The 57,671-nt window shown below is 45.5% G+C and carries 55 protein-coding genes, 1 pseudogene, 1 riboswitch and 1 other annotated feature (2 of these 58 running past the window's edge); of the genes and pseudogenes, 10 read left to right on the top strand and 46 right to left on the bottom strand.

What is annotated here, in order from left to right; translation table 11 throughout:
- The 4 genes in view from M1D94_RS06735 to sdhC are tightly spaced (at most 60 nt apart) and all read right to left on the bottom strand, a layout consistent with a single transcriptional unit that may run on beyond the window.
- On the bottom strand, positions 1 to 394 hold the 5' portion of the coding sequence (locus tag M1D94_RS06735; protein WP_015251520.1) for an acyl-CoA thioesterase. 50 nt of this gene lie to the left of the window's left edge; 394 of the gene's 444 nt are visible here — the first part of the coding sequence; it begins with the start codon at positions 392 to 394; its stop codon lies off the left edge, out of view.
- Positions 395 to 454: 60 nt separating this feature from the next.
- Complete coding sequence (sdhB, locus tag M1D94_RS06730) at positions 455 to 1,216, bottom strand: succinate dehydrogenase iron-sulfur subunit (protein WP_014477584.1); 762 nt, start codon at positions 1,214 to 1,216, stop codon at positions 455 to 457.
- 2 nt (positions 1,217 to 1,218) lie between these two features.
- Positions 1,219 to 2,979, bottom strand: a complete 1,761-nt coding sequence (gene sdhA / locus M1D94_RS06725; protein ID WP_003229567.1) for a succinate dehydrogenase flavoprotein subunit — start codon at positions 2,977 to 2,979, stop codon at positions 1,219 to 1,221.
- Between the two features lie 33 nt (positions 2,980 to 3,012).
- Positions 3,013 to 3,621 (bottom strand): succinate dehydrogenase cytochrome B558, encoded by a 609-nt coding sequence (sdhC, locus tag M1D94_RS06720; protein ID WP_003222512.1) that lies wholly within the window; start codon positions 3,619 to 3,621, stop codon positions 3,013 to 3,015.
- Between the two features lie 292 nt (positions 3,622 to 3,913).
- On the opposite strand from sdhC, the gene M1D94_RS06715 reads away from it, so the two are divergent.
- Complete coding sequence (locus M1D94_RS06715; RefSeq protein WP_003222508.1) at positions 3,914 to 4,360, top strand: YslB family protein; 447 nt, start codon at positions 3,914 to 3,916, stop codon at positions 4,358 to 4,360.
- A gap of 43 nt (positions 4,361 to 4,403) precedes the next feature.
- On the opposite strand, the gene M1D94_RS06710 is transcribed toward M1D94_RS06715, so the two are convergent.
- From M1D94_RS06710 to zapA, 14 genes are all read right to left on the bottom strand, one after another.
- Complete coding sequence (locus M1D94_RS06710; protein WP_282627291.1) at positions 4,404 to 5,630, bottom strand: aspartate kinase; 1,227 nt, start codon at positions 5,628 to 5,630, stop codon at positions 4,404 to 4,406.
- 125 nt (positions 5,631 to 5,755) lie between these two features.
- Positions 5,756 to 5,935, bottom strand: a riboswitch (Lysine riboswitch).
- A 64-nt stretch (positions 5,936 to 5,999) separates the two neighbouring features.
- On the bottom strand, positions 6,000 to 7,772 hold the full coding sequence (gene uvrC / locus M1D94_RS06705; RefSeq protein WP_017696677.1) for an excinuclease ABC subunit UvrC: 1,773 nt from the start codon (positions 7,770 to 7,772) through the stop codon (positions 6,000 to 6,002).
- A gap of 135 nt (positions 7,773 to 7,907) precedes the next feature.
- The gene (trxA, locus tag M1D94_RS06700) at positions 7,908 to 8,222 is read right to left on the bottom strand and encodes a thioredoxin (protein WP_003222500.1); all 315 of its coding nucleotides are present in this window, start codon (positions 8,220 to 8,222) and stop codon (positions 7,908 to 7,910) included.
- 321 nt (positions 8,223 to 8,543) lie between these two features.
- Positions 8,544 to 10,031, bottom strand: coding sequence for an alpha-L-arabinofuranosidase AbfB (gene abfB / locus M1D94_RS06695; RefSeq protein ID WP_015483534.1), 1,488 nt, complete (start codon positions 10,029 to 10,031; stop codon positions 8,544 to 8,546).
- Between the two features lie 217 nt (positions 10,032 to 10,248).
- Entirely contained in the window at positions 10,249 to 11,226 is a 978-nt protein-coding gene (gene etfA, locus M1D94_RS06690; RefSeq protein WP_282627292.1) for an electron transfer flavoprotein subunit alpha, read from the bottom strand.
- Between the two features lie 35 nt (positions 11,227 to 11,261).
- Positions 11,262 to 12,035 (bottom strand): electron transfer flavoprotein subunit beta, encoded by a 774-nt coding sequence (etfB, locus tag M1D94_RS06685; RefSeq protein ID WP_014480500.1) that lies wholly within the window; start codon positions 12,033 to 12,035, stop codon positions 11,262 to 11,264.
- A 14-nt stretch (positions 12,036 to 12,049) separates the two neighbouring features.
- Entirely contained in the window at positions 12,050 to 12,826 is a 777-nt protein-coding gene (locus tag M1D94_RS06680) for an enoyl-CoA hydratase (protein WP_282627293.1), read from the bottom strand.
- A gap of 14 nt (positions 12,827 to 12,840) precedes the next feature.
- Positions 12,841 to 13,425: a fatty acid metabolism transcriptional regulator FadR gene (gene fadR / locus M1D94_RS06675; protein ID WP_014477593.1), complete on the bottom strand. Its 585-nt coding sequence runs from the start codon at positions 13,423 to 13,425 to the stop codon at positions 12,841 to 12,843.
- A gap of 104 nt (positions 13,426 to 13,529) precedes the next feature.
- Positions 13,530 to 15,212 (bottom strand): long-chain-fatty-acid--CoA ligase LcfA, encoded by a 1,683-nt coding sequence (lcfA, locus tag M1D94_RS06670; RefSeq protein WP_277708878.1) that lies wholly within the window; start codon positions 15,210 to 15,212, stop codon positions 13,530 to 13,532.
- Between the two features lie 188 nt (positions 15,213 to 15,400).
- The gene (locus tag M1D94_RS06665) at positions 15,401 to 15,805 is read right to left on the bottom strand and encodes a DUF350 domain-containing protein (RefSeq protein WP_003237674.1); all 405 of its coding nucleotides are present in this window, start codon (positions 15,803 to 15,805) and stop codon (positions 15,401 to 15,403) included.
- A 14-nt stretch (positions 15,806 to 15,819) separates the two neighbouring features.
- Positions 15,820 to 18,177 (bottom strand): endonuclease MutS2, encoded by a 2,358-nt coding sequence (locus M1D94_RS06660; protein ID WP_014480503.1) that lies wholly within the window; start codon positions 18,175 to 18,177, stop codon positions 15,820 to 15,822.
- Positions 18,178 to 18,197: 20 nt separating this feature from the next.
- On the bottom strand, positions 18,198 to 19,910 hold the full coding sequence (gene polX, locus M1D94_RS06655; RefSeq protein WP_003229538.1) for a DNA polymerase/3'-5' exonuclease PolX: 1,713 nt from the start codon (positions 19,908 to 19,910) through the stop codon (positions 18,198 to 18,200).
- A 73-nt stretch (positions 19,911 to 19,983) separates the two neighbouring features.
- Positions 19,984 to 20,517 (bottom strand): CvpA family protein, encoded by a 534-nt coding sequence (locus M1D94_RS06650; RefSeq protein WP_014480505.1) that lies wholly within the window; start codon positions 20,515 to 20,517, stop codon positions 19,984 to 19,986.
- Positions 20,518 to 20,523: 6 nt separating this feature from the next.
- A complete protein-coding gene (gene zapA, locus M1D94_RS06645; protein WP_003229534.1) occupies positions 20,524 to 20,781 on the bottom strand; it encodes a cell division protein ZapA in 258 nt (85 codons plus the stop codon).
- Between the two features lie 133 nt (positions 20,782 to 20,914).
- Here zapA and rnhC point away from each other — a divergent pair, with 133 nt between their 5' ends.
- Positions 20,915 to 21,853, top strand: coding sequence for a ribonuclease HIII (gene rnhC / locus M1D94_RS06640; protein ID WP_014480506.1), 939 nt, complete (start codon positions 20,915 to 20,917; stop codon positions 21,851 to 21,853).
- A 35-nt stretch (positions 21,854 to 21,888) separates the two neighbouring features.
- Here rnhC and pheT read toward each other — a convergent pair whose 3' ends face one another.
- Together pheT and pheS are read right to left on the bottom strand one after the other, a co-directional pair.
- Entirely contained in the window at positions 21,889 to 24,303 is a 2,415-nt protein-coding gene (pheT, locus tag M1D94_RS06635; RefSeq protein ID WP_046381255.1) for a phenylalanine--tRNA ligase subunit beta, read from the bottom strand.
- Positions 24,304 to 24,318: 15 nt separating this feature from the next.
- A complete protein-coding gene (gene pheS, locus M1D94_RS06630) occupies positions 24,319 to 25,353 on the bottom strand; it encodes a phenylalanine--tRNA ligase subunit alpha (RefSeq protein ID WP_004398818.1) in 1,035 nt (344 codons plus the stop codon).
- An 81-nt stretch (positions 25,354 to 25,434) separates the two neighbouring features.
- Between pheS and M1D94_RS06625 the strand changes: the two genes are divergently transcribed.
- A complete protein-coding gene (locus M1D94_RS06625; RefSeq protein WP_004398812.1) occupies positions 25,435 to 25,641 on the top strand; it encodes a hypothetical protein in 207 nt (68 codons plus the stop codon).
- Between the two features lie 66 nt (positions 25,642 to 25,707).
- On the opposite strand, the gene M1D94_RS06620 is transcribed toward M1D94_RS06625, so the two are convergent.
- The gene (locus M1D94_RS06620) at positions 25,708 to 26,454 is read right to left on the bottom strand and encodes a TrmH family RNA methyltransferase (RefSeq protein ID WP_015714484.1); all 747 of its coding nucleotides are present in this window, start codon (positions 26,452 to 26,454) and stop codon (positions 25,708 to 25,710) included.
- A 118-nt stretch (positions 26,455 to 26,572) separates the two neighbouring features.
- Here M1D94_RS06620 and sspI point away from each other — a divergent pair, with 118 nt between their 5' ends.
- The 4 genes from sspI to M1D94_RS06600 all read left to right on the top strand — a co-directional run bounded on the left by sspI (position 26,573) and on the right by M1D94_RS06600 (position 30,809).
- Positions 26,573 to 26,788 (top strand): small acid-soluble spore protein SspI, encoded by a 216-nt coding sequence (sspI, locus tag M1D94_RS06615; RefSeq protein ID WP_021480275.1) that lies wholly within the window; start codon positions 26,573 to 26,575, stop codon positions 26,786 to 26,788.
- 68 nt (positions 26,789 to 26,856) lie between these two features.
- A complete protein-coding gene (locus M1D94_RS06610; RefSeq protein WP_085187341.1) occupies positions 26,857 to 27,963 on the top strand; it encodes a CdaR family transcriptional regulator in 1,107 nt (368 codons plus the stop codon).
- A gap of 102 nt (positions 27,964 to 28,065) precedes the next feature.
- Entirely contained in the window at positions 28,066 to 29,478 is a 1,413-nt protein-coding gene (glcD, locus tag M1D94_RS06605) for a glycolate oxidase subunit GlcD (RefSeq protein ID WP_424934984.1), read from the top strand.
- Positions 29,475 to 30,809 carry a (Fe-S)-binding protein gene (locus M1D94_RS06600; protein WP_282627294.1) on the top strand — a complete coding sequence of 445 codons (1,335 nt, stop codon included), beginning with the start codon at positions 29,475 to 29,477 and terminating at the stop codon, positions 30,807 to 30,809. Before glcD ends, M1D94_RS06600 begins: the two co-directional genes overlap by 4 nt.
- Positions 30,810 to 30,847: 38 nt before the next feature.
- On the opposite strand, the gene M1D94_RS06595 is transcribed toward M1D94_RS06600, so the two are convergent.
- From M1D94_RS06595 to M1D94_RS06530, 14 genes and pseudogenes are all read right to left on the bottom strand, one after another.
- Positions 30,848 to 31,216 carry a VOC family protein gene (locus M1D94_RS06595; RefSeq protein ID WP_225510034.1) on the bottom strand — a complete coding sequence of 123 codons (369 nt, stop codon included), beginning with the start codon at positions 31,214 to 31,216 and terminating at the stop codon, positions 30,848 to 30,850.
- Positions 31,131 to 31,318: pseudogene (locus M1D94_RS06590) on the bottom strand (hypothetical protein). The gene M1D94_RS06595 and the pseudogene M1D94_RS06590 overlap by 86 nt, the downstream one beginning before the upstream one ends.
- Positions 31,261 to 33,057, bottom strand: coding sequence for a carbon starvation protein CstA (gene cstA, locus M1D94_RS06585; protein WP_014477607.1), 1,797 nt, complete (start codon positions 33,055 to 33,057; stop codon positions 31,261 to 31,263). Before cstA ends, M1D94_RS06590 begins: the two are co-directional and overlap by 58 nt.
- 151 nt (positions 33,058 to 33,208) lie before the next feature.
- Entirely contained in the window at positions 33,209 to 34,711 is a 1,503-nt protein-coding gene (abfA, locus tag M1D94_RS06580) for an alpha-L-arabinofuranosidase AbfA (protein WP_003222445.1), read from the bottom strand.
- 18 nt (positions 34,712 to 34,729) lie between these two features.
- Positions 34,730 to 35,575 carry an arabinose ABC transporter permease AraQ gene (gene araQ, locus M1D94_RS06575; RefSeq protein WP_003229508.1) on the bottom strand — a complete coding sequence of 282 codons (846 nt, stop codon included), beginning with the start codon at positions 35,573 to 35,575 and terminating at the stop codon, positions 34,730 to 34,732.
- Positions 35,576 to 36,517, bottom strand: a complete 942-nt coding sequence (locus M1D94_RS06570; RefSeq protein ID WP_014480514.1) for a carbohydrate ABC transporter permease — start codon at positions 36,515 to 36,517, stop codon at positions 35,576 to 35,578.
- A 35-nt stretch (positions 36,518 to 36,552) separates the two neighbouring features.
- Positions 36,553 to 37,854, bottom strand: a complete 1,302-nt coding sequence (locus M1D94_RS06565) for an ABC transporter substrate-binding protein (RefSeq protein WP_041851076.1) — start codon at positions 37,852 to 37,854, stop codon at positions 36,553 to 36,555.
- A gap of 30 nt (positions 37,855 to 37,884) precedes the next feature.
- Positions 37,885 to 39,069, bottom strand: coding sequence for a sn-glycerol-1-phosphate dehydrogenase (gene egsA / locus M1D94_RS06560; RefSeq protein ID WP_141949736.1), 1,185 nt, complete (start codon positions 39,067 to 39,069; stop codon positions 37,885 to 37,887).
- Positions 39,066 to 39,884, bottom strand: coding sequence for a sugar-phosphatase AraL (gene araL / locus M1D94_RS06555; protein WP_077671574.1), 819 nt, complete (start codon positions 39,882 to 39,884; stop codon positions 39,066 to 39,068). The genes egsA and araL overlap by 4 nt, the downstream gene beginning before the upstream one ends.
- Positions 39,862 to 40,551, bottom strand: coding sequence for an L-ribulose-5-phosphate 4-epimerase (gene araD / locus M1D94_RS06550; RefSeq protein ID WP_003229501.1), 690 nt, complete (start codon positions 40,549 to 40,551; stop codon positions 39,862 to 39,864). Before araD ends, araL begins: the two co-directional genes overlap by 23 nt.
- A 16-nt stretch (positions 40,552 to 40,567) precedes the next feature.
- Positions 40,568 to 42,250 carry a ribulokinase gene (gene araB, locus M1D94_RS06545; protein WP_282627296.1) on the bottom strand — a complete coding sequence of 561 codons (1,683 nt, stop codon included), beginning with the start codon at positions 42,248 to 42,250 and terminating at the stop codon, positions 40,568 to 40,570.
- A 13-nt stretch (positions 42,251 to 42,263) separates the two neighbouring features.
- Positions 42,264 to 43,754, bottom strand: coding sequence for an L-arabinose isomerase (araA, locus tag M1D94_RS06540; protein WP_282627297.1), 1,491 nt, complete (start codon positions 43,752 to 43,754; stop codon positions 42,264 to 42,266).
- Positions 43,755 to 43,931: 177 nt separating this feature from the next.
- Positions 43,932 to 44,903 carry an arabinan endo-1,5-alpha-L-arabinosidase AbnA gene (gene abnA, locus M1D94_RS06535; protein ID WP_024573508.1) on the bottom strand — a complete coding sequence of 324 codons (972 nt, stop codon included), beginning with the start codon at positions 44,901 to 44,903 and terminating at the stop codon, positions 43,932 to 43,934.
- 197 nt (positions 44,904 to 45,100) lie between these two features.
- Positions 45,101 to 46,186, bottom strand: coding sequence for a M42 family metallopeptidase (locus M1D94_RS06530; protein ID WP_003229495.1), 1,086 nt, complete (start codon positions 46,184 to 46,186; stop codon positions 45,101 to 45,103).
- A 183-nt stretch (positions 46,187 to 46,369) separates the two neighbouring features.
- Here M1D94_RS06530 and ysdB point away from each other — a divergent pair, with 183 nt between their 5' ends.
- Positions 46,370 to 46,762 carry a sigma W pathway protein YsdB gene (ysdB, locus tag M1D94_RS06525; protein ID WP_029318219.1) on the top strand — a complete coding sequence of 131 codons (393 nt, stop codon included), beginning with the start codon at positions 46,370 to 46,372 and terminating at the stop codon, positions 46,760 to 46,762.
- A 15-nt stretch (positions 46,763 to 46,777) separates the two neighbouring features.
- Here the strand turns inward: ysdB and M1D94_RS06520 are convergent, their stop codons facing one another.
- The 4 genes from M1D94_RS06520 to infC are packed head-to-tail and all read right to left on the bottom strand — an operon-like array spanning position 46,778 to position 48,229.
- Positions 46,778 to 47,047, bottom strand: coding sequence for a DUF1294 domain-containing protein (locus M1D94_RS06520; RefSeq protein ID WP_003229490.1), 270 nt, complete (start codon positions 47,045 to 47,047; stop codon positions 46,778 to 46,780).
- A gap of 56 nt (positions 47,048 to 47,103) precedes the next feature.
- Positions 47,104 to 47,463 (bottom strand): 50S ribosomal protein L20, encoded by a 360-nt coding sequence (rplT, locus tag M1D94_RS06515; RefSeq protein WP_003222420.1) that lies wholly within the window; start codon positions 47,461 to 47,463, stop codon positions 47,104 to 47,106.
- Positions 47,464 to 47,494: 31 nt separating this feature from the next.
- A complete protein-coding gene (gene rpmI, locus M1D94_RS06510; RefSeq protein ID WP_003222418.1) occupies positions 47,495 to 47,695 on the bottom strand; it encodes a 50S ribosomal protein L35 in 201 nt (66 codons plus the stop codon).
- A 12-nt stretch (positions 47,696 to 47,707) separates the two neighbouring features.
- Entirely contained in the window at positions 47,708 to 48,229 is a 522-nt protein-coding gene (gene infC, locus M1D94_RS06505) for a translation initiation factor IF-3 (protein WP_010886591.1), read from the bottom strand.
- A 58-nt stretch (positions 48,230 to 48,287) separates the two neighbouring features.
- Positions 48,288 to 48,418 (bottom strand) — a sequence feature (ribosomal protein L20 leader region).
- A gap of 257 nt (positions 48,419 to 48,675) precedes the next feature.
- On the opposite strand from infC, the gene M1D94_RS06500 reads away from it, so the two are divergent.
- Positions 48,676 to 49,338, top strand: a complete 663-nt coding sequence (locus tag M1D94_RS06500; protein WP_041851081.1) for a hypothetical protein — start codon at positions 48,676 to 48,678, stop codon at positions 49,336 to 49,338.
- Positions 49,339 to 49,369: 31 nt separating this feature from the next.
- On the opposite strand, the gene lrgB is transcribed toward M1D94_RS06500, so the two are convergent.
- The 4 genes from lrgB to lytS all read right to left on the bottom strand — a co-directional run bounded on the left by lrgB (position 49,370) and on the right by lytS (position 53,145).
- Complete coding sequence (gene lrgB / locus M1D94_RS06495) at positions 49,370 to 50,065, bottom strand: antiholin-like protein LrgB (protein WP_003229482.1); 696 nt, start codon at positions 50,063 to 50,065, stop codon at positions 49,370 to 49,372.
- A 21-nt stretch (positions 50,066 to 50,086) separates the two neighbouring features.
- The gene (lrgA, locus tag M1D94_RS06490) at positions 50,087 to 50,527 is read right to left on the bottom strand and encodes an antiholin-like murein hydrolase modulator LrgA (protein ID WP_014477620.1); all 441 of its coding nucleotides are present in this window, start codon (positions 50,525 to 50,527) and stop codon (positions 50,087 to 50,089) included.
- 133 nt (positions 50,528 to 50,660) lie between these two features.
- Positions 50,661 to 51,386, bottom strand: a complete 726-nt coding sequence (lytT, locus tag M1D94_RS06485) for a two-component system response regulator LytT (RefSeq protein ID WP_019712907.1) — start codon at positions 51,384 to 51,386, stop codon at positions 50,661 to 50,663.
- Positions 51,364 to 53,145: a two-component system sensor histidine kinase LytS gene (gene lytS / locus M1D94_RS06480; protein WP_019712906.1), complete on the bottom strand. Its 1,782-nt coding sequence runs from the start codon at positions 53,143 to 53,145 to the stop codon at positions 51,364 to 51,366. The genes lytT and lytS overlap by 23 nt, the downstream gene beginning before the upstream one ends.
- Before the next feature lie 166 nt (positions 53,146 to 53,311).
- Between lytS and M1D94_RS06475 the strand changes: the two genes are divergently transcribed.
- A complete protein-coding gene (locus M1D94_RS06475) occupies positions 53,312 to 54,094 on the top strand; it encodes an HAD family hydrolase (RefSeq protein ID WP_032726370.1) in 783 nt (260 codons plus the stop codon).
- A 38-nt stretch (positions 54,095 to 54,132) separates the two neighbouring features.
- On the opposite strand, the gene thrS is transcribed toward M1D94_RS06475, so the two are convergent.
- The 3 genes from thrS to M1D94_RS06460 form a co-directional block, all read right to left on the bottom strand.
- Complete coding sequence (thrS, locus tag M1D94_RS06470) at positions 54,133 to 56,064, bottom strand: threonine--tRNA ligase (protein WP_014480529.1); 1,932 nt, start codon at positions 56,062 to 56,064, stop codon at positions 54,133 to 54,135.
- Between the two features lie 394 nt (positions 56,065 to 56,458).
- Complete coding sequence (gene ytxC, locus M1D94_RS06465; RefSeq protein WP_021480288.1) at positions 56,459 to 57,304, bottom strand: putative sporulation protein YtxC; 846 nt, start codon at positions 57,302 to 57,304, stop codon at positions 56,459 to 56,461.
- Positions 57,305 to 57,382: 78 nt separating this feature from the next.
- Positions 57,383 to 57,671: the final stretch of a TVP38/TMEM64 family protein gene (locus M1D94_RS06460; protein ID WP_124048022.1), read on the bottom strand. 353 nt of this gene lie beyond the right edge of the window; only the last 289 of its 642 coding nucleotides appear in the window; its start codon lies beyond the right edge, outside the window; its stop codon occupies positions 57,383 to 57,385.

Below are 57,671 nucleotides of genomic sequence, written 5' to 3'. Positions count from 1 at the left end.
CTTTGCCGCTTTCCTTTGAGACTTGAACCATCACGACTGCCCCGGTGAAGCAGGGTTCGCCTTCGAGGTTCTCTCCGAGATAGTGCAAGGTAAGAGATGAACTGCCGACTGCGCTTGTTTTCACATAGATGCGCAATTCTTCATAAGGCATGACTTGGCGCAAATAATCGCATTGCTGGCTTGCCACGACTGTCATGGTCTGTTTGTTTTCACTCATCATATTCAGCTTTTTAAAATAAGAAATCCGCGCCTCCTCAAAATATATAAAAGGGGTTACATTATTCATATGCCCAAACATGTCTGTCTCGGAAAATCTTACGGATACCTCATTAAAAAAAGAAAAGGATGTTTTCCATTCTTGAAACGGCATATCAATATAAGCGGGAAGCTTCATCTTTTTTCATCTCCTTATTGTTTAAAAAAACCTCTCCCATGCGGAAGAGGTTTTTTCTTCTTATACTCTGTCGCTTCCGAAGAAATTGCGGAACGCTTGTAAGTTTGTATCTCTATTCAAGGCTGCAATCGAAGTGGTAAGCGGAATCCCCTTCGGACAGGATTGAACACAGTTTTGCGAGTTACCGCAATCTTGAAGGCCGCCTTCATCCATTAATGCTTCTAATCGTTCAGATTTATTCATAGCGCCTGTCGGATGCGCGTTAAACAGGCGGACTTGCGACATCGGTGCAGGCCCCATGAACTTCGATTTGCTGTTCACATTCGGGCAAGCTTCGAGGCAGACGCCGCATGTCATGCATTTTGATAATTCATATGCCCATTGACGGCGTTTTTCTGGCATTCTCGGCCCTGGTCCTAAATCGTACGTACCGTCAATCGGTATCCATGCTTTAACTTTTTTCAATGAATCAAACATTCTGCTGCGATCAACCTGCAAATCACGAACGACTGGGAATGTTTTCATTGGTTTTAAACGGATCGGCTGTTCAAGCTGGTCGATAAGCGCCGTGCAAGATTGGCGGGGTTTTCCGTTTATGACCATTGAACATGCGCCGCATACTTCCTCAAGACAGTTCATATCCCATGTGACAGGGGTTGTCTTCTCACCTTTGACATTAACCGGATTCCGGCGGATTTCCATCAGAGCGGAAATGACGTTCAGATTCGGGCGGTATGGAATCTCAAATTCTTCATCGTAAGGCGTGCTGTCGGCTGTATCTTGACGTGTGATAATAAATCGTATGGTTTTTTGTTCACTCATGATTATTTCGCCACCTTCTTCTTCGAGTAATCCCGTTTCCGAGGCGTTATCAGTGATACATCGACATCCTGATACTCAAATTCCGGCGCTTCATACGGGCTTACATGTTTAGCCATTGTTGTTTTGAGCCATTCATCATCATTACGTTCAGGATAATCCGGTTTGTAATGGGCGCCCCGGCTTTCATTACGGTTGTATGCGCCAAGGGTAATCACCCTAGCAAGCTGAAGCATGTTTGAGAACTGGCGTGTGAACATCGCTCCCTGGTTGCTCCATTTTGTCGTGTCATTGATGTTGATCTTTTTGAAGCGCTCCATTAACTCCTGAATTTTGTCATCCGTTTTCAAAAGCTTGTCATTATGGCGGACAACCGTTACGTTCGCCGTCATCCACTCACCGAGCTCTTTGTGAAGAACATAGGCATTTTCGGTTCCGTCCATACTCATAATGTCAGCCCATTTTTCTTCTTCTTTCTTAACGTGAGCGTCGAATAAAGATGAAGACATGTCTTCCGCTGAAGATTCTAAGCCGTTTACATATTTCACCGCATTCGGACCGGCCACCATGCCTCCGTAAATCGCAGACAGCAAGGAGTTTGCTCCCAAGCGGTTGCCGCCGTGCATAGAATAATCACATTCCCCAGCCGCAAACAGTCCAGGGATGTTTGTCATTTGATCGTAATCCACCCATAAACCGCCCATAGAATAATGGACCGCAGGGAAGATTTTCATTGGAAGCTTACGCGGGTCGTCTCCCATGAATTTCTCATAAATCTCAATGATGCCGCCTAGCTTAATATCAAGCTCTTTCGGATCTTTATGAGACAGATCGAGATAGACCATGTTTTCACCGTTAATGCCGAGCTTCTGGTTCACACACACATCAAATATTTCGCGTGTCGCAATATCACGCGGCACCAGGTTTCCGTATGCCGGATATTTTTCCTCCAGGAAATACCACGGTTTGCCGTCTTTATAAGTCCACACGCGACCGCCTTCACCACGCGCTGATTCACTCATCAGTCTTAGTTTGTCATCGCCCGGTATGGCTGTCGGGTGGATTTGAATGAATTCTCCGTTTGCATAGTACGCTCCCTGCTGATAAACGATTGAAGCAGCAGATCCTGTATTAATCATGGAGTTCGTTGATTTTCCAAAAATGATCCCCGGTCCCCCCGTCGCCATAATGACAGCGTCTGAACGGAAGGATTCAATTTGCATGTTTGTCAGGTTTTGTGCAACAATTCCGCGGCAGGTTCTGTCATCATCTAAAACAGCGCCAAGGAATTCCCAGCCTTCGTATTTTGTGACCAGACCCGCAACTTCGTATCTGCGCACTTGCTCGTCCAGTGCGTAAAGCAGCTGCTGTCCCGTCGTCGCACCAGCATAAGCAGTTCTGTGGTGCTGTGTACCCCCGAATCGGCGGAAATCAAGCAGGCCTTCAGGCGTCCGGTTAAACATGACGCCCATCCGGTCTAATAAGTGGATGATAGAAGGCGCCGCTTCACACATCGCCTTGACTGGCGGCTGGTTGGCAAGAAAGTCTCCCCCGTATACCGTGTCATCAAAATGTTCCCACGGAGAGTCACCTTCCCCTTTTGTATTGACCGCTCCGTTTATGCCGCCTTGCGCACAAACTGAATGAGAACGTTTGACAGGAACGATGGAAAACAATTTAACCGCCATTCCTGATTCCGCTGCTTTAATTGTCGCCATGAGGCCGGCAAGACCCCCGCCGACTACGATAATGCTTGATTGACTCATGATAGCCCCTCTCCCTCTAGTAATCTAGTACTCTTAAACAAATGCAAAAATCGCTTTTAAGCCTACGTATGACAGTGCAACAAAAATAATCAGCGTAACGTATGTCGAAATTCTTTGAGAACGAGGCGTTACCGTGATGCCCCATGTAACAGCGAAAGACCATAAACCGTTCGAGAAGTGGAAAATTGTTGATAAAACACCGACAATGTAAAAACCAAGCATAGCCGGAGAGCTCAAAATATTCGCCATCATGTCGAAATTGACCTCAGCGCCCATTTGTGCGGCAATGCGGGTTTCCCACACGTGCCAGCTGACGAAAATGAGGGTGATGATACCGGTTACACGCTGCAGGACGAATAGCCAGTTTCTCATGTAGCTGTATTGGCCTGCGTTATTTTTCGCAGTAAACGCTATGTACACACCATAAACTGCATGATAAATTAATGGTAAGAAGATAATAAAAATTTCCAAGGCATACCTGAAAGGCAGACTATCCATAAAATGAGCAGCGCTATTAAATGCTTCAGCGCCCCTTGCGGCAAACTGGTTGACGACTAAATGCTGAATAAGAAAGATGCCGACCGGTATGACGCCAAGCAAGGAATGCAATCTTCGAAAATAAAACTCTCTGTTCCCAGACATTACTTTACCCCCTGTTTGATAAGTGCGAAATGTGCTAAATCTCTTCCCCCACTTCTTTCAATTGTAAGCACTTTATTAAGATTTATTGACAATTTCATTTTACTCCTCCCTCAAAAGGGCGTCAAGAAAACGCGTACATAAATTATAATTTTCCGAATTGATTAGTTGATTGAAAAATTTTATTTTATCAATATATATTTCTTGCTTAATTTTTCATAAGAATTACAGGATCATTCTGTAATCCTCCCCCCTGTTTAAGCTATAATATACGCAGGAGAGAGGGGAGACAGATATGAAGTCTAAATTTGAAGCATCTATTGACAACCTAAAAGAAATTGAAATGAACGCCTATGCCTACGAACTAATACGAGAGATCGTTCTCCCAGATATGCTTGGCCAAGATTACTCTTCCATGATGTATTGGGCAGGAAAACATCTCGCCCGTAAGTTTCCTCTTGAATCATGGGAGGAATTTCCGGCCTTCTTTGAAGAAGCGGGCTGGGGAACCCTCACCAACGTAAGCGCTAAAAAACAGGAGCTTGAATTTGAACTTGAAGGGCCGATCATTTCCAACCGGCTTAAACATCAGAAAGAACCTTGCTTTCAGCTGGAGGCTGGTTTTATCGCTGAACAAATTCAATTGATGAATGATCAGATTGCCGAATCATATGAACAAGTGAAAAAGAGAGCCGATAAAGTGGTTCTGACTGTGAAATGGGATATGAAAGACCCAGTGTAATCAAAAAGGCGGTGACTGCATAGTCCCGCCTTTTTGATTGTCATTACACAGCTGAAGGGTGTTTTGAAAGCTCAAATGCATCGTGAAGCGACTCGACTGCTTTCACCATGTCATTTTCGCTTACGACTGTTGACACTTTGATTTCAGATGTGCTGACCATTTTGATTAAAATGTTTTTTTGCGCCAGTACAGCAAACATTTCAGCCGCTACACCAGGATTTGAGACCATGCCGGATCCAACAATGGATACTTTAGCCAATTTGCTTTCTGTCTCGATTTTCTCAAATTCCAGCGCGTCTTTATACTCTTCAAGCACTGCAACGGTTTGGTCTGCATCTTCTGTTTTGACAGAGAAGGAAATTCCAGTCTTGTCCTCGGCCTGCGTTTGGATAATGATATCCACGTTTATGTTTCTTTTGGCAAGTGTCGTAAAAATAGTAGACAAAGTTGTCAGGCCGCTAGTCAGCCCGTAAATGGTTACTCTTGTGATTTGATCTTCAAATGCAATGCCTCTGACAATTAAATTCTGTTCCATGGATGATTCCTCCTCAATTAATGTTCCCGCTTCGGTTTCTGTACTTGAACGCACTTCTAACGGCACTTGGTAATTTTTCGCGAACTCAACTGCTCTTGGATGAAGAACGCCGGCGCCTAAATTGGCAAGCTCAAGCATTTCATCGTATGAGATGCCCGCAAGTTTTCTCGCTGATTTCACATAGCGCGGATCGGTTGTAAACACGCCTGGCACGTCTGTGTATATGTCACATTTATCAGCTTTTAAAGCGGCAGCCAAAGCAACTGCTGTTGTATCTGAACCGCCCCGGCCCAATGTCGTAATTTCACAATCCTCTGTCATGCCTTGGAATCCTGCTACAATGACAATTTTTCCCTTTTCAAGCTGGTCTGCTAAAACCGATGTGTCGATATCTGTAATTCTGGCGTTTCCGTGAATGGCCTCCGTACGGATTCCCGCCTGCCAGCCAGTATAAGACACAGCGTCATAGCCTTTTTCCTGCAATGCTATTGAAAGGAGTGAAATCGTGACCTGCTCGCCTGTCGCCAGCAGCATATCCATTTCGCGTTTGCTCGGCTGGTCAGAAATAGCTTTTGCAAGGCTGACCAATTCGTCAGTGGATTTTCCCATTGCTGAAACGACGACAACGACTTGATGGCCTTTCTGTTTTTCTGCAATTGCGCGGTTTGCCGCATTTTGAATTTTTTCGACTGAGCCGACGGAAGTGCCTCCGAATTTTTGTACAATAAGACCCATGTATTACCACCCTTTACATTTTGGTTCGTGCGGGTGAGGAGAAAGAGCGCTTTGTCCACAATAAAAAAAGCAATGAGAGGAATACTCTCATTGCTTATCAATTAATCATCATAAATGATTATGAACAACGAGATAGCCCTCCAAGAAAATGATTTCTTGACAGCCTTACATTTATTCAATGCACGGCCAGCAAATAATACCGATGGGGTTTTATTTGCTTCGGCGACGCTCCCCTTTCAGCCTTTTTCACAGAATCCATCTTTCTCCAAAGGCATACTCTTGAAGTTCGCACCTCTATCTTCACCATATAACACGATCTAACTATGAAATTAGTTCACATTTTATCAGATCTTATTTAAAAGGACAACATTATTTTTGCAATTTGTCGTAAAGGAGCTGAGCCGCCGCTGTGGGAACACCGGCTTTTTTGATGTCCTCAAGGCTTGCTTCCTTCATTTTTTTAACGGAACCGAAATGCTTTAACAGCATTTTCTTTCTTTTCTCTCCGATACCCGGGATGTCGTCTAAAACGGATTGAAACGCGCTTTTTCCGCGGATTTGCCTGTGAAAACTGATTGCAAAACGGTGCACCTCGTCCTGAATGCGCTGCAGGAGGTAAAATTCCTGGCTGTTTCGTTCCAGATACACCACCTCCAGCGGATCACCGATCAGTAAATTTGAGGTTCTGTGTTTTTCATCTTTCGCTAAACCGGCGATCGGGATATCCAAGCCGAGTTCATTTTCAATGACATCCCTTGCTGCGTTGATCTGCCCTTTTCCTCCGTCAATGATGATCAGATCGGGCAGCGGCAGATTCTCACGAAGCACTCTCGTATAGCGTCTTCTGACAACCTCTCTCATAGAACCGTAATCATCCGGCCCTGTAACGGTTTTGATTTTATATTTGCGGTATTCCTTTTTGTATGGTTTGCCGTCGATAAACACAATCATCGCGGAAACTGGGTTTGTCCCCTGTATGTTTGAGTTATCAAACGCTTCAATTCTGTGCGGCGTATAAATATTTAATGCCTCACCTAGTTTCTGCACAGCCCCGATTGAACGCTCCTCGTCGCGTTCGATTAAAGAGAATTTTTCTTTCAATGCGATTTTCGCATTTTTATGGGCAAGCATGAGCAGTTCTTTTTTCGGGCCTTTCTTCGGCTGGTGAACGTTTGTTTCCAGCAGCTGCTCGATCATGGATTGATCTACGCTGTCCGGAACTAAAATCTCCTTCGGAAGGAAGTGGTTGTTTTTTGAATAAAACTGCCCGATGAACGTGAGGAACTCTTCATCTGCTTCCTGATAAAGCGGGAACATGCTGACATCGCGTTCAATGAGCTTCCCTTGGCGGATGAAAAAGACCTGCACGCACATCCAGCCCTTATCGTACGCGTACGCGAATACATCACGGTCGACTAGATCGTTCATCGTCATTTTTTGTTTTTCCATCGTTGATTCAATATGGGCAATTTGGTCACGAAGCTCTTTTGCTCGTTCAAACTCAAGATTCTCAGCAGCTTCATGCATTTTCTCTTCAAGCTCTTTTTTGACCTCATTATAGCCGCCCCTTAAGAAACGTGTAATGCTTTCAACCAGCTCTCTGTTCGTCTCTTCGGAAATATCCTTTACGCACGGAGCGAGGCATTGGCCCAGATGATAGTAAAGGCACACTCTGTCCGGGAGCTTGGAGCATTTTCTGAGAGGATACAGACGGTCGAGCAGTTTTTTTGTTTCCCTTGCTGCCTGTACATTCGGATACGGCCCGAAATAGCGCCCTTTGTCTTTTTTGACATTGCGGGTGACAATCAGCCTTGGGTGGCGTTCATGGGTGAGTTTTATGAAAGGATAGGTTTTGTCGTCTTTGAGCATGACGTTGTATTTCGGATCATGCTTTTTGATCAGATTCATTTCTAAAATAAGCGCTTCAAGATTGGAGGACGTCACGATATATTCAAAATCCTCGATTTCCGTCACAAGCCTTTGGGTTTTCGCGTCGTGAGAACCGGTGAAGTAGGAGCGCACTCTGTTTTTCAGCACTTTTGCTTTCCCTACGTAGATCACAGTCTGCTGCCGGTCCTTCATGAGATAACAACCCGGTTGATCAGGAAGGAGGGCGAGTTTTTCTTTCAGTTGTTTGTTCATATGTTACCCTTCCTTATGTTTAATCCTTTATTTCCAGTTTAACACGAACGTTTGTTTTTCTCTATGGTTCACAATTGGCGAATAAAAAAAGCGATCCCTCAATCGGAATCGCTCTGGCATGTAAGCAGCGGAAAATTAAAGATGTTTGTTTACAAGCTCTTGAAGCGCTTCTTTTGGTTTGAAGCCGACTGAAGTTTCAACTACTTCGCCGTCTTTTAACACAAGAAGAGTCGGGATGCTCATAACGCCGTATTTTCCGGCAGTTTCTTGGTTTTCGTCTACATCGATTTTTACGATTTTCAGTTTGTCTCCCATTTCTTGATCCAATTCTTCAAGAACAGGTGCAATCATTTTACAAGGTCCGCACCAAGGAGCCCAGAAGTCTGCCAGTACGACGCCTTCGCTTGTTTCAGCTGAGAAAGATTGATCAGTTGCTTTTACGATAGCCATTATTGAATTCCTCCAATGTGAAATGATGATTTTTAGTATAGCATCTCCCATTCGTTCACGCTATTTTAATGCTTACAAATTATTTTTTCCTGATCACAGCCGGTTTACTCATTTTTATATGGTTGAATGGGATATGCTCTTTTTTAAAACACAAATCTGATAATGGCCCCGATCACTACAATTGCCCCAATAATCATTAAAATGGTACGAAGCATAAGATCACATCTCCTCTTCACTGTCATGTACTTTACCATGCCCTGCCGGAGCTGTTTTAAAACCTGAAAAAGAGCGCCGGCATGAAGCTCCGGCGCTCTTGCGCGATTAAGAATCAGCACGCAGCGTAAGTAAGACGACTGACATTGGCGGGAGTTTTACTTTCAGTTTGTTTTTGCTGAGCGTGTATTGTCTGAAGGATTCCGGTTTGACATGATGAGGATCGTCAAACGTGTTATGCGCATTCATTTTTTCTGCCGTAAGAATGACTCCGGAATGGTCCGCTGCCTTGTGTAGACCCCTCAGCTCGATTTCCGCCTCCGCTTTGTTTTGGTGATCGATGTTGCAAATTGTGATATTGATATCGCCTTCAGCTTGTTTCGACGCTGAAATGCTGATTTGCGGAAGCGTTTCACCGTTCCATTCATAGTCGGCAGACATTGTCTCTGTGGCTAAAAGAGAAGCGTCCTGATGCACCTTAAACATATTGAATACATGGTACGTCGGTGTCAAAAGCATCCGCTCTCCCTCAGTCAAAATCATCGCTTGCAGAACGTTTACTGTTTGGGCGATGTTGGCCATTTGCACTCGGCGGCAATGTTGATGGAAAATGTGGAAATGAGAAGCCGCCACCAGTGCATCACGAATGGTGTTTTGCTGATATAAGAAACCGGGATTCGTGCCTGGCTCGGGATCAAACCACGTGCCCCATTCATCAATAATCAGCCCGACCCGCTGCTCCGGATCGTACCGGTCCATAATCGTGCCGTGTTTTTGAATCAATTCATCGATGTATTTGGCTTTTTTCATCGTAATAAACCATTCATCTTCCGTGAATTCTGTGGCTGATCCTTTGCCCTTCCAGAAATCCCCCGGAATCGTGTAATAATGAAGACTCAACCCGTCCATCAGGCCAGCGGCTTTTTTCATAAGCACGTCCGTCCAATTAAAATCATCCACATTTGCGCCGCCTGCAATTTTATAAATGTCATTCCCGCTGTAATTGCGGACATAAGTCTGAAAACGCCGGTACAGATCTGCGTAGTATTCGGGATGCATGTTGCCGCCGCAGCCCCAGTTTTCATTGCCCACGCCGAAATATTTCAGCTTCCAAGGTTCTTCTCTTCCATTTTGCTTTCTCCAGTCTGACATCGGCGTGCCTTCTTCAAATGTCATATACTCAATCCACTCCGCCATTTCCTGAACGGTTCCGCTTCCGACATTGCCGCAAATATATGGCTCGCATTCAAGCAGCTCGCAAAGCATCATAAATTCATGCGTTCCGAATTCATTTGATTCAATTGTACCGCCCCAGTGAGTGTTCAGCATTGTCTTACGGTCACCGACACCGTTTGCCCAATGGTATTCGTCCGCAAAACACCCGCCCGGCCACCTGAGGACAGGAATGTGCAGCTGTTTGAGCGCCTCCAGCACGTCCTTTCGTATCCCGTTGATATTGGGGATGTCTGAGTCCGTTCCGACCCAGATCCCCTCATAAATCCCTCTTCCTAAATGCTCGGCAAAATGACCGTATATATTTTTGTTAATGGTTCCTTTTACGATATCTGTTTGAATCACTGCTTGATGTTCAGACATGCCTCTGATCATTCCTTTCATACGGATATGAAAAGCACCACAGTCAAATATGTGATCTGTCTTTTGCCTGAGGAGTCAGCATGAATGTAAGCGCTTTTAAAGTAACCATATTATATATGTTCGTACATGTCAACGTCATTTTCTATTGTTTTTATATTTGTACGTATGTATTTATAAATATGAAAAAATCCCGAACTTTTAAAGTCCGGGATTTCCTTTATGAGTGTATATTCAATTGTTTGAATTCCTCAGTTAATAACGGGACAACTTCAAATAAATCACCGACGATGCCGTAATCCGCTATTTTAAAGATATCGGCTTCGGGGTCTTTATTGATGGCGACGATCACCTTGCTGTTTGACATGCCGGCCAAATGCTGGATGGCGCCGGAAATGCCGCATGCAATGTACAAATCCGGAGTGACGACTTTCCCGGTCTGCCCGATTTGGAGAGCATAATCGCAATAATCAGCGTCACATGCCCCGCGAGAAGCCCCGACTGCGGCCCCTAGCACCTCTGCAAGCTCCTGCAGCGGCTGAAATCCTTCCATGCTTTTGACTCCTCGGCCGCCCGCAACGATAATTTTCGCTTCGGAGAGATCAACACCGTCCGCCGTTTTTTTGACGACCTCTTGGATAACAGTGCGGAGGTCAGTAAGAGAAACATCAATGCTTTCGATGCTCCCCGACCTGCTGGTGTCTTTTTCTGAAGCTTGAATGTTATTGGGGCGAATTGTTGCAAAGATCATCGGATCGGTTGAAATGACACGTTCAAAAGCTTTCCCCGAGTAAATCGGCCGTGTGAACACAACATTTCCTCCGGTAACGCTTACATCTATAGCATCAGAAATTAAGCCTGTTTGCAGCCGGGCAGCAAGCTTCGGTGAAAGATCCTTGCCCATTGCCGTATGCCCGAAGATGACTGAATCAGGATTTTCTTGCTCGATAACACCTCTCATGACCTGGCTGTACCCGTCTGCCGTGTATGTTTTCAGCTTCGGGTCCTCAGCGGTAAGAACTTTATCTGCTCCGTAATGAATAAGCTCTTGTGCAATGCTTTGTACATTTTCACCGATGAGAACACCGATGACTTCCCCATCTCCTGAAATGGTTCTTCCTGCAGCTATTGCTTCAAAGGTGACATTCCGCAATTCTTCATCGCGTATTTCTCCAAGCACGATCACTTTTTTTCCCATTCTAACATCCCCCTGTTTCTTTGAATGTCCAAGCTTTAAATGACTTTAGCTTCGCTGCGGAGCAATGAAACAAGCTCTTTTGCCTGTTCAGCAGGCTCACCTTGGAGAAGCTTCCCGGCTTCTTTTTTCGGCGGCAGAAAACGTTCAATGGTTTTCAGCTTTGGTTCAGCATCCTCTTCGTCCAGGTCAAGATCATCAAGTTCAAGCTCTTCAAGCGGCTTTTTCTTAGCCTTCATAATTCCCGGAAGCGATGGATAGCGCGGCTCGTTTAAGCCCTGCTGAGCTGTGACAAGCAATGGGAGCGTCGTTTTGATTTTTTCAACATCCCCTTCGACGTCCCTTTCTGCTTCTGCATCAGTGCCGTTGATTTCGAGTTTGGTGATCGTAGTGATACACGGAATGTCCAGTAGCTCGGCAAGCCGAGGCGCCACTTGTCCTGATCCTCCGTCAATGGCAACATTTCCGCCGAGAATCAAATCAAACTCCTGATCCTTCATATAGTGGTATAAAACTTGAGAAATGGAATATTGGTCGGGTTCTTCAAGATCATCTTCTATGTTGATTAAAACAGCTTGGTCACAACCCATGGCAAGCGCCGTACGCAATTCTTTCTCCGCTTCTTCACCGCCGACCGTGACGGCGGTGATCGTGCCGCCATGCTTTTCCTTCAGCTGGATGGCTTCTTCTATCGCGTACTCATCATATGGATTAATGATCCATTCCGCTCCGTCATCCTGAATCTTTCCTGTTTCAATGACGATTTTTTCTTCTGTGTCAAACGTCCGTTTCATCAGTACAAATAGATTCATGATCATATCCCCTTTTATTCGCCTTTGAACTGAGGCTTTCTTTTTTCGAGAAATGCCTGGATGCCTTCCTTGGCGTCCTCTGACTCAAATGCTTCCCCAAATCGCTTTGCTTCAAGCTTTAAGCTGCCTTCATAGGAATACACCTTGTTGGAATAGAAAAGTTCAAGCAAAGATGCCAGCGTTTGCGGGCTTTTCTCTGCAAACTTAGCGGCAAGTGCTTTTGCTTTTTCAATCACTTCTGCCTCATCTTTCGCTCCAATTGAGACAAGTCCGAGATCAAGCGCTTCTTTTCCGGATATCGGTTCTCCTGATCCGATGAGCTCTAATGCTTTGGCTGTACCGACATATCTCGGAAGGCGCTGTGTCCCCGCAAAACCTGGAATGATACCGAGATTAAGCTCCGGGAGCCCCAGCTTAGCATCTACTGTTGCAATTCTGATATGACAGGCCATCGCAAGCTCCAGCCCGCCTCCGAGAGCAGCGCCGTGAATCGCTGCGATAATCGGTTTTGGAAAGCTTTCGATTCTCTCCATTAACTGCTGGCCGCGCTCAGCGAGCAATGAGGAATCCTCATTGCCTTTAAGCGATGTAAATTCTTTAATATCAGCGCCGGCTGAGAAAAATCTTCCCTCGCCGTGAATGATAATGCTTCGTACGCCTGCATCTGTCTCACATTGATCAAGACAGGAAGACAGCTCTTCTAATATCCGGCTGGAAAGCGCATTTGCCGGCGGATTGTGAATCGTCAAAACTGCCACAAATTGATCAACTGCCAGTGATATTGCATTCATAGGACAGAACTCCTTTACTTATTATGAATTCCGGACACCAATAATTCTAAAACGCTGTCTGAAAGCGCAGCAAGATCGTACTTTTGGTCATTCATCACCCATGTTGTCACGGTTTCGTCAATCGTTCCAAAAATCATCTGCCGGGCGAGGCGGACGTCGAGGCCTTCTTTTAATTCGCCTGATTGTATGCCTTCCGTCAAAATGCCATCCAAAATATTTAAGTAGCCTTTTAATATTTCGTTGATTTTTTGGCGCAGCTCCAAGTTGGATTGGCGGAGCTCAAGCTGCGTGACAATTGCGAGATTATGGTCACCCGCTAAAAGGGAAAAATGCTTTGAAATCACAAGCGCCAATTTCTCTTTCGCTGTTGCTTTTTCTTTAATGTCCTCTTCCATCCGCTCAATAAATTGACCCATTTTTTCTTTGAATAGAGAAATTAAAATATCTTCTTTGTTTTTAAAATAGAGATAGATGGTGCCGTCCGCTACTCCGGCTTGTTTGGCAATTTTGGATACCTGTGACTGGTGGTAGCCGTTTTCTGCAATGACTTCTACTGCTGCATCAATAATCTGCATATACTTTGGCCGTTTTTGCTTCAATGTTCATCGTTCCTTCCTATAGAAATGAATGACTATTCATTCATAATTTTATGATAAGAAGGATTTTCAGGTTTGTCAAGTTTATTCATGGACGTTCTCTTTTTTTATTTGATATGATGATTTTCGGTTTCTTCTTCAAGTAAACGCCTTCTTAAAATTTTTCCCACCGCCGTTTTCGGCAGCTCTTTTCTGAACTCATAGGCTTTGGGCACCTTATAGGGAGCTAGTCGAGATCTCGCAAAGGCATCCAGTTCTTCTGCATCGGCTTTTGCGCCTTTCTTTAATACGACAAATGCTTTTACTGTTTCTCCCCTGTAGGAATCGGGAACGCCTGCGACAACAATTTCTTGGATGGCTTCATGTTCATAAAGCGCTTCTTCTACCTCACGCGGGTAAATATTGTAACCGCCGGCAATGATGATATCCTTCTTCCTGTCAGCAATATAGAAAAAGCCTTCTTCATCCATATAGCCCATGTCCCCGGTGAACAGCCAGCCATCTCTCAGCACTGCGGCGGTTTCCTCTGGTTTATTCCAGTATCCTTTCATGACTTGCGGACCTTTTACAATGATTTCTCCATGCTCATACGGAGCGGCAAGCTCACCCGTCTCTTCAGAATAGATCGCAGCGTCCGTACTCGGCCAAGGACAGCCGATACTGCCCGGCTTGTTTTTTCCCCAGATAAAGTTGGCGTGCGTCACTGGGGATGCCTCAGACAAACCATAGCCTTCCACAAGCTTTCCGCCAGTCACCTTTTCAAATTTCTGCTTTACCTCCACGGGGAGCGCGGCTGATCCGCTAAGACAGCTTTTAATGGATGACAGATCATAATGCTGCAATTCGGGGTGATGCAAAAGGCCAATGTAAATTGTCGGTGCGCCAGGAAAGAGCGTCGGTTTGTGTTTGTCGATGATTTTAAGTGTTTCGAGCGGATCAAACTTAGGAAGAAGAATCATTTCGAAGCCTAGTTTAATCGAATAGTTCATGACTGCCGTCAGTCCGTAGACATGAAAAAACGGGACGATGCCCAGCACTTTTTCAGCGCCTTCTTTCACGTCATACATCCAAGCGGCGCACATTTCAGTATTTGCCAAAATATTTTGGTGCGTGAGCATGACCCCTTTTGGAGCTCCGGTTGTTCCTCCGGTATACTGGAGGACAGCGATATCATGCTCAGGATCGATCTTCGGGATTGTCAGGAGTTCAGTTTTTTCCTGCTTCATACTGGAAGCGAACGTGTGAATGTTAGCTGTTTTGTCAAAGTCGATATGCACTTTTTGTTTTTGCGTCAGCGGGTAAAGAATATTCTTCGGAAAAGGCAAATAGTCTTTTACGCTGGTTATCAAAATCTGGTCGACTATTGATAACGTTTTCATTTTTATTGCCTTCGGGAAAAGCAAATCTAAGGTGATGATTACACTTACCTGAGCATCTCTAAGCTGGTATTCAAGCTCATGCTCGGTATAAAGCGGATTCGTCTGCACCACGATGCCACCGGCAAACAAGACGCCATAATAAGAAATCACTGTTTGCGGGCAATTGGGCAGCATAACAGCCACTCTGTCTCCTTTTTGCAGGCCATTGACCTGCAAAAAAGCTGCAAGTTTAAGAGCATCCGTCAGAATGTCATGAAAGGTGAGTTTTTTTCCATAAAACGATATTGCGGTTTTATCAGGGAATCGTGCGGCGGAGTCTGTCAGGATGGATTGCAGGGTTTTATTCGGCAACGGAAGCTCATGCGGGATATCGTTGGGATACTCGGCAAGCCACGGCTTTTGAGACTGCATAAAACCTCCCCTTTCGATTTTAGAGATCCACCTTATCATTATAGCAGATGGACGGCAAAAAAAAGAAAAAGAAAGGTAAATCTTTCTTTTTCTCATAATATGAACAGATATATAAGACCAATTAACAAAAAGATTCCCGCCGCGGCGAGCAGTATTTTCGCAAGCTTTTCCATCTATTCTCCGTCCCCTTATATTCCGGCTGCCACCACAAATGAAAGCCCGACAGAAATGACAAATGAAATAAAGCCGACAGCCCGGTTATCATTTTCGATTTCCTGATCAATTTTAAACCGCGGAGTCAAAAACTCAAAAATAAAGTAGCTGATCAGAAGCATAACAAACCCGTAAACGCCCCAGCCGATCATTTGCAGCAGCGAATTATGCTGGGAGATGGAATGCTGAAATACGTTTGCGATTCCCAAAATTTTTCCGCCGGTCGCCATTGCCACCGCAAGATTTCCTTTTTGAATCTCTTCCCAGTTTTTATAAGCCGTCACCAGCTCAAACACAGTCAAAAAGAGGACGAGGCAGAGAACCGCGACACTGTAATATGCCGCGATTTCCACAAGCTCGTTTTCCCAAAAATCACTCATGGCCATACTCCCTTTTATTTTAGTTCAACAACCGTAACGCCTGATCCTCCCTCACCTGCTTCACCGAAACGGGAACTTTTGACGCTGCGGTGGTTTTTCAGAAGATCCTGTACGCCTTTTCTTAAAGCGCCGGTTCCTTTTCCGTGGATGATTGACACTCTTGGATATCCGGCTAACACCGCATCATCCAAGTATTTTTCAACCCGGCTGAGGGCATTTTCATAGCGTTCGCCGCGGAGATCAAGTTCAAGCGATACGTGATAGTCCTTTCCCTTGACCGCTGTAATGATTTTTTCTTTTTTTTGCTCCGGAGCTGATTTGATAAACTCCAGATCTTTTTCTTTTACTTTCATCTTTAAAATACCGATTTGAACATTCCATTCATTGCCGCCTGTTTTTTCGAGCAATGTTCCTTTTTGCCCGAAAGTGAGGACTTTCACCTCGTCGCCAGGCTTAAAGTCGCGTTTTTGCGCTTTCGGTTTTTCCGGTTTCTTGGACTTTTCAAAAGCCGGCATAGCGCCTTCTAACCGTTTCTTCGCGTTAATCAGCTCGTGATCCTTGAAGGATTTGTGTTCTTCTTTTATGGTGCGCAATTCATGAATTATGTCCTCGGCTTCTTTCATTGCCGCTTTTACTTTTTCAGCAGCCTGCTGTTCTGCCTCTTCAAGCATTTTGTCTTTTTTGCTGTTAAGCTCGATGATTTGCTGCTGCAGCTCTTTATGCAGTTTTTCCGCTTCTTTTCTGATTGATTCTGTCTCAGAAAGCTCTTCTTCCGCACGTTTTTTGCTTTGTTCCAGCGACGCAATCATCGTATCGACTTCGTTATGCTCGGCCGTCATTTCTGACTTCGCCTGCCCGATGATATGGTCCGGAAGCCCGAGGCGTTTTGAAATTTCGAAAGCATTGCTTCGACCCGGCACACCAATTAAAAGTTTATAGGTCGGTGACAGCGTTTCGATGTCAAATTCAACGCTGGCATTCATGACGCCTTCTCTGTTATAGCCGTACGCCTTCAATTCCGGATAATGCGTCGTAGCTAACACTCGTGCATTGGTGCGATGCACGTCATCCAAGATGCTCATGGCGAGGGCCGCCCCCTCCTGCGGATCTGTCCCTGCACCAAGTTCATCGAAAAGCACAAGGCTGTTTTCATTGACCTGTTCTAAAATGCCGACAATATTCACCATATGGGATGAGAACGTACTTAAACTTTGCTCAATCGACTGTTCATCACCGATATCAGCGAATACGTGCTCAAATACTGCCGCTTCTGACCCTTCATCTGCCGGGATATGAAGACCTGACTGCGCCATTAAGGTTAGCAGGCCTAACGTTTTAAGGGTGACTGTTTTCCCCCCGGTGTTTGGCCCTGTGATGACAATGGTTGAAAAATCGCGGCCAAGCTCGATGTCATTGGCAACAACCTGATCAGGCGGAAGCAATGGATGGCGGGCTTTTTTCAAACGGATAAAGCCGGTGTCGTTCATAATCGGTTTTGTCGCTTTAACCGCTTTTGCATATCTAGCTTTTGCAAAAATAAAGTCAAGCGTCTGCAGCACTTGCAAATCTAGAAATAGCTCCTCTGTATACTCTGCCGTTTTCTCTGTCAGCACACGCAAAATCCGTTCAATTTCTTGCTTTTCTTTCACTTTCGCCTGCTGAAGGGAATTGTTCATATCTACAATCGCCTGCGGTTCAATGAATAGTGTCGCACCAGAGGATGAGGTGTCGTGCACAATTCCTCCATAGCTGGATCTGTACTCCTGTTTGACCGGGATCACAAAGCGGTCATTCCGAATCGTAACAATCGTATCAGACAGCATTTTCGAAGCGGAAGAGGAACGCAGCATCGACTCTAACCGGTCTCTGACTCTTGATTCGAGTGTTCTGAGCTGTGTGCGGATTCCTCTTAATGTTTCCGATGCATGATCAAGCACTTCTCCGTGATCATCAATGCAGGAATTAATGTCCCGCTCTAAATCGGACAGCGTGATAAGCTGTTCAGCATGCTGATGGATCAGCGGAATGTCGACACCGTCTTCAGCCATTTGGGTGATAAAATGTTTCATTTGTTTAACTGCATAAAGCAGGCCTGAGATTTCAGTGAATTCAGAAGGACTGAGAACGCTGCCGATTTCCGCCCGTCTTAACGCTCCTCTGATATCTACAAGGCCGCCAAATGGCGCTTGGCCTCTCAGCCGGATAATGTCAGAAGCTTCGTCTACTTCATCCAGCTGTTTTTTGATTTCGTCTATAGAAGCAGAAGGCTTAAGCTCGAGAAGCATTTCTTTTCCGAGCGATGAAGCGGCATGCCCAATAACCTGTTCTTTCACTTTATGAAATTCAAGAGCTGATAATACTTTTTGCTGCACGATTGTGTGAGCCTCCTTACTTAATCGTTGCGCTTCAGAAATGCCTCTACGTCTTTAAGCGACCGGGCATTCAGAACGTTTTTCGTTTCCGTCCATCCTTTGCGCGCGGCAGTAACGCCAGTTTTCATATCGTCTAACATCTCAATATTATGGGCATCAGTATTAATCACCAATGTAACCCCTTGTTCGTTTGCTTTCATTAAATGCTCTGTGCGTAGATCAAGGCGCGCAGGGTTGGCGTTGAGTTCAAGCGCCGTATTTGTTTTCCTCGCAAGCTCAATCAGCTGATCAATATCGATTTCGTAACCGGCCCGTCTGCCGATAAGGCGCCCGGTCGGGTGTGCGATAATGTCAACATGCTTGTTTGTCAGTGCCGTCTCAAGCCGTTTCATAATCACGTGTTCCGGCTGATTAAAACTGGAATGAATCGATGCAATAACGATATCCATTTCCGCAAGCACATCGTCATCATAATCGAGCGTACCGTCAGGCAGGATATCCATCTCAACGCCTTTCAAAATACGGAAGTTTTCAAACTCTGCATTCAGCGCATCAATTTCTTTTGCCTGCTGCTTAAGTCTTTCTGCAGTAAGGCCGTTGGCGACCTTTAAATATTGTGAGTGATCGGTGATCGCCATGTATTGATAGCCTTTTTTGATGCAGGCTTCAGCCATCTCTCTGATCGAAAATGCACCATCGCTCCACGTTGAGTGCATGTGGAGATCACCTTTGATTTGCCCGAGCTCTATCAGTTCAATGCTGTCGCTGTAGGTTTCCACTTCCTGTCCGCTTTCACGAATTTCCGGCGGAATCAGCGGCAGGCCGAAGTGCGCATAAAATTCACGTTCACTCGGAAATGTTTTGATCTCTCCGGTTTCAACTGTCTCAACGCCGTATTCACTGATCCGCTCGCCGCGTTCTTTGGCGATTTGGCGCATCTTAATATTGTGATCCTTTGATCCCGTAAAATGATGGAGTGTTGTCGGAAACTGCTCTTCCGTCACAAGACGGAAATCGACGCTTGTTTCATATTCAAAGGAAAGGATGACGGACACCTTCGTATCTCCGCTTGCGATCACGCTTTTGATGTTTGGCAGCTCAAGAAGCTGCTCTCTTACTTCAGCCGGATGATCTGTAGCAATGATATAATCCAGATCCTTCACCGTTTCCCGCGCTCTGCGGAGACTTCCGGCACGAGAAAATTTGATGATATGCGTAAATTGAGAAAGATGCTCCTCAATTTCCCGCGCGATCCGGAGGGCGTAGCCGATCGGGAACCGTTCAGGCTGTTTTCCGGCTTCCCCGAGCGCCTGTAATATTTTTTCTTCCGATTTTTTGCCAAAGCCCGCAAGACCTTGCACCTTTTGCTGTTCACAGGCTTCCTTTAGAGATTCTGCATCGTGTACGCCGAGCTCTTTATACAGCTTTGCGATTTTTTTGCCGCCGAGCCCCGGCAGCTTCAATAAAGGCACGAGTCCTTCCGGCACTTCTTTCTGAAGCGATTCGAGCGTGCTTGACTTTCCTTCATCTATATACTCTTTAATGACGCTGTACGTTCCTTTTCCAATGCCGGACAGCGACATCATATCGTCCATTTCTGATAAGCTTCGGTCGTCCTGTTCCAGGGCTGCCGCCGCTTTTCGGAAGGCGGATACTTTAAACGGGTTGTCCCCTTTTAGTTCCATATAGACTGCAATGGTTTCAAGCAGCCGGATAATATCTTTTTTATGCATATCATAACCCCCAGACGTTCACATATGTTTCCATCATACTTGAAAAAAACTTCTCCGGACAAGAGAAGTTTTTTTATGCCCCGTACTGTGTCCACAGCTCTTGTAGGAGCCCTGACAAGTATGGTGTATGGTTAATGATCACATTTGCGAGGGACGATTGCCCCATCATTTGCTGCAGTGCATCTACCGGCAGAACGGATGCGACATACAGCAGCACAAATGTAAATAAATAGACTTCTAGAAAACCGAGAACGGCGCCCAGCAATTGGTTGATTTGTTTGATCACCGGAATGCCGGCGACAATACTCAAGAACGAGCCGATGATTCTCAGTAAGATTTTAGCAATGATAAATAAAACGATAAACGCAATCGCATTATAGTACGCTGCTTCCAAATTCCCCGTAAAAAAAGAAAGAGCCGGCTGTCCCGCTGAAAAATCGGGTGCGGGAATCCAATGTAAATGCGGTGCCACGTTTTTATAGAATAAAGCCGCAAAGGCAATTGATAAAATAAAGCTCGTCAAGCGGATAAACTGCAGGATAAAACCGCGTTTTAACCCCAGTAAAGTCCCCATCAGGAGCAAGATTAAGATGATGATATCTAGCATAGTTGTTCAATCCTTTTCTTTAAGCTGACGCTCCAGTTTTTCACATTTCTCTTGTAATTTGACATAATCGTGCACCACATTTACCGCTGTCAGCACTGCAAGTTTATTTATATCAAGGTATGGATTTTTTTCATTGATTTCTCTCATTTTATCATCAACAATTCCGGCGACATACCTCATATGGGCTCTGCTTTCTTCACCGACAATCGTGAAGTGCTGGCCGTAAATGTCAACGGTTGTTTTTGTTTTTTTGCCGTCAGACAACGTTTCTCCTCCATTCCGCGAGAATCCTAGTTCTTATCATAACACGTTTATTAAATGAATGGAAAGACGAGCCTCCCGCTGTTATGATACACTGGTATATACAGCGAAAAGTGTAAAAAAAGGAGATTATTACGTGTCCCATTCAGTGATAAAAGTATCGTTGTCTGCTATTGACCAAATGAAAATGACATACAGCGGTTCGCTTACAGCCTCTGTTCCGCAGGGAGCCGTTTTTCAGGCGAAACCGCCCGGCTGTACCATTACAGCATATAAATCAGGCAAGGTCTTGTTTCAAGGCAAAAACGCAGCGGCAGAATCCGCGCGCTGGGGAACAGCAGAGCCGGAAAAGAAGAAAATGGCCAAAAAGCCGGCTGATCCCCGCTATGCCCCTCCGGCAGATATCGCCGGAATGTCTGTTATCGGTTCTGACGAAGTCGGAACCGGAGATTACTTTGGCCCAATGACGGTTGTATGCGCGTACGTCGACAAAACCATGCTTCCTTTAATGAAGGAACTCGGTGTTAAGGATTCTAAAGATTTAAAAGATCCGCAAATCATCGAGATTGCCCGAAACCTGATCAAAACTATTCCATATAGCCTGCTGGTTTTAAAAAATGAAAAGTATAACAGCATGCAGGAAAAAGGCATGAGCCAAGGGAAAATGAAAGCTTTGCTGCACAATCAGGCGATCACCCATTTATTAAGAAAATTGGATGGAGTAAAGCCTGAAGCCATTTTGATTGACCAATTCGCTGAGCCAGGCGTCTACTTCAATCATTTAAAGGGCAGAGACATTGTGAAGGAGCGGACCTATTTTAGCACAAAAGCTGAAGGTATTCACCTGGCTGTCGCCGCTGCTTCAATCATTGCAAGATATTCGTTTTTAATGGAAATGGATAAACTATCACGCGAGGCAGGAATGACGCTTCCAAAAGGGGCCGGTCCTCACGTCGATGAAGCGGCCGCCAAGCTGATCCTCAAAAAAGGGGCATCTGCACTCAGAACCTTTACAAAACTCCATTTCGCCAATACGCAAAAAGCGCAGCGCCTTGCTGATAAAAAACGTTCATAGAAAAAAGCTTGCAGATTTCTCTGCAAGCTTTTTTATCAGCCTCTTAAAACAGCTTGATATGTGTCTTCTAACGCTTTCAGCACTTTGCTGTGCGCCTTTGTCACTTCTTCTTCAGTCAGTGTTTGTTCAGGGTTGACATACTGGAGTGAGAAAGCGACTGACTTCTTGCCTTCCTCCATATGTTCGCCTTCGTATACGTCAAAGACGGTTACCTCTTTCAGAAGCTTTCCGCCAGCCTCTTTAATGACGCTCTCGAGCTGTCCGCTTGTGACGGTTTTATCTGTTACAAGGGCGATATCACGTGTCACAGACGGATATTTCGGAATCGCCGTGTAAACAAGCGGGGCTGTTTCTGCCGCGAGCAACGCATGAAGATCGAGCTCAAATACGTATGTTTCTTTTATATCCAGTTCTTTTTCCAATGAAGGATGGACTTGGCCGATGAAGCCGATCAGAGAACCATTCAATAAAATGTTCGCTGTTCTGCCCGGATGCAGCTGTTTGCGTTCAGACTGTACAAATTCAATGCTGTCTAGGACGTTGAGTTTGTCTAACAGCCCTTCTACAATTCCTTTGACAACAAAGAAATCAACTGGTTTCTTTTCTCCCTGCCATAGCTGTTTGCGCCATAATCCGGTAACAGCTCCTGCTACGCGCTCTGTTTCAACAGGTTTTGTGTCCTCTTCCTTCGTCAGGAAAACGGAGCCAACTTCGTACAGTGCAACTGAGTCAGTCTGCCTCGCAAGGTTGTAAGAAACAGAATCAAGCAGATTCGGAACAAGACTGTGTCTGAGAATGCTTCTTTCTTCACTCATTGGAAGCGCAAGCACAGTATTCAGTGATTTTTCAATCGCAAACGCTGCCGCTTTCTTCTCGTTTGTCAGTGAGTAAGTGATGGCTTGTGATAAGCCTGCGCCTTCAAGGAAGCGTCTGACTTTACGGCGTTTTGCCTGGTATGGCGTTAATCCGCCTGTAGTTCCCGCTGTCTCAGGAAGCGTAGACGGAATGTTATCGTAGCCGTACAGTCTTGCCGCTTCTTCGATTAAATCCTCTTCTATTGTAATGTCGCCGCGGCGTGATGGGACAGTCACAACGAGAAGTTCACCCGCTTCACCGACCGTAAAACCGAGACGTTTATAAATGCTAATCAGTTCTTCTTTACTGATCGTCAGGCCTAGAACGCTGCTCACTTTATCAGCAGATACGTGAATGTTATTTGCTTCGATTGTCAGGTGATCTTCCTCAACTGTTCCAGCAAGCACCTCACCGCCGGCATACAGATGGATCAGCTGCGCAGCCCGTTCTGCTGCAAGACGTACGCGCGCCGGATCAATTCCTTTTTCAAATCTTACGCTTGATTCACTTCTCAAACCAAGGTCTTTGGAAGCCTTGCGAACCGTCTGCCCGTTGAAATACGCAGCCTCAAGCAAAATCGTTTTCGTATCTTCCTGAACCTCTGACTCTGCTCCTCCCATGACACCCGCAACGGCCTGCGCTTTCGTTCCGTTTGTAATGACAAGGTGATCGGCGGACAGCTTACGTTCTTGATCATCAAGAGTTACGATCATTTCATTCTCAGCTGCTTTTCTTACTACCACTTCCTTAGAGCCAAATCTGTCATAATCAAACGCATGAAGCGGCTGTCCGTATTCCAACAGGACAAAATTTGTGATGTCAACGACGTTGTTGTGCGGACGAATGCCTGCATTCATCAGCTTTGTCTGCATCCAAAGCGGTGACGGAGCAATCGTGACATTTTTAATGATTTTTGCAGTGTACAGCGGGTTCGCTTCTTGATCTTCAATTTTGACTGAAATGTAATCAGACGCTTGTTCTGAAGCAGCCGGGTAATCCGTTTGCGGAAGCTTTACCTCAGTATCTAAAATCGCGGCAACCTCGTAAGCAACACCAAGCATGTTCATGGCATCCGCGCGGTTTGGCGTTAAACCCAGCTCAAGAATCGCATCGTCAAGCTGTAAAGCCGCTAAGGCATCGCTTCCTGTTTCAGCGTCATTCGGGAATACGAAAATGCCTTCTGCATACTCCTTCGCCACAAGTTTGCTTTCAATACCAAGCTCCTGTAAGGAACAGATCATGCCGTTTGATTCTTCACCGCGAAGCTTAGCTTTTTTGATTTTGAAATTGCCCGGCAGCACCGCTCCGACTGTTGCAACCGCGACTTTTTGTCCTTTATCCACATTCGGCGCGCCGCAAATGATTTGTACAGGGGCTTCAGCTCCAATATCCACAAGGCACTTATTCAGTTTATCAGCATTCGGATGCTGCTCGCGCTCCAGCACATGGCCGATGACAACGCCTTTGATGCCTTCTCCTTTGTATTCAATTCCTTCAACCTCAATACCGGCTCTTGTAATTTTTTCAGCAAGAACAGCCGGGTCCATGCCTTTTAAATCAACATAATCCTCTAACCATTTATAAGAAACAAACATCCTTGCATCCTCCTCTTACGCCTGTTTAAACTGCGAAATAAATCTGACATCGTTTGTATAGAAGTGGCGGATATCATCAATGCCGTATTTCAGCATCGCGATGCGCTCAACACCCATTCCGAATGCGAAGCCCTGATATTCCTTCGGATCAAAGCCAGCCATTTTAAGCACGTTCGGGTGAACCATGCCGGCGCCGAGGATTTCAATCCAGCCTGTTCCTTTACAGACTGAGCAGCCGTTCCCACCGCATTTAAAGCATGTCACATCCACTTCTACTGAAGGCTCAGTAAACGGAAAGAAGCTTGGACGGAGTCTGATTTCGCGGTCTTGCCCGAACATTTTTTTCGCAACGAGTTCAAGCGTTCCTTTTAAATCACTCATGCTGATGTTTTTGTCAACGACAAGCCCTTCAATTTGCATAAATTGGTGAGAGTGCGTCGCATCATCGTTATCACGGCGATATACTTTACCCGGGCAAATGATTTTAACGGGACCTTTGCCTTCATGCTTTTCCATCGTACGTGTTTGGACAGGAGAAGTTTGCGTTCTCATCAAAGTTTCCTCTGTGATGTAAAAGCTGTCCTGCATATCGCGCGCTGGGTGTTCTTTCGGAAGATTGAGCGATTCGAAGTTGTAGTAATCCGTTTCAACCTCTGGCCCTTCCTCGACTGTGTAGCCCATACCGATAAATAAATCTTCAATTTCTTCAATGACAACAGTGAGCGGATGGCGGCCGCCGACTGCAACAGGGTTCCCCGGCAGCGTGACGTCAATTGTCTGTCCTGCAAGCTTCTGCTTCATTTCCTCTTCTTCAAGCTTCTCGTTTTTGTCAGCAATCGCATTGGCAATACGCTCCCTTACTTCGTTCGCGAGCGCCCCCATTTTTGGACGTTCCTCAGCAGAAAGCTTGCCCATTCCGCGCAGCACTTCTGTAATCGGCCCTTTTTTTCCGAGATATTGCACCCGAATATCATTGACAACCTTCAATGAGCTTGCCGCTTCTACTTGTTCTAAAGCTTCTTGTTCCAGCTGTTTTAGCTTTTCTTCCATTTTGCATCCTCCTTTTATGTAAACAAACCGTCATATGTCTTTGGAAAATAAAAAAAACCCGTCCCTTGTACAAGGGACGAGTTGTGGCCGCGGTACCACCCTTATTTCAGACAGACTGATGCTGTCGTCAGCTTCATTGACATAACGGAATCAGATTCCGGTTCACCTTTACGCGCAGTGTACGCGGTCCCGGCGACAACTCAAGAGGTGAAGCCAATTTCCGGCTGCGTTAAAAATGCTCTCAGTCAGCGGCATTTTCTCCCTGGAAAGCAGTTGATCAGAAATTGAGGTCCTCTGTCACGGTTTTTGAAATATTATGTTCTATTATAGAGAAATCCAACGCTTGGCGCAACACTATCCTCGCAAGTGATACACGAGGATGGCAGCCGCAACCGCAACGTTTAGTGATTCAGCCTGTCCGTAAAGCGGCACGTACAGGTTCAAATCCGTTTTTTCCAGCAATGCAGCATCCACCCCTGCACCTTCATTTCCTACAATGAGCGCAAAGGATTCAGACTGAGGGATCTCCTGGTAAGGCGCTCCGTTTTGCAACGCCGTGCCGTATACTTTTACGCCCTCTGCCTTCAATTCGTCCACATATGAAGGCAGGTTTCTTCTCACAACAGGAATATGGAAGTGAGATCCTTGAGCAGATCGCAGTGTTTTTCCGTTAAAGGCGTCCGCCGTGCCGTCACCGAGTACAACCGCATCCAAACCGGCCGCATCAGCCGTTCGAATCATTGTGCCAAGGTTTCCCGGATCTTGCACAGCGTCAATCAGCAGCACCTTGCGTGCTGTTGCCAGCTTTTCTTCAGGCATATGGCACACAGCGGCAATCTGCTGCGGCGTTTCGGTTTCAGTCACAGCTGAAAACGCATCTTCACTCAGCATATAGCACTGGATACCAGTCTCAAGATCTGAAGGAATCTTCGTTTCATCCTTTACAAGGATTTCTTTCACAATGCCCGGGCTTTTCAACGCCTCTTCAACGAGGTGTTCTCCCTCTATCAGAAATGTATTTGTTTTTGTTCGTTCTTTTTTTGTGTGAAGCTTTTTCCAATCCTTCACTTTTTGATTTTTTGCCGATTCTATTTGTTTCACTGTCTATGTGGCGCTCCTTTTTTTAACATGATGTTATTATATCGCAAGAACAGCACATAATAAACCAGGTGCAGGGTTAGAATATACGTATTACATTTTAGAAAAAGGAGCGTTTTACATGGATCTTAATTTACGTCATGCCGTCATCTCCAATGTCACCGGCAATAATCAGGAGCAGCTTGAGCATACAATCGTAGATGCGATTCAAAGCGGTGAAGAAAAAATGCTTCCAGGGCTCGGCGTTTTATTCGAAGTCATTTGGCAGCACGCATCCGAAAGTGAGAAAAACGAAATGCTGAAAACGCTTGAAGGCGGATTAAAACCCGCCGAATAAGACATGAAACCGGGTGACAGCGCCCGGTTTTTTTCTTATATAATAAAAACATGATGAGGGGGAACGCCATGTTTTTACAGCCGTTATTAGCGAAAAAAATTATTGCTGAAGTTAAAAAAATGTACGAACGTGAAGTCATTATTGTAAACACGGACGGTCTTATTATGGCAGGCACAAACGATGAGCGTGTCGGACAATTTCATGAGGGAGCGCTTATCTGCGCAAAAGAAAGACGCAGCGTGATTATTACAAAAGAAGATGAAACAAGATTAAAAGGAGTGAAAGCAGGCATAAACCTCCCTGTATTTTTTGACCATGATGTGATCGCCGTCTTCGGGCTGACAGGTGAACCTGCAGAGATTCAGCCATTCGGAGAACTGCTTCGAAAAATGACAGAGCTGTTCATTAAGGAATCACGGCATTTAGAGCAATCCCAGTGGCGTGAGAGAATGCTGGAGTCCTTTATGATCGATTGGCTGCAACTAAAGGAGTGGTCTCCCAGTTTTCTTGAGAAAGCTCAACTTCTTGGTGTTGACCTTTCCTCCCGGCGCCAAATGATTCTTATTCAGGGGTATGAGTGGTCACGTCATGATATTGAAAAAATGGCACGCATCTGGAAATCATCGTACCCTGCGGATTTGTTCATCAGGTGGGGAAATGAACGGATTTTGATTAATCATGAAGTGCCGCAGCATGAACAAAGGGATCGGCTTTTACGGAAAATCCTTCACATTTGTTCGTTTGCCAATACCGCAAGCAGCCAATATACAGCAGCTGGCGCCGGAAGAGCTGTCGCAAGCTCCAGCCTGACAGAGTCATACGAGCAAGCGGAAAAAGCGCTGGCTGTCAGCCTTAAGCGAAAAACGCCCATATTTGAAGAGGATCTGAAGCTTGATATGTGTCTGACGGAGATCAGCCCGGGAACCCGAAACGAATTTCCGCAAAGAGTATTAGGAGATGCGCTAGAGCATCAGGAACTTATGAATACGTTACGGACTTTCTTTCATCACGATTTGTCTTTGAAACAAACCGCTGAAGACATGCATATACACATCAATACATTGCGTTATCGTCTGTCTAAGGCTGAACAGCTGACGGGTTTACGTTTTGACCGTACCGAGGACGTCGTCACGATGTACGTCGCCCTCTATTTTTTAGATCAAGATACAAAATAGAGAGAGTTTCAGTTTCATTTTTTGTATGTTTCTCCATGGAAGGCTTTGCTTTTTTTCTCTTACAATAGATTGGAAGCGTTTTTTGACAGGGGGATGGGTGAAATGATCACCAAGGATGTAAAGGAACAGCTGATTCTGGTCTCCGGACCAGAAAACTTTGATGACTCGAATGCCGGCCGTCTCGTCTATTCATATGATGCGACGCCTCAGTATCAGTCTATGCCTGATGCCGTGATTGCTCCGAGGAATACTGATGAAGTATCACGCATTTTAACAATTTGCAGCGAACATCGAGTGCCGATCGTTCCAAGAGGATCAGGGACAAACCTGTGCGGCGGCACGTGCCCGACTGAAGGCGGACTTGTGCTTCTCTTTAAGCACATGAACCGGATTCTTGAAATTGATGAAGAAAATTTAACTGCCACAGTTCAGCCGGGCGTTATTACGCTGGATATGATCAAGGCAGTTGAAAGCAAAGGTTTGTTTTATCCGCCCGATCCGAGTTCTATGAAAATATCAACTATCGGCGGCAACATCAATGAAAATTCCGGCGGGCTCCGCGGATTAAAATACGGCGTCACCCGCGACTATGTTATTGGACTGGAGGTTGTGCTCGCAAATGGTGACATCATCCGCACCGGCGGAAAACTCGCAAAGGATGTGGCCGGATACGATCTCACACGTCTTTTTGTCGGCTCAGAAGGAACACTCGGCATTGTGACAGAGGCAATCGTCAAGCTCGTTCCAAAGCCTGAAACAAAAAAGACGCTGCTTGCCCTATATGAAAATATCGATGCCGCTGCTCAAACGGTATCAGACATCATTGCCGCAAAAATCATACCCGCCACGCTTGAATTTCTCGACCAGCCTACACTTTTGGTGATTGAGGATTATGCCAAAATCGGACTTCCGACAAGCGCAAAAGCAGTTTTGTTAATTGAACAAGACGGGCCATTTGAAACTGTTGAACGGGATATGGAAAAGATTGAGGCGATCTGCAAAAAAGGCGACGCCGTTTCCGTTCAGACCGCACAAACAGAGGAGGAGGCATTCGCCCTGACTGAAGCACGGCGCTCTGCACTTTCTGCCCTAGCCCGCCTCAAGCCGACGACGATTTTAGAGGATGCGACCGTTCCTCGCTCAGAAATCGCCAATATGGTTAAAGCGATTAATGATATTGCTGCTAAATATGATATTTCCATCTGCACCTTTGGCCATGCGGGCGACGGGAACCTTCACCCGACATGCACGACAGACATAAGAAATGAGGATGAAATGGAACGTGTCGAACAGGCCTTTGCCGAGATTTTTGAGAAAGCGATTGAACTTGGCGGGACGATAACCGGAGAGCACGGAGTCGGGGAAATGAAAGCGCCTTACTTGGAAATGAAGCTGAAAAAAGAAGGCATTGATGCGATGAAAGCGTTGAAAGCGGCATTTGACCCCCGGTACATATTAAATCCGGGCAAAGTGTTTGCGAAAGATGCGAGAAAACGTGTGGTGGCGGAAAGATGACAACAGAAAAAGAAATGAAACAGATCCAAAATGAATTTAAAGAGCGTATGGATGAAGGAGAGTTATTAAATTGTATGCGCTGCGGCTTCTGTCTTCCTTCCTGTCCGACCTATATCGAATCGGGATTTCAGGAAACACACTCTCCGCGTGGGCGCATCGCCTTAATGAAAGCCGTAGCCGACGGTATGATTGAACCGGATGAAGATGTCGAACGGTCGCTGTCACTTTGCCTCGGCTGCCGCGCCTGTGAGCCTGTATGCCCGTCTGGCGTGAAATACGGGCAGCTGCTTGAGGAAGCCAGAGATATTATCCACCAAAATAAAAAACACTCGCTTGGTGAACGTGTCATGCGAAAGACGGCTTTTCACGAGCTGTTTCCGCATCAAAACCGCATGCGCTCAGCTGTAAGCCTTATCGGTTTGTATCAGCGTTCAGGACTGCAAACCGCTGTGCGAAAATCAGGCATGCTTCGGGTCCTGCCTGAGCATTTGCGGACGATGGAAGCTGTTCTTCCTGATGTTCCAAAAAGCAAAGACATGAAACATCGGCCGCGTTTCCTGCCGTCCATTGGCCCCATGAAAAAACGGGTCGCCTTTTTTTCGGGCTGCTTAATGGATACAATGTTTTTACCGACCAACAACGCCACATTGAAGCTTTTACAGCTGGCAGGCTGCGACATTGTCATTCCGCCTGAACAGGCTTGCTGCGGGGCGCTTCATGGACACAGCGGTGAAAAAAACACAGGGAAAGAGCTCGCGAAACAAAATATCGCTGCTTTTGAAGCGTTAGACGTGGATGCTGTCATTACAAACGCAGGAGGATGCGGAGCCTTTCTCACTGAATATGATCATTTGCTGAAGGATGACCCTGAGTGGTCGGAACGGGCTGCTGCGTTTGTTCAGAAGCTGAAAGATTTTTCGTCCGTTTTGGTTGAGCTCGATTTCCATCAAATGGATCTAACACTCGAGACGCCGCAGATCATTACCTATCAAGATTCATGTCATCTAAGAAATGTGATGCATACGTCACTCGAGCCCCGCCAGCTTCTTAAAAGCATCAAAGGGGCGGAATTCAAAGAAATGGAGAAAGCAGACAGCTGCTGCGGGTCAGCGGGAATTTACAACATCGTCGAAGCTGAAATGTCTATGAAAATACTGGACAGCAAAATGGCTGCCGTCAAAGCAACCGAAGCGATCCTCATTGTAACAGCAAATCCCGGCTGCCTGCTGCAGATGAAGCTCGGGATTGAACGCGAAGGACTAAGCGGTAAAGTCAGAGCCGTTCACCTGGCTGATCTGCTATTGGAAGCAGCCAGGCACAAAACATCATGAGAAAGCCCAAAACAGACACTGTTTTGGGCTTTTGTGCGTTATTCCATCGGACTGCAAATTTCGATATAATGTCCATCCGGATCAGCGATATAGGCGACCGTCTGCCCCCATGGTTTCACTTTTGGCTCCCCGATAATCGATACGCCTTGTTCTCTCATCCTTTTGATGACCGCTTCTACATTTTCAGTAACAAACCCGATTTCAAATGTGTTTGAAGCAGATGTATCCGGAATGTCCAGCGCCGTGATGTCTCTGGCGCTTTCCCGCGTATTAAGCGCCAATATCGTAGACCCTGTATCAAATTCGACATAAGTGCCGTGTTCAGCACGAATCGGCAGTCCTAAAATATCCCGGTAAAAATGAATAGCCCGCTTGCTGTCCGATACGTATAGAATAAGATATTTCATTGATAGATTCATTGAAAACCCCCTCAACATTTTCAATAGTCCTTCTAGCCCGGTATAGACGCTTCCATCCTTAAGCTCGGATCTTTCCACATCTGCGCCCATTTTTTCACAGCCGCCACGATAATAATGAAGCCTAACACCAGCATGATGATAGATAATACGCCATTCAATACACTATATCCTGCTGCTTCAGGATTGAGATACACATTGCGCACCATCCAATAGCCCGCATAATTGACAGTGACATATAAATAGGCAAGCGGGATAAGGCAAGTCAGAATGTATCGGCGTTTATCAGCAATTTTCAGCACGATGGTCGCTCCGATAATCAGCCCCACTGAAGCCATCAGCTGATTAGAAACGCCGAACAGCGCCCAAATGGAACCGATATCTCCTGAATACAGCAAGTACCCCCACATCAAACAGGCAAGCGCGCTGGCAAATACAGAGCCCGGAATCCAGTCTGTTTTCTTCAGCGGCTTATACACCTCCCCGAAGAAATCCTGGATCAAATAACGGGCGACGCGTGTGCCGGCGTCAATCGCTGTTAAAATAAAGACCGCTTCAAACATAATGACAAATTGGAAAAAGTATGAGGCCAAATGGCTGAAAAACGGCATTCCGGTAAAAATATAAGTCATTCCCACCGCAAGTGTGACGGCTCCCCCTGTTCTTCCTTCTAAGTCCAAACCGATTTCCCTGCTCAATTCAGGCAAATGTACGACATTCATGCCAAGCGTACGGAAAACCTCAGGCGTGCTGTTAATCGCAAAGTAATCAGCAGGCTGTAAAGCGGTCGCTGCAATCAGCGCCATGATGCCGACAAGACACTCAACAAGCATTGCGCCAAACGCAACCGGCTTCATATCACTCCATTTATTCAGCATTTTCGGTGTCGTTCCTGAGCCGACAAAGGCATGGAACCCAGAGATCGCCCCGCAGGCGATGGTTATTGAGATGAACGGCCAGACAGGTCCTGCCAGCACCGGCCCGCCGCCTTTTACGAATTCTGTAAACGCAGGGAACGGAATGGACGGATTGACGACAAACACACCAACAATCAAAGCGATAAAAACACCGATTTTCATAAAGCTGCTTAAATAATCACGCGGAGCAAGAAGCAGCCAAACGGGAAGCGCCGCCGCAAAAAACGCATAAACAGGAAGCGCGATTGCAAGCGTTTTCGTATCTAGCGTTAAAAAGTCACCGAGCGCGGTAGTCTGTACCCATGGACCAATAAAGACTCCTGCCATTAAAAAGAGAAAGCCGACCGTTGAAGCGAGCTTTAAATTTCCCGTTTTCTTATAAAATAAGCCCACACCCATCGCAATCGGTATCGTAATCCCTACCGCAAATGTTCCCCATGGATTACGTTCAAGCGCATGCAAGACAACCATCGACAGACCCGCCATTGTGATCGTGATGATAAACAGCATGGACAGGCCTGTACAAAATCCTGCAACAGGGCCAAGCTCATCCTTTGCCACTTCCGACAGCGATTTTCCGTTTTTGCGCATCGATGCAAACAACACTACAATATCATGGACGGCTCCCCCAATTACCGCCCCGATTAACAGCCACAATAATCCCGGCAAATAGCCAAACTGCGCCGCCAGAATTGGTCCGACCAGCGGCCCGGCCGCTGCGATCGCGGCAAAGTGGTGGCCGAACGAAACCCATTTATTTGTAGGCACATAGTCTTTCCCATCCTCAAGTGCATGAGCAGGTGTTGGCTTGTCATCATTCACTTTGAGAACCTTCACCATCATAAATGTTCCGTATAAACGATAGGCAATAGCCAAAATACACATTGATGCTATCACAATTGTAACCGCATTCATTTTCTCCCATCCCCTTTGCTGTTTTTCATAAATATATCATAATTTCATGGTGAAAAGCGGTCATTTTTTCCTATACAAAAAGCCGGCTTGAACGGGCCGGCTCGTGGCAGTTGAAAGACAAGCCGGAGAGAAATCTCCGGCTTAGCTTCTCTTATGACTGTTTTTTCAGGCGGATCACATTCCAGGAAAGCGGCGTGAAATGAGCAGTTAAGCCGTTTTCGCTGACAGACGATGTTCCGTTGGAATGCGGAACGACATTTTTTCTGTTATGCTGGTTTGTCGCTTTGATATCCTGATGCTCAAGTACGATGTGCTCTGCGATTTGGTAGGATTCAAAGCCTCTGAGCGAAATCTCCGTCTCCATCTGATCCTCAGCCTTGTTTACCGCAAAAATAGTGAGGGTTTCTTCCTCTTCAGAGTACACAACAGCAGCATCAACATATGGCACATCAGTGAAATCAGAACAGTCGTACTTCGGAGAAGAAATAAGCGGTTTCAGTGACTCGCCCCTTCCATAAACAGAAGCATGCATGTATGGATAGAAAATCGGCTGTCTCCATGCTTCTCCGCCTTTTTCCGTCATGATCGGCGCGATGACATTGACAAGCTGTGCAAGACACGCAATTTTCACACGGTCTGCGTGCTGCAGCATCGTAATGAGCAGAGAGCCGACTAATAAGGCATCTTCAAAATTGTAAATATCCTCTAAAATCGGACGCGCAGTGATCCACGGTTCGACTTTTTTATCAGCCTCATTTGAGTGATACCAGACGTTCCATTCATCCAGAGATAGATTGATTGTTTTCTTGCTGCGTGTTTTTGCTTTTACATAGTCACAGGTCGCAGCGACTGATTTGATAAAATGATCCAAATCCATGGAACGGGCCAAGTAGTTTGGCAGATTGTTATCCCGGTTTCCGTAGTAAGTGTGAAGAGAGATATAGTCGACATGCTCATACGTATGCTCAAGCACCTTCGCTTCCCAATCGATAAAGGTCGGCATACCGCTGTTTGAGCTGCCGCAGGCAACGAGTTCAATTGATGGGTCAACCCACTTCATGACCTTTGCTGTCTCTGCAGCAAGCCGTCCGTATTCATCAGCTGTTTTGTGGCCGATCTGCCACGGTCCATCCATTTCGTTTCCTAAGCACCATGTTTTGATGCCATACGGCTGTTCATAGCCATGCGATCTTCTTAAATCACTCCAGTAAGAGCCTTTCGGATGGTTGCAATATTCAACGAGATTACGAGCGGCATCTATGCCTCTTGTGCCAAGGTTGACGGCCATATTGACCTCAGTGTTCACCTTTTTTGCCCAAGATAAAAATTCATTTGTTCCCACTTCATTGGTTTCTGTCGTTTGCCATGCCAAGTCAAGCCGTCTCGGGCGGTTTTCGACTGGTCCGACACCGTCCTCCCAGTTGTATCCGGATAAAAAGTTTCCGCCCGGATAGCGGATGATGGGAACCTGTAATTCTTTGATCAGCGACTGGACATCTTTTCTAAATCCATCTTCATCCGCTTCAGGGTGATCAGGCTCGTATATGCCTTCATATACCGCACGACCCATATGTTCGATAAACGAGCCATAAATCCGTTTATCTACTTCACCGATTTTATATTCTTTGTCTACAATCATTCGCGCTTTTTTCATCACACGTTTCCTCCTTCATTAACCTTTGACTCCCCCTACCGTCAGGCCGGAGATAAAGTACTTTTGGAAAAACAAGAAAATGATAATCACCGGCAAAATCGCAAATACTGAGCCGGATATAAGCATGTCGTAATTATTTCCATAAGGGCTCAGCAAGCTGGACAGCCCTATTGGAAGCGTAAACATTTCTTTCGACCGAAGCACAATCAGCGGCCATAAGAAGTTGTTCCAGCTGTTTAAGGACTGGAGGATAATCATCGCGCCGAAAGCCGGTTTCATCAGCGGTGCCATAATCCTGAAAAAGATGCCGAATTCCGTACAGCCGTCCATCCTTGCAGAGTCCAGCAGATCTCTTGGTAGGCCAAGGGCATATTGCCTGAAAAAGAAAACGGCAACAGGTGAAACGATAAACGGCAATATGACACCCGTATATGAATCGATCAAGTGCAGTCCGACGGTAAGCTTAAACAGAGGAAGCATCATCACTTCCAGCGGAACCATCATAATAATCAGCACAAGAACAAAGATGATATTTCTGCCCTTAAAATCATAAACCGCAAGCCCGTACCCGATCATCGAAGAAAAAAACAGGGTGAGCACGGTTGTGAAAAGCCCGAGTACAAGACTGTTAAAAAACCATTTGAAATAAATGCTGCCGCCATTAAACAGAAATGTGTAGTTATCAAAACTCATCACTTTTGGATCAATATCAAGATTCAGCCCCACACGCAAAAGCTCAGATGACGGCTTTAATGATCCTAAAAGCAAACAGAAAATCGGAAAAAGATACAATAGGCTCAGCATCATAAAAAACAGGGTCAGCGCAATTCTATAAACGCTAAACTGAGGACTGTGCCGCAACATTTATCCCTCCCCCTTAAACGAGCCTGACAGCTTTAATGAAATCAGGCTGACAACAAGGATCACAATCAAAAGCACAATGCCGATGGCCGCTCCGTATCCCATTTCATTGTAGGCAAGTCCCTGCTGATACAAATATCCGACAAGCGTCAGACCAATATTACCCGGGGAATTATTCTGCCAAAGGACGTAGCTTTCCTCAAACATCCTGAAGCCGCCGATGATGCTGATGGTCAGCACATATACGGTTACAGGCTTGAGAAACGGCAGCGTGATGTGCAGAAATTTTTTCATTGTATTCGCGCCGTCTATATCAGCGGCTTCGTACAGCTCTTTCGGCACATTTTGCAAACCGGCTAAAAAGTAAAGGATGTTGATTCCCATCCATCTCCATGAAGCAAGCAGCACCATCAAAAACATGCCGGTATGTTCATTGTTCATCCAGTTCTGAGGTGAAAAGCCGAGTTTGAGTAGGATGGAATTGGCCAGAGACGTTTCCATTTCTCCGAAGATCAGCCGAAAAATGATCCCCGCGACAATGGTTGAGGTCAATGCCGGGATAAATAATGCTGATTTAAATATATTTCTAAATTTGACCAGCTTTGAATTCAGGAATATGGCCAGAAGCAATGGAACAGGAATCAGCACGATCAGCGTCCAAAAGGTGTATTCCAGCGTATTCCAAAGGGCGGTATAGAACGTCGGGTTGTTTAGCGCTGTATAATTAGACAATCCGACAAAGGACACCTCTCCCGGCAAAATTCTTTGGAAGCTCATGATGAAGACACTAATGATGGGGTATAGAAAAAATACGAGAAAGGATAAAACGAATGGCGCTGTAAACAGATAGGGCGCCGCTTTTTTCGAATAAAATACATCTCGCCAGCCTGATTGTTTCGCAGCTGAAGGAACGGGATGAACCGTTCCTGTTTTCACAGGTTTCATGAGAACCTCCCCGCTTTCACTTTTTGAATGGGATTCTATTTCTGTTTCAGTTCACCTGCCGCTCTGTCCAAGGCTTGTTTAGGCGTTTTTTGCTGAGATTTAAGTGCGTCGAACAACACGCTTCTGTTGACAAGGTCTGAAGCCTTGGCAAAATCCTCATGTAAATAAATCGGATTGATTTCATCCTTGATATCGAGCAGCACAGAAAAAATGCCTGTTCCGTTTTGGAAGTAATCCGTGTATTTGTTTTTCTCTTTCAATTCCTTGGAGCTCCAAACATCCCAGCGAAGCGGGTCAAAGCCGAGTACGCTCCAGAGTTTTTTATTTCCTTCTTCAGAGCCCTTCGCAAAGGCCAAAAACTCTTTTGCTAACTCAACATGCTTGGATTGCTTCGGTACAACAGTTGCCGTACCGCCCAAACCTGCCGAGCGGTCGCCCCCCTCTTTCCATGCCGGGAGCGGTCTGATGGCAATCTTCCCTTTCAGATCAGGCATATAATCGATAAATCTTCCCATATACCAAATCGGCATGAGGACTGAAGCAGCTCCTCCTTGGTTCATAAAGCCGTAGTATTCTTCACTGTGATGCCCGCCGCCCGGCGCAGGAATCATCGTTTTATCATTGATCATGTCTTTTAAATATTGAAGTGTTTTTACGTTGGTGTCATTATTGAGGATCAGCTTGCCGTTTTTATCATAATAGCCTGAGTTTTGCTGTGAAATCATAGATAAGAACGTTGCGGAATCATTTGTTTCCACCGTTCCCATCGGCTTCCCGGTCACTTTGCGCACTTTCTGTCCGGCTTTATGGTAATCATCCCATGTTTTAATATCGTCAGGATTGACGCCGGCTTTTTTCATCACATCCATGTTATAAAACATGACCGTTGTCCCTACATGTGTATCGAGTCCGTAAAGCTTTCCGTTTTTGCTGTACAATGTCAGCCGCGCCTCAACGAATTTATCGCGATCCTTTTCAATCAGCGGAGTCAAGTCGGCAAGCGGTATGTCAGAGCCCTTCAAAAAGTTTGAAAAACGGGCCAATTCGACATCTGCAATATCAGGAACGCCTTCTCCCGCTATTAGGGAGATAGATAAGTTATCGTGCATTTGTCCATATGGATAAACGACCGTATTCAGCTTAATTTTGCGGTCAGGATATTTTTTGTTCCATTCCTTCACCATTTCCACATAGAACTGCTCATGAAGCCCGTTAAATGTCCAAAAGGTCAGCTCGGTTTCACCCGACTTCCCGGATGATCTTTCTACTGAACACCCAGCAATGACTAATGTCAGCAGCATCATGAGCACAAGAAAACAGACAGTCATTTTTTTCATCTGCGTTACCCCTTCCATTCGAGGTGCGGGCTATTCATATAGACCATGGTTGATCAGCGTTTTGTTTTCATTAATGATTCTTAATCCGGTGCAGCGGTCTCTTAAGGTGTGCGCATGTCTGAAGGCATTCTTGACGGAATCCTGCCCGACACCGATTTCGTCAAAATTCGCAGGGCCTCCGGCTGATCTCAGCCAATCAGCCAGCACTTCTCCTTCCGGGAGAGTTTGATAAGCCGATTGGATGGCTTGCCGCCGGCTCGGTGAAAATTCGTTCAGCCCGTCATCCTGAGCGAGCTTTCTGTATGTGTCAGTTAATAAAACAGCTGCACAGCCCACCTTTGCCCCATGAAGAATCTGTGGCCGTTTTTTCTCCATTAATTCCATCTCAATCCAATGTGAAATATGATGCTCTCCGCCTGATGCCGGGCGGGAATGATCTAATGCCAGCATGACAAGCCCCGATACAAGTAAAGACTCCATCAAAACCCGTATGCCTGTTTCCGTTTTCATCGCAATGTCTTCTGTGTGTTCAATGCAGGCAGCAAGCGCCTCCTGAACGATCTTAGCTCCTGCAGGCGAATAAGGCTCACCGGCAAGATGCCGGGATATTTCCCAATCTGCTAAAGACGTGATTTTACCGAGCATGTCACCAAAGCCAGCCGCCACCATTGACTGCGGTGCCGCTTTTAATAGATCCAGATCAGCGAACAGCGCAGATGGGGCCTTCGTTTGAATGGTTGTTTTCGTGCCGTATAAAATAATCGGCGCCCCTGCTGATGTAAAACCGTCTACAGATGGAGCAGTCGGATAAGAAATAAACGGCAAATCTCTTTGAAACGCCGCAAAGCGGACGATATCATGAATCGTGCCCGAACCGACTGCGATCATGACATCCGTTGGTTGTTTCGTATGGATCAGCACATGAATGAGCGATCGTTCATCAGCTGTCACATCTCCGGCTTCATTTTCTGGAATGATCAGGCACTCGGCCTGAAATCCTGCTTGATTCAGTCGGTTTTCTAAATCAATTCCTGCAATGCGGTGTGTATTCGCGTCGCAGACAAGGACAATATGTTGATTGTTTTTTCGTTTTACATAATCCAAAAGCGAATCAGCTGCTTGCTTACCGAGAACAATTTCTTCAACTTTTATAGGTAACGTCTTTTCTCCGGCGTGTTCAAAAGCACGCTGAACGTCAGCTGCGATACGATTCATATCAGAATCCCCTCCTCAGCCAATTTGGTTACATCTTTAATAGAATCCAGCACATAATCCGGCGTGTACAAACGCTGTTCACCCTGTTTCGCAGAACCAGTTAGCACTAAGGCGCTTTTCATGCCATAAAGCTTCCCCATCGCAATGTCAGATTCAATGCTGTCTCCTATAATCATGCATTCATGTGCGGACAGCCCCATTGCTGTACAGGCAGCCTCCACCATCAGCCATGACGGTTTTCCGACAACAAGTTCAGTCTTCGCTTGTGCGGAAGCCTCTATCGCCCCAATCATTCCAGCCACATCAATGGCATTTCCGTCTTCGTTCGGAAAAGAGCGGTCTTTGTTTGTAGCGATAATACGAGCGCCGCCGGCAGCCGCTTGAAAGGCTTGATTTAAATCTTCGTACGTGAGCGTTTCATGAAGGGAGATCACGAGCCAATCCGCTTCCTTCGGTTCGTTCGCGTTCTGCACACCGGCCAGCCTCAGCTCGTCAACCAAGCCTTGCTCCCCAAGCACCCATACCTTTGAAAAACGATAATGTTTTTTCAGAAAAGCCGCTGTCACGCTTGATGACAGAACAATGTCGTTTACGTCCGTTTCAATCCCCGCGCCAAGAAGTTTTTTTCTGCACATGGCACGGGAGATATTCCCCCGGTTGCTTAAAAAGACGATTTTCTTTCCCATTCTCCTAAGCGTTTTGATCGCTTCTCTTGCTCCTTCGATCAACTCATTTCCTCTGAATACAGTACCGTCCAAGTCAATCAGAATGCCAGCCGGTGACACAGGCGTATCATGACTGGCCATAATACGCATTTGCTCCGTGTTTTCGATAAAAATGCTTTTCATGCAGGACTGTATTGATTGGGGTTACATCCTTGTTCAGCATAATGGAGTGATAGGCCATTTCGGCAACCGTTTCTAATACAACTGCGTTATGAATGGCATTTAAGGCGTCAGTGCCCCAGCAGAACGGTCCGTGATTATTCACGAGCACACCCGGCACCTGTTCGTAGTTATGATGCTGAAAGGTTTCCGCTATGACTTTTCCTGTATTCAGTTCGTAGTCATGAATGATTTCTTCATCGTACATTTCTCGAGTACATGGAATCGCACTGTCAAAATAATCAGCATGGGTCGTGCCTAACGGAGGGATGTCTCTGCCCGATTGCGCCCAGCTTGTCGCCCATTGAGAATGGGTATGGACAATTCCCCCGATATTCGGAAAGGCTTTATATAAATAAACATGGGTAGGTGTATCTGAAGAAGGCTTAAGCGAGCCTTCGACGACCTCTCCATCAAGGTTCAAAACAACCAAGTCATCGGCTGTCAGGTCGCTGTATTCGACTCCGCTAGGTTTGATGACAATTCTTTCTTTTTCACGGTCAATGCCGCTGACATTTCCCCACGTAAAGGTTACCAGCTGATGCTCTTGAAGCTTCAGGTTGGCAGCCAGCACTTCTTTTTTTAATGTTTCAAGCATGCTCCATCACCCTTTTTCAATTCTTTTTGGCGGCAGATGAAAATTGAAGATTTTTGATCGTTTTCAGACGTTTCATGACATGGTTTTCTTTTCCGAAATAATGAACCAGCTCTTTATATTCAGCGTACAATTTTTCATAAATCGCGGCGTTTTCGGCATTTGGCGTATAAGTTATATCTTTCAGTTTTCCCATGTTCGCCGCTGCCTCTTTGATGTCATCGTAGCCGCCTTTTTCTTTGCCTGCTGCAAGCGCGCCGAAAATGGCAGATCCTAAGGCTGGTGCTTGCGGTGAACCAGAGATTTTAATGTCCATGTTTGTCACATCCGCATAAATCTGCATGACAAACGGGTTTTTCTCAGCTATTCCGCCGGCTGCGTATAGTTCCTCAATCGGAACACCGCTTTCTTTGAATGTTTCGATAATCATCCGGGTTCCGTAAGCTGTCGCTTCAACTAACGCTCTATAAATCTCTTCAGGCTTCGTCAGCAGGGTCATGCCAAGCAGCATCCCTGTTAAATCCGCATCGACAAGAGTTGAACGGTTTCCATTCCACCAATCTAAAGCAAGCAGGCCGCTTTCACCTGGTGCTTGATGGTTTGCTTTCTCACTCAGCAGCTCATGAACGCCAATGTTTTTTTCCTTTGCTTCCTCTTGATACGCTGACGGGACACATGTTTTCACAAACCAGTCAAAATGATCGCCAACACAGGACTGCCCGGCTTCATATCCCGCATAGCCCGGGAGAATTCCGTTGTCCACAACGCCGCACATACCTGGAACGATATGCACCTCTTCACCGAGAAGAACATGGCACGTTGAAGTTCCCATAATCATCAGCATTTTCCCTGGCTCTGTAATGCCGACCGCCGGTACGGAAACATGAGCGTCCACATTGGCAACTGCAACAGCCGTTCCCGTGAGAAGTCCTGTCAGCTTTGCCATTTTTTCAGTCAGACTGCCGGCTTTTTCTCCTACCGAATGAATAGAACCTGCCAATTTGTCCTTTGTAATCGTTTTCATCGAGGGGTTTAATTTCTCAAAGAAATCATCTGACGGATACCCCGCTTTTTCACTCCACATCGCTTTATACCCTGCGGTACAGTTGCTTCGCTTGAGCGAGCCGCACAGCTGGTACACGATCCAGTCCGCAGCCTCGATGATCCGGTCAGCCGCTTCATAAATGTGAGGCGCTTCCTCGGCAATTTGCATGACCTTTGGAATCATCCATTCTGATGAAATTTTTCCTCCGTACCGCTGTAAAAAAGCCTCTCCTTCTTCTTCCGCGATTTGATTGAGCCGATCAGCATGTTTTTGGGCCGCATGATGCTTCCAGAGCTTCACATAGCTGTGCGGCTCCTCTTCATATTCAGGCAGCATGCATAACGGCTGCCCGCTGCTGTCAATAGGAAGGATCGTACATGCCGTGAAATCAATTCCAATCCCGATAATGTCTTTCGGTTCAACGCCCGTCTGTTCGAGTAAAGACGGAATGGTTGTTTCCAAGACTTCGAGGTAATCAGCAGGGTGCTGCAGCGCCCAGTCGCGCGGCAGCTTTTGACCCGTTTTTGGAAGGACGGTATCAATGACAGCATGCCTGTATTCTTTTACAGCAGCCGCAAGTTCCTCCCCTGTTTGGACATGAACGAGCACTGCTCTTCCTGATAAAGTTCCAAAATCAACCCCTATTGTGTAAGCCATGTGACATCCCCCTCTACTTTTGAAGCCGGTAAAGCGCCTCGTTCCATTTTAACTCGTGTTTCAGTTTATGAATTGTCGTATCACGGGAAATGAGAACACTTTCGATCCCCGCCATTTCCGCCCAATCAAGCATTTGCTCCGCTGTCAGTTCATAAGACAGGCAGGTATGATGTGCACCGCCGGCTAAAATCCATGCCTCCGCTGCTGTTTTCAATGACGGCTCCGGCTTCCAGAGAACACGGGCAACCGGTAAATTCGGCATGTCTTTTTCAATTTCCTGGCCGGTGACTTCATTCAGCACAAGGCGGAAACGCCCGCCAATATCAACAATGCTAGCTTGAATGGCAGAACCGCTGATGCCGTTAAATACAAAACGCGCAGGGTCCTCTTTGCCGCCAATCGAAAGCGGATGAACCTCGATTTTCGGCTGATCCAAAGCAACAGTCGGACACACTTCAAGCATGTGAGAGCCCAGTATCATTTCATTTCCCGGTTCAAAATGGTACGTGTAATCTTCCATGAAGGAAGTTCTTTTTCCTTTAGCCATGATTTTCATCATCCGTACAAGGGCCGCTGTCTTCCAATCTCCTTCACCGGCAAACCCGTAGCCTTTCTCCATCAGGCGCTGAACGGAAAGTCCCGGCAGCTGTTTCATTCCGTGCAGCACTTCAAACGATGTCGTAAACGCTGTGTATCCGCCTTGCTCAAGAAAAGCGGTTAAGCCAAGTTCAATTTTCGCCTGTTCTTTAATGGACGCTACCTTTGCTTCGTCACGTTTTGTTTCCTCACTGATCACATATAGTCTGTCATACTCGGCATAAAGCGTGTCAACCTCGTCGTCCGTAATGCGATCCATCACTTCAACGAGATCCCCGATGCCATATCCGTCAACCTGCCAGCCAAATTGAATATGCGCTCCCACCTTGTCTCCGTCCGTTACCGCGACATGACGCATGTTATCTCCAAATCTGGCAACCTTAATATGTCTGCTTTCATTTAATGCAGCCGCCGTATCCATCCACTGGGACATTTCTTTTTTCACTTCTTCATCATCCCAATAGCCGGCAATGACTTTTCGGCTAAGCCCCATTCTCGAGTTGATGTAACCGTACTCTCGATCGCCATGCGCGGATTGGTTGCTGTTCATAAAATCCATGTCAATCGTACCCCACGGGATATCGCGATTATATTGGGTATGCAAATGCATAAGCGGTTTTTGATAAGAGGAAAGGCCTTCTATCCACATTTTTGCAGGGGAAAATGTGTGCATCCATGTAATGATGCCAGCACATGTCTCACTGTACTCCGCTTCTCTTAACAGCTCTCTAATGGTTTCCGGTGAAGTGACGACGGGCTTATGAGTGATTTTATATCTGGAAGAAATCCCGCTGAGCCCCTCACAAATGCTTTTAGCATGCTGATCTACGAGTTCCAGCGTCTCTTCCCCGTATAGGTGCTGGCTTCCTGTCACAAACCAGAATTCATAATCCTTTGTCTGAAGCATGTAAACTGCCCCTTTCTCATAAAATAAAACGCTTTCAAATACAAAAGATACGTACTAATGATAGAAAATAAACCTATAAATAAATATTTGTACGAACAATTTTATTATAGTAATTGACTATTATACTGTCAATCTTTTCTTTTAAAAAAAGCCGGGGGCAGAGTCCGGCTTTTTGATTCAATAGGACGGCCAGCCCGAGCTCCAATTCAAATCATTGATAAGAAGCTTTGGAATGCCGTTGTCATTGGCATCATAGGCATGGCGAACAAGAATGTTTCCGTTCACAATATCCTGGCCTCCAGGTCCTTTCCATTGGTCATTGCCCGAATCCAAAATGGTGCCTCCGCCTTCAAGCATGCTTTTTCCGCTTTTATCAAGATAAGGGCCTGTAATGTTTTTGGATCTTCCGTAAGCAATTTTGTACGTACTGTTTACCCCGTCACAGCATTTATCAAATGAGACCATTAAGTAGTAATAGCCATTTTGATACGTAAGAGTAGGAGCTTCAAGCGCCCCGCCATTATTCGGTCTGGCAGCAATCGAATAGAGCGAGCCTGTAGGCTTCATTGTACTCTTATCGAGCTTAGTCAGCTTAATGCCGCTCCAAAACGAGCCGAATGCAAGCCACGGGTTGCCATCCTTGTCGAATGTCAGCTCCGGATCAATGGCGTTATAATTATTTGAACTTGTCGAACGAATCACCAAGCCCTCGTCCTTCCAGCTCCCCGAACTGATGCTTGTTGAAGATGCCAGGCCAATGGCAGATGTATTGCTTCCAAAAGAAGAAACGGAATAATACAGCCAATACTTGCCGTTATAGTATTGGATGTCCGGCGCCCACTGGTTTTGACCATAATTCGGCACATAATTGGACCACCACGATAGCGGTGTACTGAAAATGGATTTTTGTACGGTCCAATTTTTAGCGTCTGAAGACTTCAAAACCCGCAGTCCCCGTTCTTCAGTAAGCCCTGTTCCGAGCGCATACCATGAGCTCCCCTCTTTAATCATAGTCGGGTCATGAAGCAGCTCATTGGATGCACCCCAAAACGCTGCCTCTGCGGGAGCAGCAGAAGTGAATATCAAACCTGCAGCCAGAGCGGCACTCGAAAAATGTAAGAAACGTTTCCATGTTTTTTTCTTTTTCAATTTTGTTTAACCTCCTTTATATTAGAAAGCGCTTACAAATTAGATTGTTTATCCTCCCTTCCTGTCAAATCGGGCTGCGTATCGTATATCGTCATGTTCAGGAAATTTTCGGTATCCCCTTTATTGTAGTCACTATGCTGTAATTTGTACAGACAAAAAAAATAGAATCCGCTCAATAGGCGGATTCTTCCGTATCTTTATTGGTACGTAATTTCGTCAACCGTTTTTCGGTCTAACTTCTTAATAACTTCTGTAATTAGCTTTACCGCGTTTTCATAATCATCACGATGCAGCATGGCCGCGTGCGTATGAATGTAGCGGGTTGCAATGGTAATGGACAGCGCAGGAACGCCATTTGCCGTCAAATGGATGGCACCCGAATCAGTTCCGCCGCCGGCAATGGCATCAAATTGGTACGGAATGCCGGCTTCCTCCGCAGTGGCTACAACTGCATCGCGCAAACCTTTGTGAGAGACCATGGATGCATCGTAAACGATAATCTGCGGGCCTTTGCCCATTTTGCTCTGCGCTTCCTTCTCGGAAATGCCAGGCGTGTCTCCTGCTATCCCTACATCAACACCAAACGCAATATCAGGCTGAATGGTGTGTGCAGCCGTTTTCGCTCCTCTCAGCCCGACTTCCTCCTGCACGGTTCCGACGCCATACACTATATTTGGATGGTCTGTGTTTTGTAAGTTTCTTAACACATCAATTGCAATCGCACAGCCGATGCGGTTGTCCCAGGCCTTTGCGAGTAGGAATTTTTCATTGTTCATGACCGTAAATTCAAAATGCGGAACGATCATATCTCCCGGAAGTACCCCCCACTCCAAGGCTTCTTCCCGGCTTGAAGCTCCAATATCAATAAACATGTCTTTTATTTCCACTGATTTTTTTCTTGCTTCAGGAGACAAAATATGAGGCGGCTTAGATCCGATAACCCCAGTGATTTCTCCTTTTTTTGTGACAATGGTGACCCGCTGGGCAAGCATAACCTGAGCCCACCAGCCGCCAACGGTTTGAAAACGGATAAAGCCTTTATCTGTGATTTGTGTCACCATAAAGCCGACTTCATCCAAATGTCCGGCGATCATAATTTTCGGGCCGTTTTCTGCACCAGTTTTTTTGGCAATTAAACTGCCCAGGCGATCTGTTGTCACCTCATCAGCAAATGGTTCTATGTATGATTTCATCACTTGCCTTACTTCTCTTTCATTGCCCGGTATGCCTTTTGCATCTGTTAAATCTTTCAGCATGGTCAATGTTTCATCTAATTTTGCCATGTTCCAAACCCTCCTTCATCAGTCCTGCATTCTTATTATACAAAACATAGCGCTAACCATACGACTATTTCACTTGAAAATCGGGTATATGTTTTTACAGCTTTCTTTTAGAAAAAGTGAAACCTTTTTCTATGCTTTTCGTATTACATCAGATCATCACCATAAGGGAGGTGCCTTCACACAATGTTTGTCATGGTTCTAAGGATTATTTTGCTTGCACTTTTTGCTTATTGTATTTATGCCGTGGTCAAATATGTCGCGAATCCTAAGAGAAGGCTTAAGCTGGCCCAATCAAAAGAACATTTTTATATTATTGATGAACAAAACAATACCCGGAAGAATTTTCAGCTGACGTATAAAGGCGTGCTTTTTGAGGGAGAAAAGCATATTCCTTCCAAGGATCATCCGCTGTTTATTCACACGATCTTTGTCTGGACAGAATCTCCTGAGAAGCTGAAGCATTTCTCTGCAAAAGATTTTGAGAGCATTGAAGAAAAAGTGCTGGAACGATATCCAAATTGTAAGATTGACTGGGACCAGCCCATTAAACTCGCAAAAAAAGCAGAAGAGCGTTAAACGCTTTTCTGCTTTTTATAAATCAAACGGGCTGTAGTAAATAGCGATGAGAATCGCTTCAATTACCAGAAGAAGCGGTACTCCGTACTTAAAAGAAGCGTGTTTCGTTTTATGTCTGAAGGTTTGCATGCCAAGCCAGACACCGAGCGCTCCAAACACGATGGCTATCAGCCACAGCCGGTCTTCAGAAATTCTCCACTTGTGCTGCTGCGCTTTGCGTTTGTCAATGCCCATCACCCAAAAACCGCACAGATTAATCAACACCAAATAAGCAGCAATAATCATGTTGCCTCATCCTTTATATAGAAAAAGCCGCTCTGCTGGAGAGCGGCTCTATATGATTACTTGTTTAATTGAGCTTTAGCAGCATCAGCAAGCTGATTGAATGCAGTAAGATCGTTTACAGCAAGATCAGCAAGCATTTTACGGTTTACTTCGATACCAGAAAGCTTAAGACCGTGCATTAAACGGCTGTAAGAAAGGCCGTTCATGCGAGCAGCTGCGTTGATACGAGTGATCCAAAGTTTACGGAAATCACGTTTTTTCTGACGACGGTCACGGAAAGCATAGTTTCCAGATTTCATGACCTGCTGGTTAGCTACTTTGTATAATGTATGTTTTGAACCGAAATAACCTTTTGCTAATTTAAGAACCTTTTTACGACGCTTACGTGTAACAGTTCCGCCTTTTACTCTTGGCATTGAATTTCCCTCCTAATTGTTCCTTATCCGATTACTTGATGTTAGCAAGCATTTGTTTGATACGTTTGAAGTCTCCTGCGCTTACAACAGCACTCTTGCGAAGCTTACGCTTTTGCTTTTGAGATTTGTTGGCGAATAAGTGACTTGTGTACGCGTGAGAACGTTTTAACTTCCCAGAACCTGTCTTTTTAAAACGTTTAGCAGATCCGCGGTGAGTTTTCATTTTTGGCATGGGATTTCCTCCTTATTGCTTTTCGTTTTTCGGTGCGAGCATTAAGAACATGCTGCGGCCGTCCATTTTTGGTTTTGTTTCGACTGTCGCAACCTCAGCACATGCTTCGGAGAAACGGTCTAATACACGCTGACCGATTTCTTTATGAGTGATTGCGCGTCCTTTAAAGCGGATAGAAGCTTTCACTTTATCGCCTTTTTCAAGGAATTTAATCGCATTGCGCAATTTCGTGTTAAAGTCATGCTCATCGATTGTCGGACTTAACCGAACTTCTTTTAAGTTAATGATTTTTTGATTCTTGCGTGCTTCTTTTTCCTTTTTCTGCTGCTCAAATCGGAACTTACCGTAGTCCATGATTCGGCAGACAGGCGGTTTTGCATTCGCTGCAACTAACACAAGGTCAAGATTTGCGCGGCCGGCGATTTCAAGTGCTTCCTGACGGGACTTGATTCCAAGCTGGTCGCCATTTTGTCCGATTAAACGGACCTCACGTGCACGGATACCCTCATTAACCAATTGATCTTTGCTAATAATGAGCCACCTCCATAGTTTCTTCGAATTGATTCACAACTCATTTTGAATGCATTTTGCAGGCAAACAAAAAGTGTGGGCATTATAAAACACCCACACTACGAACATCTGTATCAATAAAAATGTACGGTCAACCTGCCAACTACATGCATGTGTCAATCAGGTGAGAAGCGGGTGCTTCTGCTTGTGATTTATATTCAATTCAATAACTATTCTACACAATACCGGATCTTTAGTCAAGGACGACTTATCCGGAACAACTTTTACATTGTAACATGGGTTTTCTATGAGCGCAAGAGAGAAAAAGAAAATCTTTCATCCCCACCCAGAATGCAAAGAACCAACAATTCCCCCCTTATTTCGCAATTTACAACAAAACCACCGACAGGAAGAAATGTAAAACAAAGTTAATCTCTGACCGATATAAGAAGCAGAAGGGAGCCTGACACATGAACAAACTGATACAGCTTGCTTTATTTTTCACATTGATATTAACCGGTTGCTCGAATAGCAGCACATCTTCCGAATCAAAAGTCGAAACTGTTAAGACAACTGCAGCATTTCCTCAAAAGGGGCTGGAGAAAGAGCTAAAAAAACTAAAACCCGTTTCATTGGACATGAAGTTCGAGAGTCCACTTGCTACTGAGTTAGGAAAGCGGAAGGCAAAAGAAGAAGCTGAAAAGCAAAGACAAATCGCCGCAGAGAAAAAGCTTGAAAAAGAGCGGGAGGCGAAACGAAAGAAACAGCAGGAGGAAAAAGCAGAGAGACAGCGATTAGCAGAGCAGCAGGCGGCAGAGAATCAGCGATTAGCGGAAGCAAAAAGACAAGCTGAACTTGAAAGACAGCGGCAGGCAGCAATCCAAAAAGAGCAGAAAGCGAACGCTGAGAAAAAGCGGCAATCACAGGCACAACGGCAGCAGACCGAGGCACCCTCATCTAATAGTAAAAATCCACCATCTTCCTCGAGTCAGACAGATAAAACCATTCAACAGCCAGCTTCAGAGCTTCCTGATGACGATGGTTATGGTTATGAAGAACGAAAAAAGTGGCATGACGATCAAGTAGAATGGGGCATTAAACAAGGGTATATCGATCCCGAAGACGCACCATAAAATAAAAAAAGCCAAGGCATTCAGCCTTGGCTTATCCTCCGATCAGCTGCACGAACACAGGGATGACCAGAACCGTTACCACTCCTACTACGACAACAGCAATACTTGCCATCGCAGCTTCAACTTCTCCCATCTCAATCCCGACCGCTACACCAAGTGCATGTCCGGATGTTCCAAGAGCCAATCCTTTAGAAATCGGATTTTTCACTTTAAACACCTTCAAGAACAATGCTCCGAGCGCATATACGATGACAGCGTTAAAGATGACCGCAAAGGCTGTGATGTCGCTGATGCCCCCGATGCCTTTTGATAAAGGAAGCGCAATTGCCGTTGTAGCCGCCTGCGGAAGCATGCTTTTCATTACGGCCGAATCGAGATGAATGCCTTTAGCGAGCAGATAAACAATCGTGACAGAGCAGATAGAGCCGGCAATAATGGAGGCCATGATTTGCCACCAGTATTTTTTAAGCTTATCTCTTTGTTTGTACAAAGGAATTGCAAATGCGATCGTTGCCGGTTCAAGGAAAAACTTAATGATCTCTCCCCCGTTATTATAATCCGCGTAGGAAAAACCGCCGATTTTTAAAAATGCGATCCCCAGCACCATGGCAACAAACAAAGGAGTGAAAAGGAAGAAGCCTTTCGTTTTCTTAAATAAAAAGGTGCCGATGCCGAATGCAGCAAGTGATACGACAATCCCAAAATAAGGACTCATTGTGCTTTCCATTTGAAGAACCTCCTGTTTCCCTTAATGGTGAACGAGTTCGTTATTGTTCTGCGGGCTTTGTACTGTTTTTGTTTTCATGTCCGCTGCGGTCTTGCGTTTTCCGCTCAGCGAAAGAATCAGCTGAGAAAACAATCCCGTAGCCCCCAGCAAAATAATCGTTGCGAGCAGAATGACAAGAACAATTTGCAGGCCGTATTGCTGCATCACACCAAGCGAATTCATAACAGATATACCTGACGGAACAAATAAAAATCCGATCAGAGAGGTTAAAGACGTTCCGAGCGTTTCCACTTGTTCCAGTTTAATGACTTTCAAACATAATAGGAGAAATAATAAGACCAACCCTACAACCGATGCCGGGATAGGTATTGGGACAATAGCGGCAATCATATTTGAAACCAGCATAATGACGGCAAAAATAAATGCTTGTGTTAAAAACCCGTACACTTTTTTAGCACTCATTTTCTTCACCTCTTTCTCTTTGGTACCCTCATTATAAATAAGAATCCCCTGTTATAAAGCGCTTACAAGATAACATGCCGAATAGCGGGGCTGAGTTGCAGAATCAAATGGCTGAAATGCAAAAAGCCGCCCATCAAATATGGAGCAGCTTTTTCAATTCCTTCGCATATGTCCGGCTGACCGGTATTTTCGATCCGTCTTTCATGATCAGATTATACGTTGAATTAAACCATGGCTGAATTTCTTTAATATATTCGGTATTCACGACAAAGCTCCGATGGACGCGGATAAAATCAGAATCCGGCAGCTTTTTCTCAATCACAACGAGTGTATCGCTGACCGTATAAGAATGATCGAAGGTTTTTACATTGACATGACCATCTTCTGTTCCGGCATAGATAATGTCCTTCGTATCCACAATCACAATCGATTCCCCCACAGATAGCGCGAGCTTGTGCTGGCCCGCATGGCTGTTTTGCTCTATTTCTACAATATCCCGATTGACTTTTTTATATTTTTTCAGCGTTTGCTGAATTCTTTCTTCATCGAAAGGCTTGGTTAAATAATCAAGAGCGTCCACCTCAAACGCTTTGAGCGCATACTGGTCATACGCTGTCGCAAACACAACTGCAGGAGGATGCTTCATTTTCTTCAATCGCTTTGCGATATCAAAACCGTTTTCTCCGGATAAATCAACGTCTAGAAACAGCAAATCAGGTTTTTGATCCATCATTTGGTCAAAAGCGGATTCGATATTTTCCGCTTCATTGATTTCCATTTCCTCATTGGTCCGCTTAAGCAAGTAAGCCAGTTCATCTCTTGCCAGCATCTCATCATCAACTATTAACACCCTGAGCATGTTCTTCTCCCTCTTTCATCTGTTGCATTGGCACTTGAAAGGAAACCTCTGTCCCTTTATGAACCTCACTGCTGATATGCAGTGCAGCCTGCTGTCCGAATAAACCGATCAGCCGCTGATTTAGGTTATAAAGCGCTGTACCGGTTCCCTCCTTAGACGGAAACGGTTTCTTTCCCAGTTCCGGCAAGACGTCCGGCGGAATTCCGCGTCCGTTATCCGCCACCTTCATATAGACGGATGCATCATCAGATAAGACACAGACTGTAACCTTGCATATGTCTTGTTTTTTCGGAAACGCGTGCCGAAGCGCGTTCTCGACAAGCACCTGCAAAACAAACGGAGGGATTTCAATCTGCTCCAGTCTTGTGTCGATCTTAAGCTCAATTTTATATTTCCCGGGAAAACGCGCCTGTTCTAATGACAAATAGGCGTTAAGATGGTTCAGCTCCTTTGAGAGCGGAATCAGCAGCTGTCTCGCTCCTTGAAGGTTTGAACGAAAATAAACACTGAGCTGCAATAGGAGCTTACGGGTTTTTTCAACATCTGTACGGCATAGCGCAGAAATCGTGTTGATCGCATTAAATAAAAAATGCGGATTCACCTGTGCTTGAAGCGCTTTAATTTCAGCATCCTTGAGAAGTTTGCTTTGCAGCTCTGCTTCCCCAAGCTCAAGCTGTGTCGAAAACAGCATGGCCAGCCCCTCGGCAAGTTCCTCCTCTACCTGACTCAGGCCTGCCGGGCTTTTAAAGTACATTTTTAAGGTGCCGATTGTATTGCCGTTCGATGTCAGCGGCAGAACAATTGCAGCGTGCAAAGGGCATTCAGCATGCGTGCATTCAATCTCTTCCTGCGAAATCGCCTTCATAATATGCCCTGTTTTAATCACCTTTTTGGACAGGCCGGTGATCAAACTTTTCGATGGGATGTGGTGATCCATTCCCGCACCGACATGCGCAAGGATCTTTTCTTTATCAGTGAGAGACACCGCATCTGTTCCTGTCAGCTTATGGATAATAGCCGCTACACTTTTACAGGAGTTTTCATTTAATCCTTGGCGAAAAAATGGAAGTGTCTGATCAGCAATCGTCAGCACTCGATGCGTTTCGAGAGCTCTTGCCTGTTCTTCCTTGCGAATGATCGCTTGAATAATAGACAGAAAAATAAAACTGCCTGTTCCATTGATGAGTATCATCGGAATTCCGATCATGCTGACAAGCTCCCAAGCGTCACTGAACGGCTTTGCCATCAGCAAAATAATGATCATTTGCAGTGACTCCATGCCGATTCCCACAAGAGCGGCGATGCGCGGTGTCGGCATTCGATATCGCTTCGTAAAATACCTGCCGATCAAGCCTGCAAGAACACCCGCTAAAATAGATGATACGGCACAGCTTAAAGCCGTGCTGCCACCGAGTGAAAAACGATGCAGGCCCGCCAGTATGCCGATCCCAGCTCCTACAAACGGACCTCCGAGAAGGCCCCCGATTTCCACGCCCAAAATACGGGTATTCGCGATAGAGCCCGATGGATCTATCGTAAACACCCAGTCATTGTTTACAATCATATTTCTTTGAATTTCGATGCCTGTATAATTGCTGATGATGCTGAAAAGAGAAAAAATTGAAATTAAAATCGCTTTTCCTTTATAGCCGTCCTGATTCTGAAGAGCTTGTCTGAAAAGTTTCGTATGGGCGAGAATGAACCCTAATATAACAATAATCCCCACTCTCTCCAGCATCATAATCATTAAATGAATCATTCATGTCACCTGTTCTTTCCGTTTTCATTCTAGCATGTTTTCGTTTTACGGCTGACTGTTTTTTTAAAATCGTCTGAAAACATATTTCACAAGGCTTTTATCTATTGTAAAATAAAACATGAGCCTTTTGGCAGAAAGATTTGAATCTGAAGCAGAGGAGAAGATCATGAAAGCCGTATTTTTTGATTTAGATGATACACTACTTTGGGACGAAAAAAGCGTCAGAACAACATTTGCAGAAACTTGCTTACAGGCGGAGAAAAAATATGGCCTTGACCCTGAGGAATTCGAAGCAGCTGTTCGCGAAGCGGCGAGAGAATTGTACATGTCATATGAGACGTATCCATATACAGTGATGATCGGCATTAACCCGTTTGAAGGACTGTGGTCCAATTTCTCAGAGCCAATCAGTGAAGGCTTTCAAAAGCTGAACAAGATTGTGCCGGAGTACAGAAGAAATGCATGGACAAACGGACTGAAAGCGCTTGGGATCGATGATCCTGCATATGGCGAATACTTGGGAGAGTTTTTTGCGGCAGAGCGCAGAAAACGCCCGTTTGTATATGATGAAACTTTTGCTGTACTCGATCAATTAAAAGGCAAGTATGAATTATTGCTTTTGACAAATGGCGATCCGAGTCTGCAAAAGGAGAAGCTTGCCGGCGTACCTGAGCTCGCTCCTTACTTCAATGAAATCGTCATCTCGGGCGCATTCGGCAAGGGCAAGCCGGATGTTTCAATTTTTGAACACTGCCTTAAGCTGATGAATATTGAAAAAGACGATGCCATCATGGTCGGCGATAATTTGAATACTGATATTTTAGGCGCTTCAAGAGCCGGAATCAAAACCGTTTGGATCAACCGGACGGATAAGAAAAACGAAACTGACGTAACGCCTGATTACATCATCAGCAGCCTTCATGATTTGTTTCCTATATTAGAGAAATAAAAAAGCATGATCTCTTCAACGAGATCATGCTTTTTATTTTATTTTTTCGCTTCAGCTACTGCCTTTTTCACAAACTCATCAAGTGAAATGGTTTCAGAGTTCTGTTCTCCGTATTTACGCACGTTTACCGCTCCGTTTTCTGCTTCTTGGTCACCGACCACCAGCATGTACGGGATTTTTTGCATTTGCGCTTCACGGATTTTGTAGCCGATTTTTTCATCGCGGCTGTCGACTTCAACACGCAGGCCTTCACGCTGCAGGCGTTCCTGCACTTTTTTCGCGTAGTCTAAATGCACAGCCGGAGAAACCGGGATGACTTGGAACTGAACCGGTGCAAGCCATGTCGGCAGCGCGCCTTTGTGTTCTTCGATTAAGAAGGCAACAAAGCGTTCCATTGTTGAAACGACACCTCTGTGAATGACAACCGGACGGTGCTGCTTGCCGTCCTCACCGATGTATGTCAGGTCGAAGCGTTCCGGCAATAAGAAATCAAGCTGAACCGTAGACAGTGTTTCTTCTTTTCCGATCGCAGTTTTCACCTGAACATCAAGTTTAGGGCCGTAGAATGCCGCTTCACCTTCTGCTTCGTAATAGTCGTGGCCGATTTCGTCCATTGCCTCTTTCAGCATGGATTGCGCTTTGTTCCACATTTCATCGTCATCAAAATATTTCTCTGTATCTTCCGGATCGCGGTAAGACAGACGGAATGTGTAATCACTTAAACCGAAGTCTTCATAAACATCCTGGATTAAACGGACTGTACGGATAAACTCATCCTTAATTTGATCCGGGCGCACAAAGATGTGTGCATCATTTAACGTCATTCCGCGTACCCGTTGAAGCCCTGACAGCGCACCTGACATTTCATAGCGGTGCATCGTTCCAAGCTCTGCAATACGAATCGGAAGCTCGCGGTAACTGTGAATGTCTTGTTTGTAAATCATCATATGGTGCGGACAGTTCATCGGACGCAATACAAGTGTTTCATTGTCCATTTCCATCGGAGGGAACATGCCTTCCTGATAATGATCCCAGTGTCCTGATGTTTCATACAGCTCTTTGCTGCCTAGCACAGGTGTGTATACGTGCTCATAGCCGAGGCTGATTTCTTTATCAACAATGTAGCGCTCGATGACGCGGCGGATTGTCGCGCCTTTTGGCAGCCAAAGCGGCAGGCCTTGTCCGACTTTTTGAGAGTTCGCAAACAGCTTTAATTCTTTGCCGAGCTTTCTGTGGTCGCGTTCTTTCGCTTCTTCTAGCATACGAAGATGCTCTTCAAGATCAGCTTTTTTGAAGAAAGCTGTGCCATATACGCGCTGAAGCATTTGGTTTTTGCTGTCACCGCGCCAGTATGCGCCTGCAAGGCTTAACAGCTTAAATTCTTTGATTTTTCCGGTTGAAGGAACGTGGACGCCGCGGCACAGGTCAAAGAATTCGCCTTGCTCATAGATCGAAACGGTTTCTCCTTCAGGAATCGCATCCAATAGTTCAAGCTTCAGGTCGTCGCCGATTTCCGCAAAACGGGCTTTCGCTTCTTCACGGCTGACTTCTTTTCGAACGATCGGAAGGTTCGCATTAACGATTTTTTTCATTTCTTTCTCGATTTTCGGCAGATCCTCCGGTGTAATCGCTTCGTCCATTTCTACATCGTAGTAAAACCCGTTTTCGATAACCGGACCGACGCCGAATTTAACATCCTTGTAGATGCGTTTAATCGCTTGAGCCAGCAAGTGAGCCGTACTGTGGCGCATAATTTGAAGACCTTCTTCTGAGCCTTCTGTAATGATTTCCACTGTACCGTCTTCATTGATCGGCGTTCTCAAATCGATTTCTTTTCCGTTCAGTTTTCCGGCTAATGATTTTTTCTTTAATCCCGGACTGATGGATGCCGCGATATCTTCTGTTGTTGTTCCTTTCGCAAACTCCTTGACTGCTCCATCAGGAAATGTGATTTTTACCATATCTGACATCTTTGTCACTCCTTTTTTTGCATATAAAAACCCCGCCCCCTATGAAAGGGACGAGGTTGAATAAACGGAATCGTGGTTCCACCCTTTTTTCCGCAAAGCCAATACGGCACCTGCGGCTCTAAGCTCTGTAACGGGAGTTCCCGTCAGCCATTACTGTTCCTTTTCAAGAGGTTCACAGCTGAAGTTCAAAGGCGGTAAAGCGAATGGTCCTTAGCTGGGAAGCTTGCAGCCAGGGCTTCCCTCTCTTTGAGCCGGTATCATTCCTTCGTGTCCTTATCAATACGTGTGTCTTTCTTAATCTCCTATGTATTATAAATTGTTCAATCCAAAAAATCAACACGATCGCGTTTCCTTTTTTTAAACCGACAGCCTTATATAGACAGGCTGCCGGCCCTCATCCTTCCGAGTGCTTCACCGGTATTTCTGCATCTGTAAAAGCATGCAGCGGGAGCATTTCCACTCTCTCTTGAAATACGTTTTGAATGGTCCTTGCCATCATGTGCTCGGGCTGGTCGGTATAAAGCACGACTTCATCAGGCGCAATGGAAATCAGCGGCGCGAGCAAATGAGAATCAATATACATAGGATGATCCCGGACAAATCTTCTGTCTATGTATTTCATTTTTTCCCGTTCCGGCACATAGCGCAGCTCCCATAATGTAAAGGAACCATCATGGACAATATGCACTTTTTTGATTCGCGGCTGTTTGGCGTTCACATAGTCTCTGAGTGTTTGAATAAAGTTTTGATATTCCTGTTCCATCTTATATTCATCAATCGCTGCTTCTGTAATATCTCTCAGCTGCTTATAGTATGATCCAAGTCGGAAGGTCTGAAAGGAGCGAATGTAAAATACTCCTTCCTCTAAACAGATCGTTTGGAGTTCATCCAAAATAGATTGTTTCCGTGAAAGCTTCAGCGGCTCAAACGGAAGATCGTCTGCTTCACCTTCAATAATACTGTGTGCGAGCTGAAGGATTTGCTGCTGTTCATCCTGGTCCGTGAAACAATAAGTTTCCTCAATCAATGACAGCATATGCTCGTCTTCTTTGCATTCCAAAAAGAATTTGACCAGAATCGGCTCCATAAAACGCTGAATAGGAAAAGCCGGATTCGCTTTTTCAATCCCGATTTTTCGTATGCCTTCACGGACAATGATATTGTTCCGATCGTCCGAATGCTGAATGAGATGTAAAAAAGCGGCTGCATCATGGTCATCTTCAAAGATTATTTCAAGCATGTTTGTCCCCCCTTACGGCATCTGTTACAAGTATATGGGGGATGTTTTTAAAATAGACGTAAAGGTCATTGGCAAATCTTAATTTGATTCCTGGAACAAGTTTTGCATTTTCTTTCTGAAGATGAACGGCAGCGAGATAAACACGATATACAAAGCGAGCACCATAAAGAAAGCGGGCAGATTGCCAGCCAAAAAGCTCGCACCCAGCACATTAAGCGCAATCGTCCCAGGGATGATACCCACAGCCGTTGCGGCAAAATACGGCAGCGCTTTGACATTGGAAAGGCCTGCCGCATAGCTGACGAAATCAAAATTGATCGGCAGGATTCTCAAAAAAAAGATATAGAAAAATCCGTTATCCTCCATT

This window comes from Bacillus sp. JZ109 (assembly GCF_053903135.1).
Note: the sequence above shows the minus strand (reverse complement) of the source record. Positions and strands in the feature narration are given on the sequence as shown.

Coding starts and splice junctions, on each gene's coding strand:
- araB (WP_282627296.1), bottom strand. CDS start 42,250: ATGGCTTACACAATAGGGGTTGATTTTGGAACTTTATCAGGAAGAGCA.
- etfB (WP_014480500.1), bottom strand. CDS start 12,035: ATGAATCTATTTGTACTGATGAAACGGACGTTTGACACAGAAGAAAAA.
- lytS (WP_019712906.1), bottom strand. CDS start 53,145: ATGATTCATTTAATGATTATGATGCTGGAGAGAGTGGGGATTATTGTT.
- lcfA (WP_277708878.1), bottom strand. CDS start 15,212: ATGCAGTCTCAAAAGCCGTGGCTTGCCGAGTATCCCAACGATATCCCG.
- sspI (WP_021480275.1), top strand. CDS start 26,573: ATGGATCTTAATTTACGTCATGCCGTCATCTCCAATGTCACCGGCAAT.
- M1D94_RS06610 (WP_085187341.1), top strand. CDS start 26,857: ATGTTTTTACAGCCGTTATTAGCGAAAAAAATTATTGCTGAAGTTAAA.
- M1D94_RS06500 (WP_041851081.1), top strand. CDS start 48,676: ATGAACAAACTGATACAGCTTGCTTTATTTTTCACATTGATATTAACC.
- M1D94_RS06595 (WP_225510034.1), bottom strand. CDS start 31,216: ATGAAATATCTTATTCTATACGTATCGGACAGCAAGCGGGCTATTCAT.
- M1D94_RS06565 (WP_041851076.1), bottom strand. CDS start 37,854: ATGAAAAAAATGACTGTCTGTTTTCTTGTGCTCATGATGCTGCTGACA.
- M1D94_RS06710 (WP_282627291.1), bottom strand. CDS start 5,630: ATGGGTCTTATTGTACAAAAATTCGGAGGCACTTCCGTCGGCTCAGTC.
- araD (WP_003229501.1), bottom strand. CDS start 40,551: ATGCTTGAAACATTAAAAAAAGAAGTGCTGGCTGCCAACCTGAAGCTT.
- etfA (WP_282627292.1), bottom strand. CDS start 11,226: ATGGGAAAAAAAGTGATCGTGCTTGGAGAAATACGCGATGAAGAATTG.
- sdhB (WP_014477584.1), bottom strand. CDS start 1,216: ATGAGTGAACAAAAAACCATACGATTTATTATCACACGTCAAGATACA.
- M1D94_RS06600 (WP_282627294.1), top strand. CDS start 29,475: ATGACAACAGAAAAAGAAATGAAACAGATCCAAAATGAATTTAAAGAG.
- sdhC (WP_003222512.1), bottom strand. CDS start 3,621: ATGTCTGGGAACAGAGAGTTTTATTTTCGAAGATTGCATTCCTTGCTT.
- ysdB (WP_029318219.1), top strand. CDS start 46,370: ATGTTTGTCATGGTTCTAAGGATTATTTTGCTTGCACTTTTTGCTTAT.
- M1D94_RS06665 (WP_003237674.1), bottom strand. CDS start 15,805: ATGAGTGATTTTTGGGAAAACGAGCTTGTGGAAATCGCGGCATATTAC.
- glcD (WP_424934984.1), top strand. CDS start 28,066: ATGATCACCAAGGATGTAAAGGAACAGCTGATTCTGGTCTCCGGACCA.
- M1D94_RS06475 (WP_032726370.1), top strand. CDS start 53,312: ATGAAAGCCGTATTTTTTGATTTAGATGATACACTACTTTGGGACGAA.
- M1D94_RS06570 (WP_014480514.1), bottom strand. CDS start 36,517: ATGAAACCTGTGAAAACAGGAACGGTTCATCCCGTTCCTTCAGCTGCG.
- araQ (WP_003229508.1), bottom strand. CDS start 35,575: ATGTTGCGGCACAGTCCTCAGTTTAGCGTTTATAGAATTGCGCTGACC.
- pheS (WP_004398818.1), bottom strand. CDS start 25,353: ATGGAAGAAAAGCTAAAACAGCTGGAACAAGAAGCTTTAGAACAAGTA.
- M1D94_RS06715 (WP_003222508.1), top strand. CDS start 3,914: ATGAAGTCTAAATTTGAAGCATCTATTGACAACCTAAAAGAAATTGAA.
- rpmI (WP_003222418.1), bottom strand. CDS start 47,695: ATGCCAAAAATGAAAACTCACCGCGGATCTGCTAAACGTTTTAAAAAG.
- M1D94_RS06520 (WP_003229490.1), bottom strand. CDS start 47,047: ATGATTATTGCTGCTTATTTGGTGTTGATTAATCTGTGCGGTTTTTGG.
- trxA (WP_003222500.1), bottom strand. CDS start 8,222: ATGGCTATCGTAAAAGCAACTGATCAATCTTTCTCAGCTGAAACAAGC.
- lytT (WP_019712907.1), bottom strand. CDS start 51,386: ATGCTCAGGGTGTTAATAGTTGATGATGAGATGCTGGCAAGAGATGAA.
- cstA (WP_014477607.1), bottom strand. CDS start 33,057: ATGAATGCGGTTACAATTGTGATAGCATCAATGTGTATTTTGGCTATT.
- polX (WP_003229538.1), bottom strand. CDS start 19,910: ATGCATAAAAAAGATATTATCCGGCTGCTTGAAACCATTGCAGTCTAT.
- thrS (WP_014480529.1), bottom strand. CDS start 56,064: ATGTCAGATATGGTAAAAATCACATTTCCTGATGGAGCAGTCAAGGAG.
- sdhA (WP_003229567.1), bottom strand. CDS start 2,979: ATGAGTCAATCAAGCATTATCGTAGTCGGCGGGGGTCTTGCCGGCCTC.
- araL (WP_077671574.1), bottom strand. CDS start 39,884: ATGCGTATTATGGCCAGTCATGATACGCCTGTGTCACCGGCTGGCATT.
- lrgB (WP_003229482.1), bottom strand. CDS start 50,065: ATGGAAAGCACAATGAGTCCTTATTTTGGGATTGTCGTATCACTTGCT.
- ytxC (WP_021480288.1), bottom strand. CDS start 57,304: ATGCTTGAAATAATCTTTGAAGATGACCATGATGCAGCCGCTTTTTTA.
- abfB (WP_015483534.1), bottom strand. CDS start 10,031: ATGTCTGAACATCAAGCAGTGATTCAAACAGATATCGTAAAAGGAACC.
- lrgA (WP_014477620.1), bottom strand. CDS start 50,527: ATGAGTGCTAAAAAAGTGTACGGGTTTTTAACACAAGCATTTATTTTT.
- pheT (WP_046381255.1), bottom strand. CDS start 24,303: ATGTTTGTTTCTTATAAATGGTTAGAGGATTATGTTGATTTAAAAGGC.
- M1D94_RS06680 (WP_282627293.1), bottom strand. CDS start 12,826: ATGAATGCAATATCACTGGCAGTTGATCAATTTGTGGCAGTTTTGACG.
- abfA (WP_003222445.1), bottom strand. CDS start 34,711: ATGAAAAAAGCGCGAATGATTGTAGACAAAGAATATAAAATCGGTGAA.
- rplT (WP_003222420.1), bottom strand. CDS start 47,463: ATGCCAAGAGTAAAAGGCGGAACTGTTACACGTAAGCGTCGTAAAAAG.
- M1D94_RS06530 (WP_003229495.1), bottom strand. CDS start 46,186: ATGGCAAAATTAGATGAAACATTGACCATGCTGAAAGATTTAACAGAT.
- uvrC (WP_017696677.1), bottom strand. CDS start 7,772: ATGAACAAACAACTGAAAGAAAAACTCGCCCTCCTTCCTGATCAACCG.
- araA (WP_282627297.1), bottom strand. CDS start 43,754: ATGCTTCAGACAAAGGATTATGAATTCTGGTTTGTGACAGGAAGCCAG.
- egsA (WP_141949736.1), bottom strand. CDS start 39,069: ATGAATCGTATCGCAGCTGACGTTCAGCGTGCTTTTGAACACGCCGGA.
- M1D94_RS06650 (WP_014480505.1), bottom strand. CDS start 20,517: ATGCTAGATATCATCATCTTAATCTTGCTCCTGATGGGGACTTTACTG.